General features: G+C 68.7%; 37 protein-coding genes (2 of these 37 running past the window's edge). 25 read left to right on the forward strand and 12 right to left on the reverse strand.

From position 1 onward, the window contains the following. From NVU01S_RS26455 to NVU01S_RS26475, 5 genes are all read right to left on the reverse strand, one after another. A protein-coding gene (locus tag NVU01S_RS26455) for a hypothetical protein (RefSeq protein WP_043664474.1) crosses the window boundary here: on the reverse strand, positions 1-180 show its start. The gene continues 360 nt to the left of window position 1, outside the view; 180 of the gene's 540 nt are visible here — the first part of the coding sequence; the start codon lies at positions 178-180; its stop codon lies off the left edge, out of view. Positions 181-428: 248 nt separating this feature from the next. Next, positions 429-3,299 carry a hypothetical protein gene (locus tag NVU01S_RS26460; RefSeq protein ID WP_052280178.1) on the reverse strand — a complete coding sequence of 957 codons (2,871 nt, stop codon included), beginning with the start codon at positions 3,297-3,299 and terminating at the stop codon, positions 429-431. Between the two features lie 274 nt (positions 3,300-3,573). After that, positions 3,574-4,317, reverse strand: coding sequence for a CPBP family intramembrane glutamic endopeptidase (locus NVU01S_RS26465; protein ID WP_043664472.1), 744 nt, complete (start codon positions 4,315-4,317; stop codon positions 3,574-3,576). Positions 4,318-4,525: 208 nt separating this feature from the next. Beyond that, complete coding sequence (locus NVU01S_RS26470; protein WP_043664469.1) at positions 4,526-5,455, reverse strand: RluA family pseudouridine synthase; 930 nt, start codon at positions 5,453-5,455, stop codon at positions 4,526-4,528. Positions 5,456-5,512: 57 nt separating this feature from the next. Beyond that, complete coding sequence (locus NVU01S_RS26475) at positions 5,513-5,959, reverse strand: TIGR03667 family PPOX class F420-dependent oxidoreductase (RefSeq protein ID WP_082031822.1); 447 nt, start codon at positions 5,957-5,959, stop codon at positions 5,513-5,515. Between the two features lie 190 nt (positions 5,960-6,149). On the opposite strand from NVU01S_RS26475, the gene NVU01S_RS26480 reads away from it, so the two are divergent. Both NVU01S_RS26480 and NVU01S_RS26485 read left to right on the forward strand, forming a co-directional pair. Beyond that, the gene (locus NVU01S_RS26480; RefSeq protein ID WP_156161417.1) at positions 6,150-7,997 is read left to right on the forward strand and encodes an ABC transporter ATP-binding protein; all 1,848 of its coding nucleotides are present in this window, start codon (positions 6,150-6,152) and stop codon (positions 7,995-7,997) included. After that, positions 7,994-9,730 carry an ABC transporter ATP-binding protein gene (locus tag NVU01S_RS26485; protein WP_043664466.1) on the forward strand — a complete coding sequence of 579 codons (1,737 nt, stop codon included), beginning with the start codon at positions 7,994-7,996 and terminating at the stop codon, positions 9,728-9,730. The genes NVU01S_RS26480 and NVU01S_RS26485 overlap by 4 nt, the downstream gene beginning before the upstream one ends. A gap of 12 nt (positions 9,731-9,742) precedes the next feature. Here the strand turns inward: NVU01S_RS26485 and NVU01S_RS26490 are convergent, their stop codons facing one another. The 3 genes from NVU01S_RS26490 to NVU01S_RS26500 form a co-directional block, all read right to left on the reverse strand. Then, entirely contained in the window at positions 9,743-11,143 is a 1,401-nt protein-coding gene (locus tag NVU01S_RS26490; RefSeq protein ID WP_043664463.1) for an alpha/beta hydrolase family protein, read from the reverse strand. A gap of 157 nt (positions 11,144-11,300) precedes the next feature. Next, positions 11,301-12,008, reverse strand: coding sequence for a siderophore-interacting protein (locus NVU01S_RS26495; RefSeq protein WP_043664461.1), 708 nt, complete (start codon positions 12,006-12,008; stop codon positions 11,301-11,303). 103 nt (positions 12,009-12,111) lie between these two features. After that, positions 12,112-12,552, reverse strand: a complete 441-nt coding sequence (locus tag NVU01S_RS26500; RefSeq protein ID WP_244467108.1) for an MTB12 C-terminal domain-containing protein — start codon at positions 12,550-12,552, stop codon at positions 12,112-12,114. Positions 12,553-12,773: 221 nt separating this feature from the next. Between NVU01S_RS26500 and NVU01S_RS26505 the strand changes: the two genes are divergently transcribed. The 16 genes from NVU01S_RS26505 (at position 12,774) to NVU01S_RS26580 (ending at position 46,399) form a co-directional block, all read left to right on the forward strand. Then, positions 12,774-14,081: a SidA/IucD/PvdA family monooxygenase gene (locus NVU01S_RS26505; RefSeq protein ID WP_043664458.1), complete on the forward strand. Its 1,308-nt coding sequence runs from the start codon at positions 12,774-12,776 to the stop codon at positions 14,079-14,081. A 31-nt stretch (positions 14,082-14,112) separates the two neighbouring features. Then, positions 14,113-15,066 carry a methionyl-tRNA formyltransferase gene (locus tag NVU01S_RS26510; protein WP_043664456.1) on the forward strand — a complete coding sequence of 318 codons (954 nt, stop codon included), beginning with the start codon at positions 14,113-14,115 and terminating at the stop codon, positions 15,064-15,066. Between the two features lie 73 nt (positions 15,067-15,139). After that, on the forward strand, positions 15,140-19,300 hold the full coding sequence (locus NVU01S_RS26515; RefSeq protein WP_043664453.1) for a non-ribosomal peptide synthetase: 4,161 nt from the start codon (positions 15,140-15,142) through the stop codon (positions 19,298-19,300). A 28-nt stretch (positions 19,301-19,328) separates the two neighbouring features. Next, the gene (locus tag NVU01S_RS26520) at positions 19,329-20,336 is read left to right on the forward strand and encodes an ABC transporter substrate-binding protein (RefSeq protein WP_244467107.1); all 1,008 of its coding nucleotides are present in this window, start codon (positions 19,329-19,331) and stop codon (positions 20,334-20,336) included. A gap of 155 nt (positions 20,337-20,491) precedes the next feature. Further along, on the forward strand, positions 20,492-22,162 hold the full coding sequence (locus NVU01S_RS26525) for a condensation domain-containing protein (protein WP_043664448.1): 1,671 nt from the start codon (positions 20,492-20,494) through the stop codon (positions 22,160-22,162). Beyond that, positions 22,159-26,487, forward strand: a complete 4,329-nt coding sequence (locus NVU01S_RS26530) for a non-ribosomal peptide synthetase (protein ID WP_043664446.1) — start codon at positions 22,159-22,161, stop codon at positions 26,485-26,487. Before NVU01S_RS26525 ends, NVU01S_RS26530 begins: the two co-directional genes overlap by 4 nt. Positions 26,488-26,645: 158 nt before the next feature. Continuing rightward, positions 26,646-30,092 carry a non-ribosomal peptide synthetase gene (locus NVU01S_RS26535; RefSeq protein ID WP_043664443.1) on the forward strand — a complete coding sequence of 1,149 codons (3,447 nt, stop codon included), beginning with the start codon at positions 26,646-26,648 and terminating at the stop codon, positions 30,090-30,092. Positions 30,093-30,145: 53 nt separating this feature from the next. Further along, a complete protein-coding gene (locus NVU01S_RS26540) occupies positions 30,146-36,286 on the forward strand; it encodes a non-ribosomal peptide synthetase (RefSeq protein WP_043664441.1) in 6,141 nt (2,046 codons plus the stop codon). Positions 36,287-36,322: 36 nt separating this feature from the next. Next, positions 36,323-37,087 carry a thioesterase II family protein gene (locus NVU01S_RS26545; protein ID WP_043664438.1) on the forward strand — a complete coding sequence of 255 codons (765 nt, stop codon included), beginning with the start codon at positions 36,323-36,325 and terminating at the stop codon, positions 37,085-37,087. Continuing rightward, positions 37,084-38,412 carry a beta-ketoacyl [acyl carrier protein] synthase domain-containing protein gene (locus NVU01S_RS26550; protein ID WP_043664435.1) on the forward strand — a complete coding sequence of 443 codons (1,329 nt, stop codon included), beginning with the start codon at positions 37,084-37,086 and terminating at the stop codon, positions 38,410-38,412. Before NVU01S_RS26545 ends, NVU01S_RS26550 begins: the two co-directional genes overlap by 4 nt. Next, complete coding sequence (gene nbtC / locus NVU01S_RS26555) at positions 38,405-41,524, forward strand: nocobactin polyketide synthase NbtC (RefSeq protein ID WP_043664433.1); 3,120 nt, start codon at positions 38,405-38,407, stop codon at positions 41,522-41,524. The genes NVU01S_RS26550 and nbtC overlap by 8 nt, the downstream gene beginning before the upstream one ends. 116 nt (positions 41,525-41,640) lie before the next feature. Then, positions 41,641-42,624 (forward strand): daunorubicin/doxorubicin resistance ABC transporter ATP-binding protein DrrA, encoded by a 984-nt coding sequence (locus NVU01S_RS26560; protein ID WP_052280176.1) that lies wholly within the window; start codon positions 41,641-41,643, stop codon positions 42,622-42,624. Then, a complete protein-coding gene (locus NVU01S_RS26565; protein ID WP_043664432.1) occupies positions 42,621-43,391 on the forward strand; it encodes an ABC transporter permease in 771 nt (256 codons plus the stop codon). Before NVU01S_RS26560 ends, NVU01S_RS26565 begins: the two co-directional genes overlap by 4 nt. Further along, positions 43,388-44,152, forward strand: coding sequence for an ABC transporter permease (locus tag NVU01S_RS26570; RefSeq protein ID WP_043664431.1), 765 nt, complete (start codon positions 43,388-43,390; stop codon positions 44,150-44,152). Before NVU01S_RS26565 ends, NVU01S_RS26570 begins: the two co-directional genes overlap by 4 nt. 82 nt (positions 44,153-44,234) lie before the next feature. After that, positions 44,235-45,308 carry an MAB_1171c family putative transporter gene (locus NVU01S_RS26575; RefSeq protein ID WP_043664429.1) on the forward strand — a complete coding sequence of 358 codons (1,074 nt, stop codon included), beginning with the start codon at positions 44,235-44,237 and terminating at the stop codon, positions 45,306-45,308. Then, the gene (locus tag NVU01S_RS26580) at positions 45,305-46,399 is read left to right on the forward strand and encodes an MAB_1171c family putative transporter (protein WP_209444751.1); all 1,095 of its coding nucleotides are present in this window, start codon (positions 45,305-45,307) and stop codon (positions 46,397-46,399) included. The genes NVU01S_RS26575 and NVU01S_RS26580 overlap by 4 nt, the downstream gene beginning before the upstream one ends. An 8-nt stretch (positions 46,400-46,407) precedes the next feature. On the opposite strand, the gene NVU01S_RS26585 is transcribed toward NVU01S_RS26580, so the two are convergent. Further along, the gene (locus NVU01S_RS26585; RefSeq protein ID WP_043664426.1) at positions 46,408-47,379 is read right to left on the reverse strand and encodes an ABC transporter substrate-binding protein; all 972 of its coding nucleotides are present in this window, start codon (positions 47,377-47,379) and stop codon (positions 46,408-46,410) included. 163 nt (positions 47,380-47,542) lie between these two features. Between NVU01S_RS26585 and NVU01S_RS26590 the strand changes: the two genes are divergently transcribed. After that, the gene (locus NVU01S_RS26590; protein ID WP_043664424.1) at positions 47,543-49,321 is read left to right on the forward strand and encodes an MFS transporter; all 1,779 of its coding nucleotides are present in this window, start codon (positions 47,543-47,545) and stop codon (positions 49,319-49,321) included. Between the two features lie 87 nt (positions 49,322-49,408). Continuing rightward, complete coding sequence (locus tag NVU01S_RS26595) at positions 49,409-50,557, forward strand: MAB_1171c family putative transporter (protein WP_043664422.1); 1,149 nt, start codon at positions 49,409-49,411, stop codon at positions 50,555-50,557. Here the strand turns inward: NVU01S_RS26595 and NVU01S_RS26600 are convergent. Both NVU01S_RS26600 and NVU01S_RS26605 read right to left on the reverse strand, forming a co-directional pair. Beyond that, complete coding sequence (locus tag NVU01S_RS26600; protein ID WP_043664420.1) at positions 50,547-52,586, reverse strand: M13 family metallopeptidase; 2,040 nt, start codon at positions 52,584-52,586, stop codon at positions 50,547-50,549. The genes NVU01S_RS26595 and NVU01S_RS26600 overlap by 11 nt on opposite strands. A 95-nt stretch (positions 52,587-52,681) precedes the next feature. Next, positions 52,682-54,739, reverse strand: a complete 2,058-nt coding sequence (locus NVU01S_RS26605; RefSeq protein WP_082031821.1) for a M13 family metallopeptidase — start codon at positions 54,737-54,739, stop codon at positions 52,682-52,684. Positions 54,740-55,064: 325 nt separating this feature from the next. Between NVU01S_RS26605 and rplN the strand changes: the two genes are divergently transcribed. From rplN to NVU01S_RS26625, 4 genes are read left to right on the forward strand one after another with little or no spacing between them, the layout of a single operon-like run. Next, positions 55,065-55,433: a 50S ribosomal protein L14 gene (gene rplN / locus NVU01S_RS26610; RefSeq protein ID WP_014981702.1), complete on the forward strand. Its 369-nt coding sequence runs from the start codon at positions 55,065-55,067 to the stop codon at positions 55,431-55,433. Between the two features lie 2 nt (positions 55,434-55,435). Further along, positions 55,436-55,753, forward strand: a complete 318-nt coding sequence (gene rplX / locus NVU01S_RS26615; protein ID WP_014981703.1) for a 50S ribosomal protein L24 — start codon at positions 55,436-55,438, stop codon at positions 55,751-55,753. A gap of 1 nt (position 55,754) precedes the next feature. Beyond that, the gene (gene rplE, locus NVU01S_RS26620) at positions 55,755-56,321 is read left to right on the forward strand and encodes a 50S ribosomal protein L5 (protein ID WP_014981704.1); all 567 of its coding nucleotides are present in this window, start codon (positions 55,755-55,757) and stop codon (positions 56,319-56,321) included. 4 nt (positions 56,322-56,325) lie between these two features. Continuing rightward, a complete protein-coding gene (locus NVU01S_RS26625; protein ID WP_014981705.1) occupies positions 56,326-56,511 on the forward strand; it encodes a type Z 30S ribosomal protein S14 in 186 nt (61 codons plus the stop codon). A 96-nt stretch (positions 56,512-56,607) separates the two neighbouring features. Here the strand turns inward: NVU01S_RS26625 and NVU01S_RS26630 are convergent, their stop codons facing one another. Then, complete coding sequence (locus tag NVU01S_RS26630) at positions 56,608-57,261, reverse strand: Uma2 family endonuclease (protein WP_052280175.1); 654 nt, start codon at positions 57,259-57,261, stop codon at positions 56,608-56,610. 173 nt (positions 57,262-57,434) lie between these two features. On the opposite strand from NVU01S_RS26630, the gene NVU01S_RS26635 reads away from it, so the two are divergent. Further along, positions 57,435-57,671, forward strand: the 5' portion of a protein-coding gene (locus NVU01S_RS26635; RefSeq protein WP_043664415.1) for a WXG100 family type VII secretion target. The gene runs 75 nt beyond the window's last position; only the first 237 of its 312 coding nucleotides appear in the window; its start codon is at positions 57,435-57,437; its stop codon lies beyond the right edge, outside the window.

The following is a 57,671-nucleotide window of genomic DNA, read 5'->3' on the forward strand; positions in this document are numbered from 1 at the left end:
CCACTTCGGGCCTGCGTCGGTGCTCAGGGTGAAGGCGTCGAGGTAGTCGGCGTCGGCGAGGGTGCCGAGCGCGCGCAACGATGCGGGAAGGTCCTGGAGTTCGAGCACCGCGGGCGCGAATTCGCTTGCGGGCGCGTCCTTCCGGTCGCCGGTGTGGACGGTGGTGGACTGATTCGGCACGGCAGGCTCCTTTGACTGCGAACGCCGTTTCCGGCGTCGGATCGACCTGGTCGGCGCGTGCGACGATCCGCTCGATCCATCTATACGGTTGCGTATAGATGGAGGTTAGCGCGCGATATACGGTGCCGTATAGACGATGTGACGGAGGTATCGCGAGGCAACGCACACGCACCCCTTCTGTGTCCGCGCACCCGCTCTGGCAGGCGGTTTCGGGTGCGGGAAGGCAGAAGGGGTGCGGGAAGTGGCGACTAACCGCTGATCGCGTACGGCCTGCGGACCTTCATGGCCGCCTCGACGGCACGATCGACGGCGGCGCGGGACACGCCGACCTCGTTCGCGATGCCCGGTGTCGCCCAGGCCTCGTCGGCGAGGCGCAGGATCTCCGCGAGCTGCGCGGCGGGCAGGTTCGACATGCGGCGACGCACGATTTCGTGCGCTATCACCGCGATCTCGTTGTCCTCGTCGAACTCGTCTTCGTCCTCGTCGTCGAACATCTGGGGTTCCGGCTCGATCGGGGCGCGGGCCACGACGCTGCTCGGCTCGACGCGAGCGCGCGGCCTGGACGGCTCGGTGGGTTCCTCGAAAACCAGCTGCTCGATCTCGGCCTCCGCCCGAGCGCCGTTGGGCGTAGCGGATTTCCGGCGAGGGGTGGGCTTGGGAGCGGGTTCACCCGAGATCGCCTGGGCGACCGTGTCGGCGATGGTTGCGGCGGCCTTCCTGATGGGGTCACCAGGGTGAGGCTCTTCGGGATCGTCGCCGCGCGGCGCTTCGGTACTGGGCTCGTTCACCGGCGGAACCGCCGTGCCGGCGCCGGTCTGCTCGCGCGCCACCTCGTGCATCGGGAACAGCGGAATGGCATGGCCGTTCGTCCCATTGTGCCCGTTGGTGCGGGCCGCCTCGTCCCCGTTGGTCAGCGGCCGACCGTTGGCCGCGCCGGTCCGCCCGTTGACGGCATGACCGTTCGTCACAGCGTGGCCATTGGTCCGGTACCCGTTGACCGTCTGCCCGTTACTGCCGTGCTGGTTCGGCGCGGGCGTCTGCGGCACGTCGTGCCCGTTCAGGTCCGGCGTGCCAGACGCATTCGGCTCAGCCGTAGGGAGCGCATCGAGGTCGTCGGCTGAGAAAGTCCGTGGCTCCGGGTGATCCTGCGTCGGGAACGCGGGCGCTGCCTGGCGATCATCGGGAATCGCCTGCTCCGCATATCCATTGACCGTCGTGTCGCGCAGGCCGAAGACGTGATCCAGCCGGTGCCCGTTGGTCCCGGGCGACGCGTGACCATTTATCGCCGAGTCGGCAGGCCCGGGGGAAGCCGACAGGGGCTGCTCGTTGCCGCTCGAAAGTCCCGGCACCGCATGCCCGTTGGCCACTGGAGCGGCAGTTGCCCCATGTTCCGCGGTAGATCCACTCGCACCGTCGGGCGAAGAGCTCAGTGTCGACCGCTCGTGATCAGAGGTCGCCTCGAATGCGAACCGTCGCGGCTGCCCGTCATCGTCCAGGCTCGCATGCTCCCGATCCCCGTTGAGGGCCTTGGCCGAACGATCCACCGGCTGGTCGGTCCCGTGCATCGCCCGTCCGTCGCCCACCGCGGCAGCTGACGCCGGCAACGGGTGCCCGTCCGCCGGCGAAAGCCCATGCACCCCGTTGCCATTGGTGTCCGCACCGGCCGAAAGACCTTGGACTTCCCGGCCATTGGTGACCGAACCGGTGGATCCGTACGCGTGGCTCGCCTGCCCATTGACCACAGGCACGGCGTGACCGTTGTTCGCGTGCAACGAATGCCCATTGGTCGACGAGGACGCCGATTCGACCGAGTGCGTCAGATGTTGACCGTTGACGCCTGTAAGCCCCTGCGCTGCAAGTCCGTTGGCGGCGGAACAACTTGCCGTGGCGGCGTGACCGTGCAGCATCTGGTAGGGGGCGGCATTGCGATCGGCCGCCGCACTGCGAAGCCCGGATGCCGCCGACAATGGGAAGTCGTCGGCGAGTCCTGGAACGGCGTGGCCATTGGCATCCGCGAGGGTGCGGTCGCTGGGGACCACGACCTCCTGCGCTGCAAGGCCATTGGCGGCGGAGCGGAGGGCGGAGGTGTCCTCGCGCGAGTGGCTATCGACGGTGCCCGCGTGCTCTTCGGCGATCGAAACCGCCTGGGCCGCGCGGATGTCGGTCGCCTGACCGGCGGCTGCGCCCGCGTGCCGCAGTTGGTCGCCATCGGCGGAGGTGAAGGCGGCACGCTCGGCCGGTGCGAGCTCGCTGCTCAACTGTCCACCGTGCGCTTCCCGGGTGGGCAACCAGGCGAGGTCGTCGGGGGCGTCGAGGGTGAATCCGCGTTCGGTCTGCCGCCGCACCATGCCGGGCTCGGGATCCACCACGGCCGCGCCGTCGATGAGTAGTGCGTAACGGGCGGAAACCCAGGCGTGCAACCAGATCACGACGCCGACCATGACGGGTGCGATCGCGTATTCCGCGGCTTGCCCGTAGGAGCCGGATGCCAGATGCGGTCCCGCGTTGAGTGCGATGGTGGTGCCGAGCAACGCGGTTTCGAAGAACACCACTTTGCCGCGGGCGAGTTCGCGTCCCCAGCGGGCGGCGGTGGTGGCGGCCACCATGATGGTGATGATCGGGATCGAGATCATCGCTTCGATGCCGTAGCTCAGCCAGTACAGCGGGTCGGACATGTCGCCGCTCGGTACCAAATTGTGCTGCACGTTCACCCCGGCCCACACCATGCCGAGCACGACCACCGCGATCAGTGCGCGCGAGGACCATTCGGCCCGCCGGTACAACTGCGCGAGCCGGGCGTCTTGGCTGGATACCCGCCGTCGCGCGGCCAGTGCGCGCCGATGCCACCGTGCGTCGTCTTCATCGGAGCGGCGAAGGTGGGCCGCGGTGCGCCGGTCCCGTTTTTCCGCCGCGAGTTCTGCTTCGACGGCGCGCTTGCGCTGTTTGCGTCGTTGCGCCCGAACCCATTCCGCGAGTTCGCGCTCCGCCACGATTTCGTCTTCGGACAACACGTCGAACAGGGCGGCATCGTGTTGCAGTGGCAATTTGCCGCGGGCGGTTTCGACCCGCTGCGCCAACGCGGCGATTTCGGAACTGCCGGTCGATTGTTCGTCGCGCATCGCGAGCCTTCCCGGAGCAGATCGTGCAGCAGACCTACTTGCTCGAACGTATGTGTGATCGGAGTGAGACTAAACCGGCCACCGGCCGCGGTCAACGCCGACGCTCGAAAACATGTGCGAAATTGTCCGCACCGAAAAGGCGCTCCCGCGGAACGTCCCGGTAAACACACCTTTCACTCCCGACACACCGGTTCGGGCAACACGCCGGTATCCGGCCGCGGCGAGGCGCGGGGAATTCCGCTGAGGGATGGCGGAATTCGGCGCGGGAAAACGCTCAGCTGAGGGTGGTGTGCCACACGATGGCGGCGGCGAGTGCGCCCGCGCCGTTGACCGACCAGTGCAGTGCGATCGGGGCGAGCAGGCTGCCGCTGCGGCGGCGCAGCCAGGTGAAGACGACGCCCGCGGCCGCGGTGGCGAGGACGGCGAGCAGGATGCCGGCGATCTGCCCGGCGACGCCGCCGCCGACGAACCCGGCCAGGCCGCGATTGCTGCTGGTGAGTCCGAGCGAGGAGGCGATATGCCACAGTCCGAACAGCAGTGAACCGGCCGCGAACACGCCGCGCGCGCCGTAGACCCGGTCGAGCGTGCCGTGTAGTACCCCGCGGAAGGCCAGTTCCTCGGGGATCACCGTCTGGAGCGGAATAACGATCATCGAGGCGATCAGCGCGCCGGAGATGGTGGCGTAGCGATCGGCCAGAAAGAAGGGGCGAGTGACGGGCAGTAAGGCGCCGATGGCGACCGCGGCGAGCACCACGCCTACCGCGCCGAGCGCATAGAGCGTCCCGCGTCTCCACTGTCGTGGCGAAAGCCCCAGTTCGTGCCAGTGCATGCCCCGCCTGCGCATCAGCGCCAGCAGCACCACGGCGGCGACGGGCACGGTCACGATGCTCGCCCAAGCGGTGGTGAAGTGGGCGATGAGATTGGTGCCCGCCAGTGCGAGGACTACGACCGCCACATCGAGATAGGCGTGCAATCTGTGGCGGGGCGGGGCCTCGTCCGCGAGTTCCGGTGCGAGCATCCCGCCTAGTGTACGGATGGTCGCCGGGGGTGCTGATCGATCGGTCATTTGTGGTCGGTCTACCCGAATCGGCCCGATCCACCGGTCTCGGTGTGCGACCGCCATTCGCGAGCTACTCTGACTAGAACTCGTTTCAATTGAGTGGGGCCACGCCCGGCGCGGCTCGAGCCACCGCGCCGGACGTCCGGGCCGGTTGACCGTCAGTGGGTCAGCCGGCCCACCCGGCCGGATCGGTCCAGGCCTGCAGCGTGCGAGTGGTCTCGAAGCGGCGTGGCGCGCGGCTGATCGGATCGGTGAATTCCAGGGTCGCGGCGAGCAACTGCAACGGGCGGGTGAAGTCGTCGACTGGTTTGTCGGTGAGCACCGGATAGAAGTCGTCGCCGAGGATCGGGATGCCGAGGCTGTTCATATGCAGCCGGAGTTGATGGGTGCGCCCGGTGCGCGGCCGGAGCCGGTAGCGGCCGAGCCCGTCGCGGTGCTCGATCAGCTCGATCGAGGTCTCGGCGTTCGGCTCGCCTGCGACCTCCTGAGCGGCGAGAACATGCTTCTCTTTCACGATCCGGCTGCGTACCACCCGGGGCAGGGCGAGCGCGGGATCGTACGGCGCGATCGCTTCGTACTCCTTGTGGACTGTGCGTTTGTGGAACATCGTTTGATATGCGCCGCGTCGCGCCGGATCGATGATGAACAACACCAATCCCGCGGTGACCCGATCCAGCCGATGCGCCGGAATCAGATCGGGCAGGTCGAGGTCTCGACGCAACCGCACCAACGCGGTCTGCAGGATGTGCTGACCGCGCGGGATGGTGGCGAGGAAGTGCGGCTTGTCCACCACCAGCAGTGCGTCGTCGCGGTGCACGACGGTGATCTCGAACGGCACGTCCGTCTCAACCGGAAGGTCGCGGTGGAACCACACCGCTCCGCCGGGTACATAGGGCGCGTCCGGGGCGATCGGACCGGTGAGGTCGACGATCCCGCCGTCGCGGAGCAACTCATCGATGCGGGCCGGATCGACTCGCGGTAGTCGTTCCACGAGGTGGTCACGAATCGTCGCCCAGTCGCCGTCCTCCGGCAGCCGGAGCCGGGCCGGGTCGAGGCCGTGCCGCTTGGGCAACGGCGGTTGTTGCCGCCTTCTCATCGGCATCGACCCTAGTCGTCGCCGGTTTTCCCGGCTGCGGCGGACCGTGCGCGCGACTCAGAAACCGCGCAGCCGATCCGGCCGGATGCGCACGACGGCCGAATATTCGGCGTAGAACTGTTCGGCGCTCATCGAGAGGTCGGCCAGTCCGTCACGGTATTTCGTGGTGAAGGCGGCGACTTCCGCTGCGGTCGGCGCGTTCTCGTCGATCCTGGCCGTGCCGGTGAACACGACGACGTCGCCGCCGTGCGGGGTGCTGTTGAGGTGCAGCGCGACCCGCGGGTTGCGGACGAGGTTGCGCAGCTTGGCCTGGTCGGGCTTGCTGAACAGCAGGAATTCGTCGTCGCGCCACTGGAACCAGACGGGATTGGGTTGCGGGGTGCCGGTGGCGCCGACGGTGGTCAGCCAGATCACCTGTTCGGTGCCGAGGCGCTCGGCCACTCGCGCGCCGAAGTCGGTGGCAGGGTCGAGGACCGGGGTGGAGCCGGAGGCTGTTGTGGTCATAGGTGGCACAACACCGGTCCGCTCAGGGGGATTCCGTGGACCCCGAGACGGATCGCCGAGCCGCATCCCGCGGGTCCCGGATGGTTGCGGACCAGGCAACTTAGGCTAGCCTATCTTCTCGGATCGTTCTGTGTTTGGATGAGTCCGATTCCGGGCGAGACATCTGATGATGGTCGAGAGGCGAAGAGATATGACGGTGGAGGTCGCGCCGCTGCCTGCGGCGGAGACGGGGAACCGACCGCCCCGAGCGGTACAGAAGGCACGCAAGAAGCAGGAGGCGCAGGCGCGCAAGGAGATCCTTGCCCCGGTCCGGCGCACGCTCACGCTGGCGAGCCTGATCATGGCGGTGGCCTCGGTGTGCACCGTCGTGCCGTTCGTGCTGATCGTCGAAGCCTGCCGGGAGCTGCTCGCCGCCGAGGTCGACACCGATCGGGTGTGGCGCCTGGTGTGGCTGGCGATGCTCGTGCTGCTGGCGCGCGGGCTGCTGCAGGCGGTCGCGCTCACCTGGTCGCATCTGGTGGACGCCGGCTACCAGCTCACCGTGCGGCGGGCCCTCGCGGCCAAACTGACCAGGGTGCCGCTCGGCTGGTTCGGCGAACGCACCTCCAGCGAGGTGAAGAAGTATCTCCAGGACGATGTCGAAGCACTGCACTATCTGGTCGCGCACGCGCGGCTGGAGTTCGTGGGCGCGCTGATCGTGCCGCTGGTGACCCTCGGCTACCTGGTGACCGTCGACTGGCGGCTCACCCTCGTGCTGCTGATTCCCTTGGTGGCGTATGCGATCTCGCTCAGCAAGATGATGGATCAGGACAGCAGGGATCGGCTGGCCGTCTACAACCGGTGGGAGCGCCGCGCCCAGGAGGCGACCGTCGAGTTCGTCGACGGCATCCAAGTGGTACGCGCGTTCGGCCAAGCGGGCAAGGCGCACAGCGAATTCCAGGCGGCGGCGGACGGGCAGGCCCGCAGCCTGGATCGGTGGAAGACGCCGATGATCCGGTTGCAGTCCGCGTCCGACATCACCCTCGCCCCGGTGTTCGTGATGGTGCTCATCGTGGTCGCCGGATTGGCGGGTGTCGGGCTCGACTGGTTCGCTCCGCTCGACGTGCTGCCGTTCCTGTTGGTCGGCCTGGGGCTCGGCAGTTCGCTGCTCGGCCTCGGCTACGGCGGCCAGGCGTTGCGCGCCGCGAGCGCGGCGGCGCTGCGCCTGCACGAACTGCAGCAGACACCCGAATTGGTGACCGGGACCGGCGCCGCGCCGGTGGGCGATGCGGAGCAGGGCGTGGTCCGGTTCGAGGCGGTCGGCTTCGGCTACCGCAGCGACCACCAGGTATTGCGCGATCTCGATCTCGAACTGCGGCCGGGCACCATCACCGCGCTGGTCGGCCCCAGCGGCTCGGGCAAATCGACGCTCGGCAAACTGGTGCCGCGCTTCTACGACGTCGACTCGGGCCGAATCACCATCGGAGGTCGCGATATTCGCGATTACTCGACCGAAGAGCTGTATCGCACCGTCGGATTCGTCTTCCAGGACGTGCGGCTGATCCGCGGCACGATCCGGGAGAACCTGCGTTTGGCCGATCAGGACGCCGACGACGCGGCCCTGGAGCGCGCCGCGCGGGCGGCGCAGATCCATGACCGGATCATGGCGTTGCCGCGCGGCTACGACTCCGAGATCGGGGTCGATGCCAGCCTGTCCGGCGGTGAGGCGCAACGACTCTCGATCGCCCGCGCGCTGCTCGCGGACAGCCCGGTGCTGGTGCTCGACGAGGCGACCGCCTTCGCCGACCCGGAATCCGAGGCCGCGGTACAGGACGCGCTCGCCGTGCTCGTCGCGGGCCGGACCGTGCTGGTCATCGCGCACCGGTTGCACACCATCACGGGCGTGGACCGAATCCTGGTGCTGGAGAACGGATCCATCGTCGAGCAGGGCGACCATCAGAGCCTGTACCAGGCCGGTGGCACCTATCAGCGCCTGTGGGAAATCAACGAGGCGGCGCTCGGCGCTGTCTCCCTCATCGAGCAGGAGGCGGCGCGATGATCCGCAAGTTACTCGGGCTCGTCCCTGACGAGTTCGCCCCGCTGACACCGAAGTTGTTCGCGGCGATCACCGCGCAGGCGCTGAGCCAGGCGGTCGCGTATCTGCTGCTGGTGCCGGTGCTCGAGGCGTTGTTCGATCGCGACCTCGGCCGGGCCTGGTTCTGGGCCTTGCTGATGATCGCGGCGGTCGCGAGCGTTGCGATCTTCGGCTATCTCCAGGCCGTGCTGGGCCTGCGGATCGCGGTCGGTATGCAGCTGAAGGTGCAGACCCGCATCGGCGATCAGCTGAACGCCTTGCCGCTCGGCTGGTTCGAAACCGCCAATGCCGGAAAGCTTTCCAGGATCGCCGTGGAGAACGTGCGGGAAATCCAGGGCGCCGTCGCGTACCTGCTCGCCAAGGTGCTCAACAGCGTCATCGTTCCGCTCGGTGTCGCGGTGGGCATGCTGTTCATCGACTGGCGGATCTCGCTGGCGATGCTGCTTGCGGCGCCCGTGCTGTTCGTGGTGAACAGCTTGGCGAACCGGGCCTACACCACATCCGACGAGCGAGTGCATGCCGCGGCCGCCGAGGCGGACGCGCGGGTGGTCGAATTCGCGCAGGCACAGCCGGTGCTGCGGGCGTTCGGCGCCGTCGGCGCGGGCAACCGTGCGCTCGATTCCGCACTGCACCAGCAGCGTTCGGCGATCACCCGGATGGTGTTCACCGCGGTGCCCGGCCTGATCGTGTTCGCGCTGTTCGTGCAGGCGGTGTTCCTGGTGCTGGCCTACGTGGTGATCAGCCGGTTCACCGACGGCGCGGTCTCGGCCGCCGCCGCGATCGCCCTGATCGCGGTCAGCGCGCGGTTCATCGAGCCGTTGAACCAGGCCGCGCAGCTGGCCAACGGGCTGCGTGCGGCCGCGGGCGCGGTCGGCCGGGTCACCGGTCTGCTCACCGAACCCGTACTGCCGGAGGCGAAGTCGGCGATCACGCCGGGCGCGCCCGCGGTGGTGTTCGACAACGTGAGCTTCGGATACCGCCCCGGCGAACCGGTGGTCGCCGACCTGACGTTCAGCGTGCCCGCGGGTACGACCACGGCGATCGTCGGCCCGAGCGGGGCGGGCAAGACGACGCTCCTGCGGCTCGCGGCGCGTTTCTACGATGTCGACGCGGGCCGGGTGGTCGTCGGCGAGCACGATGTGCGGGAGCAGCCCTCGGAGACGCTGCTGGATCAGCTGTCGCTGGTCTTCCAGAACGTCTATCTCTTCAATCGTTCGGTGGCGGACAACATTCGGATCGGCCAGCCGGAAGCCACCGATGCGCAGGTCTGGGCGGCGGCGCAGGCCGCTCGCGTCGACGAGATCGTGCAGCGGCTGCCCGACGGTCTGGACGCCGCGGTCGGCGAAGGCGGTGCCGCGCTGTCCGGCGGTGAGCGGCAACGGGTTTCGATCGCTCGCGCGCTGCTCAAGGATGCGCCGATCGTGTTGCTCGACGAGGCGACCAGCGCGCTCGATCCGCACAGTGAGGCGGTCGTGGTGCGCGGGATTCATCAGCTCACCAAGGACAAGACCGTGATCGTGGTCGCGCATCGGCTGGCGACCATCGCGCACGCCGATCAGATCCTGTTCCTCGATGGCGGCCGGATCGTCGAACGGGGCACGCACGCCGAGCTTTTGGCGGCGGACGGCCGCTACGCCGACTTCTGGAACGAGCGGTCCCGTGCCGCCGGATGGCGACTGGAGCCGGTCACGGTCTGAGCCTGGTCGGCATTACGGCACCGGCCCGCCGTGCATGTTGCGGTAGTGGGCCGCGGCCGCGCCGACGTCGCCCTGGCCGAGTCCCAGTGGCGCCTGCAGGAACGCGGTCAGGATGTCGTTGGTCGCGCGCTGTGTCTCGCGCGGCCCGCGGGAGCCGCCCATCAGCTGGGCCATCAGGAATCGGGCGGGGTCGGCGAGGAAACGCGGCACGTCGGTGAAGCTGTAGTGATTCGCCTGCCCGATCTCGTAGCGATAGCCGCCGGCCCGCAGCCGTTCGAGCAGGCGCCGGTTGCCGACCAGATACTCGACGCTGTGCCCGGTCTCCTCGTGGTCGCTCTCCAGCAGCAGGAACGGCTTGGCCAGTGCCTGTTCGGGGAGCGTGCCGTACAGCGTGCCGTCGATGTTCGACCCCGCTTTGATCCGGGGGTCGTGCGCCACCGCCGCGGCCGCGGCCGCACCGCCGAACGAATGGCCGATGGCCGCAATGTGTTCGGTGTCGAGGTGCGCACCGAGCCGCCGCCCCAGGCGTTCGGGCTTGCTCAGCTGATCGACCACGAAGCGCAGATCGGCGGTGCGGACGTCGAGTTGCCCGGTCATGTACCGGGTTTGGTCCGGATCGTGGTCGAGGAAGCGTTCGCGCGGGGTCGCGAGGGTGCCGTCGGCGAGTTCGGTGACCGCGGACTCGTACGGATGGTCGACGGCCAGCACGACGAATCCACGACTGGCCAGGTCGGCGAGCAGCCCGGTGTAAAAGGCCCGTGGCGCACCGTATCCCGGCGAGAACAGCACCGCCGGCCAGCGGTCCCGTGCCGGACTGACCGGCACTTCGAGCCGGCCGTGGGTCTCGATCCGGTCGTAGCCGCGCAGCAGCGCGCTGGGCAGCACGGAGATCCGATCGGGGAGTCTGCCGTGACCGTCGAGATAGGCCGAAGGCCGGCCCGGTGCGTCCGGATCGGCCGGATACCACGCCTGCACCACCACATTGCGCCGGTCGGCGGGTGTGTCCGAACTCGGCTCCGGCCGATCCGGATCGACCCAGCGGAAGATCTCGGTGCCCACGGCGTACGGTCCGTTCGGCCGCGGCAGGTCGGGCACCGGCAGCAGCGCCCAGGCCGCCATCGCGGGTACTACGAGGAGTCCGACCGCGACACGCGCGACGAGCGCCCCTCGAGTCCGCGGCCGGTCCGTACGCCGGAACGACTGCCGGGCAACGAGTCCGGCGGCGGCACCCACGAGCAGATAGGTCGGTGCGAACTGCCAGTAGAACCCTTCGCGCAGCCACTGGGCCACGCCCCCGGCCAGCAAGGCGGGCAGCGCGAAGGGAGCGATCCGGCGGGCGAGGCGCCGGGAGGCGATCGCCGTCACCGCGAACGCGAACGCGGCGACGGCGAGCAGCGCGTCCAGCATCGACATGACAGGTGACCTCCCGCTCCGGTGCCGGTCCCGCGGGACCGGTCGTGCATCCGGGTCCCAGCTTGGCCGACAGGCAGGTCATCGCGCGTCTACAGCAGGTCGCTATCGAGTCATCCCGTGGGATGAACCGAACCCCGCCGGACGGCGGAGCGGTGTGCTACTTCCAGTAGGCCTGCGACTTGATCGCCGTCTTGGGCAGCTGGTGGGTGGTCTTGAGCGTCTTGACGATGGACCGCGTGGTGTGACCGTCGCAGGTGACCCAGCCGAACGCGTCCTTCGCGCACGACATCTCGTGCGCCTGTTCGCGCAGCAGGCGGCCGTCGTCGATGCGCTGCACCCAGGTGACCTGGTGATGCGGCTTGTTGCGCACGGGCAGGGTGGTGTCGGATTCGTACTGCCATTCCAGCCAGACCCGGGCCGGGGTGTCGCCGATCGCGTCGAGCAGCGAGTTGATCGCGGGCAGCGAGGCGGTGTCGCCGAAGACGATGTATTCGCTCGGTGTCGCCTCGGGCAGCCGGAAATTCGAGCCGAGCACGCAGGCCTCGATCTCGTCGCCGACCGCGGCGCGCTGTGCCCAGGCGCTGGCCGGACCGCTGTGCAGCGCGAATTCGATGTAGAAGTGGTCGTTCTCGGGATCTTGATCGACCAGGGTGTAGCCGCGCTGGTGCAGCCTGTCGCTTTCGGCGTCGGGGATCCACAGCCTGACCCACTGCGTGGGGTGCACGGGGTGGTTCGCCAGCAGGCCACCGGCGGTGAAGCCGATGCGCTGGTATTTGTCCGTGATGCTCTCGGTCGAGGTGACCCGGAAGCGATAGTCGTCCGCCCGCCACGCCTTCAGGATGAGACCGTTGGCTCCTTTACCCATGCGGCTAAGGCTAGCCTAAGTAAAGTCGAAAGTCTCGTGGTGGGCGGGGTGCATCGGGCCCCGTGCGCGGCACGGAGCCCGATGTCGTTGCGGCGCTACGCGATCAGCGCTGCTGCCCGGCGTAGTACGCGATGGTGTCGACGGACTCGCTGGTCAGCTTCCAGGTGCCGTCGATCTGCCGCCAGGCGATCTGGATCGGCGGGAAGGTGCCGTAGCCGGGCACGGTCACCATCAGGTCGGCATTGAGGGTCTCGCCCGCGGCGTTCGCGTTCTGCACCGCCCAGGTCAGGCCGGGCACGCTGCCCATGACACCGCCGACTCGCTCGATCACCGCGAGGTCGGCCTCGCCGCCCTCTAGTTCGGCCGCGCGCGCGGAACGCGAAGCGCCGGAGTTCAACACGAGCGAGAGCTTGGACTGGAGCTCGCCCGCCGATGGCGCGGCGGTGCGCACGATGGACGGCGCTGCGATTGCGGGAGCGGCGGCGGCCACCGTGCCGAAGGCGCCGAGGGCGGCGGCGGTGAGGGCGATTGCTGCGGTAGTCACGCGGGCATTGCGCTTGATCATCTGCGTTTCCATTCCTTTGGGGCGTGGTGGTGCCGCGCCTGGGTTCTTCGCCACAGTGCTGGCACTGCCCATAAATATAAGGTAAGCCTATGCATATTAGGGCGGGCCACCCGCCCGACGTCGTGCGGTCGACTGGCCGTATCGACCGTCATCGCAGCTGACGGCCCGATCCGATAGCTGCGAGGTGGCTGGAATCACAGATGGGAGCACCGGTGGACAGACTTCTCGTGGTCGGCGCTGGTCCGAAGGCGATGGCTGTGGCAGCGAAAGCGCATGTGCTTCGTGCGTTGGATCTGCCCGCACCCCAGGTCATCGTCGTGGAATCGCATGCGGTGGGCGGCAACTGGTTGCCCAGCGGCGGCTGGACCGACGGCCAGCACCGGCTCGGCACCAGTCCGGAGAAGGACGTGGGCTTCCCGTATCACTCGACCTGGGCGCGCGGCCACAACCACGCGATCAACGAGGCGATGATGGCGTTCAGCTGGACCTCGTTCCTGGTCGAGCGCGGCACCTATGCCGAATGGGTGGATCGTGGGCGGCCCAGTCCGCACCACCACGTCTGGGCGAAGTACCTGCAGTGGGTGGTCCGCAAGACCGAGCTGGAGCTGGTGCTCGGTTCGGTCCGCAAGATCTCCGCGGCCGCCGACGGCTGGACGGTCTCAGTGGCCGACGCGGACGGTGCGGTCAGCGAGATCGATGCGGACCGCTTGATGATCACCGGCCCCGGGCATTCGCGCCGCGCGCTGGCCGATCATCCGAAAGTGCTGAGCATCGCGGACTTCTGGGATCTCGCGGGTAAGCGCAGGCTGCCGGCCTCGTCGCGGGCCGCGGTGATCGGCGGCGGCGAGACCGCGGGCTCGGCGATGGACGAGCTGGTGCGCCACGACGTACTCACGGTGTCGGTGATCTCACCGGCGGCCACCATCTATACCCGTGGCGAAAGTTACTTCGAGAACTCGCTCTACAGCGACCCGGCGAAGTGGCGGGCGCTGAGCATTCAGGAGCGACGCGATGTCGTGCGGCGCACGGATCGCGGCGTCTTCTCGGTGCGCGTGCAGGAGAACCTGTTGGGCGACAGCCGGGTTCATCATCTGCAAGGGCGGGTGATGCGGGTGGCCGAGCAGGGGGAGGGGGTCGCGCTCACCCTGCGTAACGATCTGCGTCCGGATCAGGTGCACACCTTCGATCTCGTGGTCGACGCAACCGGCGGGCAACCGCTGTGGTTTCTCGAGTTGTTCGATTCGGACGCGGCGGATCTGGTCGAACTGGCCATCGGCGGACCGATCACGCAGGCGCGAATCGAGGCTTCGATCGGTCACGATCTGGCGATCTCCGGGCTCGAAACCAAGCTTTACCTGCCCAATCTCGCGGGCCTCGCGCAGGGCCCGGGATTTCCGAACCTCAGCTGCCTCGGCGAACTGTCCGATCGCGTGCTCGCCTCGGCCCCTGCTCGATCCGCGGCGATACCGCAGTCGGCAACACGGCAGGTAACCAATAGGCTAGGCTAGCCTTACTTATTTCGAGAATGAGGTTCGGTTCATGCGCATCGTGTCGTTCGGCTTCCAGACCTGGGGCCGCAAAACCCTGCAGGCGCTGCTCGATTCGGAGCACGAGGTGGTGCTCGCGGTGACCCACCCGGCCAGCGCACAGTCCTATAAGGCGATCTGGTCGGATTCGGTCGAGGAGCTCGCCCGCGAGCACGGCGTTCCGGTGCATCTGACCGAGCGCGCCGATGCCGCGACCATCGATCTGGTCAAGCGGGCCGAGCCCGATGTCATCGTGGTGAACAGCTGGTACACCTGGATGCCCGCCGAGCTCTACGCCCTGCCGCCGCACGGGACGCTCAACCTGCACGATTCGCTGCTGCCGAAGTTCACCGGGTTCTCGCCCGTGCTGTGGGCGCTGATCAGCGGCGAGTCGGAGTTCGGGCTCACCGTGCACCGGATAGACGAGCAGTTGGACACCGGCGACATCCTGGTGCAGCGCTCGCTGCCGATTCCGCCGGATGCCACCGGAACCGAACTCGTGCTGGCCGGCATGGAACTCATCCCGGGCGCGGTGCACGAGGCCCTGAGCCTGCTCGAGTCCGGTACCGCCGTCTGGCGTCCGCAGAACAAGGCCGAACGGACCTACTTCCACAAGCGTTCCGACCGGGACAGCCAGATCGATTGGCAGTGGAGCGCAGTCGATCTGGAGCGTTTCGTGCGCGCTCTCTCCGAGCCGTACCCGCGGGCGTTCGCCTACTACCGGGGCGAGCGGATCGAGGTGCTCTCGGCGTCGGTGTCCGCGGCCTGCTACGGCGGCACCGCGGGGCGCGTCATCGTGCAGGAGGGTGGCGGCGCCGTGGTGTGCGGACCGGATCCGGTGCGCGGCCGCAATCGCGGTCTGGTGCTGACCCGGGTGCGCACGGCCGACGGCGTGGAGCACGACGGCGCCGAATTCTTCAGGCGCGGAGGCTATCTCACCGCCACGCCGGAGCCGGTCGCCGGCTGACGGTTGGGTGGGGGGTGCTCGCGGCTCGGACCGCGAGCCGGGAAGCGACGCTCAACCGGGGGGTGAAGGAATCATGTCGACCATTGCCAACACCCCGAACCGCCTGCGGGACAGTCGATCCGATCGGCCATCGCACGAAATCAGCGAGGGTGCGCGGTATCCGCTGTCGGCCGCGCAGCGCCGGGCCTGGTTCCTGCAGACCCGCGATCCCGCGGACACCACCCTCAATATCTGTGTCGCGTACCGTTTGACCGGTCCGTTGGTCGTGCCCCGGTTACGGGCCGCGCTCAGCGCGGTCGTCGCGCGGCACGACATTCTGCACACCACGTACGGTCTGGCCGCCGACGGCGAACCGTTTCAGGCCGTGCGACCGGACGTACAGCCGTCCTGGCAGGAACACGACCTGTCGGAGCTGGCCGAACCGAGCCGGGCCCGGCGCTCGGAAGTATTGGCGCGCCGCGAATTCGGCCGTCCCTTCGACCTGGCCGCCGAGGCGCCGCTGCGCTGCACCCTGGTGCGCACCGGCGCCGAGGAGTTCGTCTTCATCCTGGTCGCGCATACCATCTGCTGGGACGACGACTCGTGGAGTGTGCTGCGCACCGAACTGAACGCCGCGTACAACGGCGCCGAGCCGCTCGCCGGTCCCGGCACCCAGTTCGTGGATGTCGCCGTGCTCGGCGAGGCGACCGGCACACCCGCGGACGCGGCGGTCGACTACTGGCGCCGCACCCTGCGTCCGCTGCCCGAGCCGCTCGAGCTGCCGGGCAAGCCGATCGTCGCGGATACCGAGAACCGCCGGACCGGGCGCAGCGTGCTCGCGGTACCGCCCGAGCTACTCGCGCGGGTATACGCGTTCGCGGGCGCACACGACTCGACGCCGTTCGCGGTGGCGCTCGCCGCGTTCCACGCGCTGATCCACCGCTACACGGCGGCAACGGATTTCCTCGTCTCAGTGCCCGTGTCCACCCGGGATGCGTCCGCGGTCTCGGTGATCGGGTACTTCGGCAACACGGTGCTGCTGCGTGCGGCGGTCCGGCCCGGCGACACCTTCACGGAGTTCGCCGCGGACGTACGGGACACCTGTGCCGCGGCGTTCGCGCACCAGGAGGTCGGCATCGACCGGGTGATCCGCGAGATCAACCCGGACCGCGGCAACGGCCGCGACGGCCTGGAACAGCTGCTACGGGTCGGCTTCGGCGTGCGTGAGGCGCCCCGCGGATTCGAGTTCGACGGCATCACCGCCACCGGACTGGACCTCGGCCGCTCGGTGCCGCAGGTGCCGTTGCGGGTCACCGCCGTGTTCGACGTGCACGGTGTCCACCTCGAGGCCGAGTACTGGACCGACGAGGTCGAACACGGGCTGGTCGAGCAATTGCTCACGCACTACGTCCGGCTGCTCGGCAGCGCGCTGGCCGCGCCGGGTGCACGCGTCGGTGAGCTGGATATGTATGGCCCGCAGGACCGTTCGCGACTGCTGGCACAGTCGCACGGCCTGCTGGTGGACACCCCGGCGAGCACGATGGTCGCGCTGTTCGAACGTGCCGTCGCGGCCACGCCCGGCGCAGCGGCGGTGCTGGTGCCGCGCCATGACGGTGCCGACGACGTGGCACTGTCCTACGACCAGCTCAATCGTCGCGCGAATCGATTGGCGCACTGGCTGATCGGGCAGGGGATCGGTCCCGAGGACGCGGTCGCGCTGCGCCTGGGCAATTCGGTCGAGTTCGTGGTCGCGGTGCTGGCGGTGCTCAAAGCCGGTGGCGCCTACCTGCCGATCGATCCGGCCGACCCGGACGAGCGCATCGAGGAGTTCTACCGAGACGCCCGCCCGCGGCTGGTTTTCGGCATGGTCGAGTTGGTGGCCGCGGAAGAGTCCGCGGTCGGATTGCCCGATCACGATCCGGCCGATCCGGAACGGGTGCGCCCGCTGCGCCCCGGCAATCTCGCCTACCTCATCTACACCTCGGGATCGACCGGAAAGCCCAAGGGCGTAGCGGTTTCGCACGCGGCGATCGCCGAGCACCTGGACGGCTTCCGCGCGGAATGGGGGATGACGGCCGAGGACCGGCTGTTGCAGTCGTCGCCGGTGAGCTTCGACGCGTCGCTGCTGGACATCTTCGTCACCTTGACTGTCGGTGCGTGCCTGGTGATTCCGAAGCCCGCCGCGTTCCGCGACATCCCGTACGTCGCCGACCTGATCACCCGCTGCGGGATCACCGTGCTGCACATGGTGCCGTCGACGCTGAGCACCTTCCTGCTGCTGCCCGAGGTGAGCGAATGGCGTGCGCTGCGCCATGTTCCGGTCGGCGGCGAGGCGTTGCTCGGTGAGGTGGCCGATCGCTTCGCGGGGGTCTTCGACGCCGAACTGCGCAACCACTACGGTCCGACCGAAGCGGTGGTCTCCGCGACGCATATGCCTGTCGACGGTCCGCAGGGCACCCGGATCGTGCCGATCGGCGTGCCGAACCGCAACGTGTACTGCTACCTGCTCGACGAGCGATTGCAGCTGGTGCCGCACGGCGTCGTCGGGGAAATCTATTTGGGGGGAGCGCAATTGGCGCGGGGGTATCTGCATCGGGCGGGACCGACCGCGGACCGTTTCGTCGCCGATCCGTTCCTGCCGGGCGCGCGGCTGTACCGCACCGGCGATCTGGCCCGGCGCGGGGCCGACGGCGTGCTCGAATTCGTCGGCCGCGCCGACGCGCAGGTGAAGGTGCGCGGGTTCCGCATCGAACTCGGCGAGGTGGAGGCCACCATCGCGGCGCATCCCGGCGTCGGGCACTGTGCGGTGGTCGCGGTGGCCGACCGCTCGATCGGGACCATGCTCGCGGCCTACGTGGTGCCCGCCGCCGATGACCTCGACCTCGACCAGGTGCGGGCGCGGGCCGCCGCGAGCCTGCCCGAATACATGGTGCCCGCGGCGTTCATGCTGATCGACGAGATCCCGCTGACCAAGCACGGCAAGCTCGATCGCGACGCGCTGCCGGAGCCGGTCCGGATCGCGCACGGTTATCGAGAACCGGGCACCGCCACCGAGATTCGGCTCGTCGAGCTGTATCAGGAGATCTTCGGCATGGACCGGGTCGGCGCCGACGACTCGTTCTTCGACCTCGGCGGGCATTCTTTGCTGGCCAACCGGTTGGTGCCGCGGCTGCGTGCCGAATTCGGGGTGGAGATCGACGTGCGGGTGGTTTTCGACAATCCGACGGTGGCCGGGCTGGCCGCGCTCATCGAGGCGACTCCCGTTGCTGCGCCGGAGGAATTGACCGCCGCAGAACGCGAGCGCGTGCTCGGCGAGTGGTCCACCGGCGTCGACCTCGCCGATGTGCCCGACCTGGCCGAGGTCATCCGCGGCGGTCACAGCTTCCCCAGTAGCCGTCCTGCGATCCGTTGCGGCACAAAGTCGTTGACCTACGGCGAGTTGTTCGCCCGCTTGGCTGCCGGTCGCCCCGACGAACTCGCGCCGACCGACGACGTGGCCGAGCGCCTGGTGCGTTTGGTCACGACGCTGCTCGATGCCGAGGCGGAATCGGGTGCGCAGGCCTGCGTCCTGCCGCCCGTCGCGGCCTTGGCGGTGGCGGTCGCGGATCGTCGTGCGGTGGCCGCGGACCGGCGATGCCGAAACGCCGACCCGGCCTACCACGCACGGGATGTGCGACTGCTCGCGGTGCGCCGCATCGATGCGCGTGCGGCGGTCGAACTGTTCGCGGCCCTGGCCGATGGCGCGCAGTTGATCGTCGCCACACCGGCGCAATGGTCCGATCCCGCCGAATTGGCGGCGCTGATCCCGGAATTCGCGGTGACCCATGTCGTCACCGAGGTCGGCACCGCGGCCGGGATCGCGCGGGCGGCCGCCGCGACGGTCTGTCGCTGGGATCTCACCGGAACCGACACTGCGCCAACGCTTCCCGCGTTGCTCGCGACGGCGGCACCGGGCTCGGTCGGTACCGTGGCCTACGCGGTGCCGGAGTATGTGGGCGCGGTGGCGCGCGGACCGCTGGACGGCACCGGGCGGGTGCGCCCGATTCCCGGCGCCCGGGTGCTGGTGCTCGACGAGCGCGGCAGGCCGGTCCGCCCCGGGGTGCTCGGCGAGGTCTTCGTCGGCGGCGCGGCACTGGGCCGGGTGGGTGACGCGGCGGCCGGCCCGTTCCTGGCCGACCCGTTCGCACCGGGGTTGCTGGTGCGCACCGGCGATCGTGCATCCTGGACCGACGATGGTTGGCTGGTGTTTGCTTAGCCTTACCTTTTTGCGGCAAGGATCGGATATGAGGAGTGACGGAATGAAGCTGGGCCGAAGAACGGCGGGACGGGGTCGCGGCATGGTCGGCCGCGCTGTCGCGGTGCTCGCGGTGGGTCTGCTGCTGACGTCCGCCGCCTGTGGTTCCGACGACAAGAGCGACGACGCGTCCGGTGCGGTGACGATCACGCATTCGCTGGGTGAGACCGCCGTCAGCGGCACCCCGAAGCGCATCGTCACCCTGGGCAACCAGTGGCTCGACGCCACGTTGGCGCTGGGTGTGACACCGGTCGGCTACGCGGACAACGTCTCGATGGGCAGCAAGTCGAAGGTGCCGTGGGTGCCGGATTCGCTGAACGAGGCCAAGGTGCTCAGCATGGGTTCCGACGTGGTGGAGCAGATCGCCGCGCTGGAACCGGACCTGATCCTGGTGCCCGGCTTCATGGTCGACAAGGCGATGTACGAGAAGTTGTCCAAACTGGCGCCGACCATCGGACCGGTGACGCCCAACGCGCAGGTCGACCAGTGGTCGGATCAGCTCGCGACGCTCGGCAAGGTGCTGCACCGGCAGGCCGACGCGGACAAGGTGGTCGCCGACGTCAACGGGCGGATCGACGGGGTGGCGCACCGGTATCCGGGCTTGCGCGGCAAGACCTTCCTCACCTGCATGCTGACCGGCCCCGCGCAGTTGATGGTGCTGGCCGACCCGAAGGACGGCTCGGCCACGCTGTTCAATCGGCTCGGCATGTCGATCCCCGAGAAGATCGCGCAGGAGGCGCCCGCCGGCGGCCGGCTGGCGCTGTCGCCGGAACGGTTGGGCGACTTGACCTCCGACATGCTGGTCTGTGGCGCGCTGCCCGCGTTCGAGGAGAAGTTCAAGCGGCTGCCCGGCTACGACGCGTTGCCGTCGGTGCAGCGCAACGGCATCGCGTTCGTCGACGTGACGACGATCAGCGCGATCAATACCCCGACACCGCTGTCGGTGCCTTTCGTGCTGGACAAGCTGGATCCGACGTTCGCGGCTGTGAGCAAGTAGGCACGGCTGGTCCGCTGACCACAGCTGGTTTAGGATAGGCTAACTTTAATCCGGGGGTGGGTAGCTACGTGCTGTCCACCCCCGATTGGTTGATCGGTAGATAGTGGCCGCGGCGGTTTCCCAGGTGATTGCTGCGGTGCTCGGAAGGATCGAACATGTCGGATTCGCTGGTGCGAAACGTGCACAGGGCCACCACCACTGGTGATCGTGGCACCCCGCTGTCACTCGCGCAGCAGGCCGTGCTGCTGCCGGAACGCCTGCGGCGCACCGCCGCCGCGAATCTGTTCGTCGCGCTGGAGGTCACCGGCGATCTGGACGACGAGGCGTTCGAGCAGGCGGCCATCGCGATGCTGACCGAGCACGAGATTCTGCGCACGGTCTTCCCTGACGACCGCCGCGTGCCCTATCAGCGCGTGGTGGCCGTGCCGGACACCGTGGTCGAGACCGTCCGCATCGAGCAGGACGGACTGGACTCCGCGCTGCGCTCGGACGCGGTGCACCGCTTCGACCTGGTGCACGACCTGCCGATCCGGCTGCGGCGCTATGCATTGCCCGACCGCGCTGTCGTTTCGATCACGGTGCATCCGGTCGCCGCCGACGACCGCACGGTGGATCTGCTGGCGGCCGGGCTCTTCGCGGCCTACGAGCACGGCCAGGCCGAGCCCGCCGCGGCGCAGTACCGCAGCCTGGTCGCGGCGCAACTGAAAGCGCTGGGCGGCACCGCCGCCGACGACCCGGACCTGGCCTACTGGACGGCGCGCCTCGCGGATCTGCCCGACCGCGCGACCCCGATCCTCGACGATGAGCCCGGCGCGGAAGGCCCGCGCCGGTCCTTCCGTCTGCCGCGGCCCGCGTTCGACGCCTTGCGTGGCGAGCACGACGCGACCGTGGTCTTCGCCGCGCTCGTGGCCAGGGCGCTCAGCGAAGCGGGTCTCGGCGACGATGTGCCGGTGGGTGTGCTGGAGCCCGCGCAGCAGGGCACAGTACTCGGCAATACCGCCAATCAGCTGGTGTTGCGGCTGGATTCGGTGCGGACGGGCACCCCTCGGGAACTCGTCGGCGCGACCGCGGCCTGCGCCACCGAGGCCCGGGCGCACGCGCAGACCAGGATCGAACGGCTCACCCATCAGCTGAAGGGCACCGGCGCGGTGGTGACCGGCGCGCTCTTCCAGGTGCTCGTCGGGGTGCGGGCAGATGGGCCGATCGCGCTCAGCACGGGCGAATACACGGTGCGCGAACTGCACCGCCGCACCGCCCGCCCGTACGGGGTCGACCTCGTCGTGGATATCGCGATCGACCCCGACGGCGCCACCGTCACCCTCGAGTTCCCGGCCCTGTCAGGCCGCCGCGCGCTCGACGATCTCGCCGCCCATCTCGAAAGCCGTTGCGCGGCATGGGTCGATGGCACCGACGTGGCGATCGACACGGCACTGTTCACCGAGCCGGGCGCGGCCGGTGATCTCGCGGGCGGCCCCGGGCTCGGCGGCGCACCGCAGACCGACGCCGAACGCGTTGTGGCGGCGGCGATCCGGAAGGTGCTCGAGCTCGACGAGGACGACGAGGTCGGCCGCGCGGACACCTTCTTCTCGCTCGGCGGCGACTCGATCGCCGCGCTGCGCCTGGTCACCGACCTGGCCGAGCAGGGCTACGTGCTCGACGTGCAAACCGTTTTCGCCTTCCCGACGGTGCACGAACTCGCCACGCAGCTGGCCGAGGGCGAGCCCGCCGCGGCGGCGCCCGCTCCGGCTGCCGCGGCGCCGATGAGTGCGTCCGGCTTGGATCCCGCCGCGCTGGCGGCGCTCGGCAAGAAATTCGGCGCGAAGTGAGCACCGAGATCCTCGACGTCGTCGCGCTGTCGCCGCTGCAGCGTGGCCTCTATTCGGTCAGCACCATGTCGGGCGAGGTCGATCCGTACCTGGTGACATTCGCCGCGCGGATCGACGACCTGGCCGACCTTCCCGGTCTGCGGGCGGCGTTCGACGCAGTGCTGCAACGCTATCCGCACCTGGGCGCGGCCGTGCTGACCGACGGCCTGCCGCACCCGGTGCTGGTGATCACCTCGGACGGGCGGATCGGCTGGCGCGAGGTGGATCTGCGCGAGACCGCGGACCCGGAAGCCGCCGCCCAGCAGCTCTATTGGGACGAAGGCCGGGTGCGCATCGACCTGGACAACGGTCCGCTCTTCCGGGTGACCGTGGCGCGGGTCGCCGAGCACTCCTACGAATTGATCTGTACCGCACACCACATCGTGGTCGACGGCTGGTCCATCCCGTTGATCTTCGCCGATCTGATCGCGTTGTACGGCGGTGGCGGATCGGCGCTGCCGCCCGCCCCGCCGCTGCGCGAGCACGCGGCCTGGTTGGCCGGCCGCGACACCGCGGCCTCCATCGCGGCCTGGACCGAGGCGCTCGCCGGGCTGTCGCCGATGCCGATGCTCGCGCCGCCCGCACCGGGCGACATCCCGGTGCTCGGCACCGCCGAATTCGACCGCGCGGAAACCGAACTGGTCGCCGACTGGGCCCGTTCCCAGGGCATCACCATGAACACCGTGTGCCAGATGGCCTGGGCCCGGGTGCTTTCCGGCCTCACCGGACGTGACGACGTGGTGTTCGGGCAAACCACCTCCGGGCGCGACGCGTCGCTGCCCCACGCCGATCGGCTGGTCGGCGCGCTCGTCACCACCATTCCGGTGCGGGTGCGGATGGACGAGCGCTCGCCCGCGCGGATCGGTGCCGAGCTGCAACGCACCGTGGCGCAGCTGCGGGCGCACGAATACCTGGGCATCGCCGAGATCACCAAACACGCCGACGTGGGACAGCTTTTCGACACGCTGCTGGTCTTCGAGAACACTCCGCTCGGCGAGATCACCACCTCGATGCAGTTGACGGGTGGCGCCACGATGCGGCCGCGCCGGATCGATTCACCCAGCCACTATCCGATCGCGGTGGTGCCGGTGCTGGAGGACCAGCGGCTCATCACCCGGGTCGAAATCCGCCCCGACCTGGTGGACCGATTCGATCCGGATCAGCTGGCGCGCCGGGTGCTCGCGGTCATCCGGCGGCTGGTCGACGCCGAGCGCGGTTGCGATATCGACCTTCTGCTCGCCGGCGAACCCGCCGCGCTGACCGTCGCGCCGCAGCCGCCGGTGCCGTACGCCTCGGTGCCCGCGGCTCTGCTCGCCGCCGCGGATCGAGCCGGCGAACAGGTAGCCGTGATCGATGCGGCCGGGGCGCAGTCCTTCGCGGAATTCGGTTCGGCCGTACAGACTTTGGCTGCCGGACTGCGCACTGCGGGGGTGCGGCCCGGCGCCGCGGTGGCGGTCGTACTGCCCCGCGATCGCCGAGTGTTGCACGCGCCGTTCGCGATCGGCCTCGCCGGTGCGCTGTGCGTGCACGTGGACCCCGCGACGCCCGCGGACCGGCTGGCCTACATGTTCGAGGTGGCGAACGTCGGCGTCGTGCTCGGCGACGAATCGCTGGCCGACACCTTGCGGCTCGTCCGTGAGCAGGGACGTGAGTTCGTGCACGCGGTACCGGACGCCCGCGGTGTGCTGCGGGTGCTCGGTGCGTCCGGCCCCGTCGAGGCGAATGTGCCGGTGCCGCAGCAGGATCGGAACGCGCCCTGCTATGTGGTGTTCACCTCCGGCACCACGGGCCGCCCGAAAGGGGTGGTGGTTCCGCACGGTGCGCTGCTGAATCACTGGTCGAACCACGAGCGCCGGATCTTCGCGCCGCTCGCCGCGCAGTCCGGGCGGCAGCTGCGGATCGGGCACGGCTGGTCGACCGGTTTCGACGCCGCCTGGCAGCCGACGGTCGCGCTGCTCAGCGGGCACGCGGTCGTCTTGCTCGGGGACAAGGTACGCACCGACGCGGAGCAGATCGTCGCGGCGATCGAGCAGCAGCGCATCGACATCTTCGACACCTCGCCGTCGATGTTGAACCGGTTGATCGCGGCCGGCCTGTTCACCCCGCGACCCGGCCCGGCCGAGCCCGCAGGGGAGTCCTGCCCGCTGCTGGTGCTCGCGCTGGGTGGTGAGGCGATCAGCCAGGACACCTGGACGCGGCTGCGCCGGCTGCCGACCACCCGGGTCATCAACTTCTACGGCCCGACCGAGACCACGGTGGAAGCCCTGATGGCCGACGTGCACGAGCACGCGGCGCCGACGATCGGGCGCACCTTCGACAACCTGTCGGCCGAGGTGCTCGACCATCGTCTGCGTCCGGTGCCGCCGGGCGGTCACGGCGAGTTGTACCTCTCCGGTGCGCAACTCGCGCTCGGCTATCTCGGCAGGCCGGCCACCACGGCGGCCGCCTTCGTCGCCGGCGGGAGCGCAAGGCGCTACCGCACCGGCGATCTGGTGCGCCGGACGGCCGCGGGCACGGTGGTCTACGAAGGTCGCATCGACAGCCAGGTCAAGATCAACGGTTACCGGGTCGAGCCCGACGAGGCGACGGTCGTGCTGCGCGAACTCGACGGCGTAACGCACGCCGCCGCACTGGCTTTCGTGGAGAACGGCCGGACCCGGCTGGGCGCCCTGGTGGTCGCCGAGCTGTCCGTTGCCGAGATCCGCGCCGCCCTCGCGCAGCGCCTGCCCCGCTTCCTGGTGCCGACCCGGATCGTGCACGTCGAACAGATCCCGTTGAACCGCAACGACAAACTCGATGTCCACGCCGCGACGGCGCTGCTGCACGCACCGGTCACCGATGCCGTGGTGGCCGAGCCCGCCACCGAGACCGAGCGGACCCTGCTCGGGCTGATCGCCGCGATGGGCGAGGGGCGTACGGCGGCGGTCGGCGTGCTGGACAATCTGGCCGACCTGGGCATCGACAGCATCGGCATCATCGATCTGGTGTCCCGGCTGCGCGGTGCGGGCTACCGAGTCACCGCGAAAGACGTTGTCGCCGCTGGGGATCTGCGCGAACTCGCGAACACGCTGGACACCGCGACGGGCGACGTCGCCGAGGCCGCGCACACGCCCGCGGGCACCGTCCTTCCGCTCACCGCGCTGGCGCACGAGATCATCGCCAACGGTGACTATCGCTACCTCGCGCAGAGCCAGGTGATCACGCTGCCCGACGACGCGACGGTCGAACTGGTCGTGGCACGGGTACGAGCCTTGGCCGCGGCGCACCCGACCCTGCGTTCGCGCCTCGACACCGAAACGCACGACACCCCGGTGCTGATCGTCGAGGAATCCATCGACGCGGCAACGTGTTCGGCAGTGGTCAGCGACACCGCGGCGGACCCCGTGGCGTGCCTGGCCGAGACCGTGGACCGGCTCGATCCGGCGGCGGGCCGCATGCTCGCCGCTACCGTGCTGGACGGCGGGCCGGGTCGGCGCCGGCTGCTGCTGTCCATCCATCACCTCGCCGTCGACGTGGTCTCCTGGTTGATCCTGGTCGATGACCTGCGCAGGCTCGAACAGGGCGAACTTCCGCTGAACGAGCAACCCCGCGAAGCGGATCCGACCTCGGCGCCGGCCGCGCCGCTGCCGATTCTCGGTACCGCCCTCGGCGGCCGGTTCGCCGATCCCGCGACCGACCGCGCGGGCAAGGTGATCCAGCGGGTGCGCGAGCTCGGACCCGAGCCCACCGAGCGATTCCTCGCCCGGTGCGCCGAGACCGGGATCCCGTTGGAGGACATGCTGATGCTGGCCTGCGCGCGCACCTTCGCCGACAGTGCCGACGCCGCGGGCCGAGTCGCCCTGACCAGGGAGTCGCACGGCAGGCCCGCCGAGGACGACACCCGCCAGGTCGGGTGGTTCACGGTGGAGGAGACGGTCCTGGTGCCGGTGACCGACCTCGGCGGCTGGACGCCGGGTGCGGGGCCGCTGCCGTTGGACGAGCGCACACTCGCGGCGCGCGGCCAACTGCGGCTCAATCATCTGGGCCGGTTCGACGTGCTGAGCTTCGGTTCGGGACCGTGGTCACCCGCACCGCTGGCGGAATTCACCGCGGAGTTCGGTATCGCGGGTCACCCGGATCTGCCGGTGCGGTTCACCGTCGACGTGATGACGGCGGTCGTGCCGCGCGACGGCAGGCCGTCGCTGGTCGCCCAATTCGACGTGAATTCGGCGGTTCTGGACGAAGCGGACACCGATGTCCGGGTCGACCGTTGGGCCGCGGTACTGACCGAACTCACCGCTGGGTGAGCCGGTAACCGGCTATGTGCCGGTGACTAGACATAGCAAATAGGTTAGGCAAACCACACTCTGCCTCTGGGCGCCCTCCGTGGGTTACGATGCCTTGAGGTTAGGCAAGGCTTGCCTCTGCGGTCCGATGGGCTGTTTCTCGGCTGGTGAGGAGTCTGATGTTCGGCAAGGCTGAACTGCGCGACATGGTGGCGGCGGATCTCGGCGTAGCACCCGAAACGGTGGGTTACGACGACGATCTGGTGAGCCTGGGCATGCATTCGATGAAGCTCATGCACCTGGCCGCCAAATGGCGCAAACAGGGCTACGAGGTGCGTAGTTCGGCCCTCGCGCTGAATCCGACGATCGCCGGCTGGGCGGAGTTGCTGGGAGTGAGCCAGGCGGTCGAGGAGATCGCGCCCGCGCCCGCTCCGGCCGCCGAAACCGCCACCGAGACGGACGAATTCGCGTTGGCGACGATGCAGCATGCCTACTGGGTGGGCCGTCGGCAAGATCAGCGGCTCGGCGGGGTCGCGGCACACCTCTACGTCGAATTCGACGGCCGTGGCCTGCAGGCCGATCGGATGCGGCGCGCGGCCGAACGTCTGGTCGCGCACCACGCCATGCTGCGAGCCCAGTTCCTGGACAGCGGTACGCAGCGGATCCTGCCTGCGCCGTTGGTGCCGGTCTGTCACACCCTCGACCTGAGCGCGCACGCCGCGGCCGAGGTCGAGGCCGCGCTCGACGGCATCCGCCAGGACAAGAGCCACCAGCGCATGGACGTCGCGGCGGGCCAGGTGGTGGACATCGCGGTGACTGTGCTGCCCGACGGCGCGCATCGCCTGCACCTCGACGTAGACATGGTGGCCGCCGACGCCCAGAGCTACCGGCGCATCCTGGACGACCTCGCCACGCTCTACGAAGCCGACGACGACGCACTCGAGCCGCTCGGTTTCACCTTCCGCGATTACCTCGCCGCCAAAGCGCGCACCGCCCCGGACAATTCCGCCGACGCGCAGTGGTGGGCGCAGAAGGCGCCGACGCTGCCCGATATCCCGTCGCTGCCGGTGGTGCCGGAGAACGAACGGCCGGACCCGTCGCGCAGCATCCGCCTGCACCACTGGTTCGACGCCGGGGAGAAGGCGCGGCTGCAGCAGTACGCGCACGGCAACGGCGTGACGCCCGCCGTCGCGCTGGCCACCGTGTTCAGCGAGGCCATCGCGCGCTGGTCGGCGCAGCAGCGCTTCCTGCTGAACCTGCCGTTGTTCGCGCGCGAGCCGCTGCACGACGACATCGACCGCGTGGTAGGCGATTTCACCAACTCCGTGCTGGTCGACGTCGACGCGCGCACCACCGAATCGATGGTGGCGCGGGCGAAGCGATTGCAGCGCGAACTGCACACCTCGGCCGTGCACTCCGGCTACGAGGGCTTGGACGTACTGCGCGATCTGGGCAGGCTGCGCGGCGCGCCGGTCACCCCGTCGGTGGTGTTCACCTCGGGCCTGGATCTGGGAGAGTTGTTCTCCGAGCGCGTCACACGCGTGTTCGGCGAGCCGGTCTGGATCCTCTCGCAGGGACCGCAGGTCGACTTGGACGCGCAGGTCGTCGAGCTCGCCGGCGGCTTGCTCGTCAACTGGGACATCCGCCGCGACGCGTTGCCCGCGGGCGTCGCGGCGGCGATGTTCGCCGAATTCCGCGACACGCTCACCGCACTCGTGCGGCCGGACGCGGACTGGTCCGCCGAGCTGGCACTGCCGCTGCCGCAACCGCAACGCGCGGTGCGTGACTCGGCCAACGACACCGCCGCCGAGCTGAGCGCGCGCACCCTGCACGACGCGTTCTTCGCACTCGCGCAACAGCATCCGGACCGCGTCGCGCTGCGCTGGCGCGACGGCGGGTCGGCCGGCTACGGGGAACTGGCCACCCAGGCGCTCGCGGTCGCCCGTGCACTCGCCGATGCCGGGGTCACCTCCGGCGACACCGTGGCCGTGGTGGTGCCGAAGGGGCACCGGCAAATTCCCGCTGTGCTCGGTGTGCTCGCCGCGGGCGCGGCCTACCTGCCGATCGGCGTCGATCAGCCGAGTGCGCGCCGGGATCGGATCCTCGCGCGCGGTGGCGTGCGGGTCGCGATCGTCGACGATGCCCAGACCCTGCCCGATCCGGTGACCGGAATCGCGCTCACCGACGCGCTGGCCGGGCCCGGCCTGGACCGGCCGGTGGCCACGACGCCGGACGCGGTCGCCTACGTGCTGTTCACCTCCGGATCGACCGGTGAGCCCAAGGGGGTCGAGGTGAGTCACCGTGCGGCCGCCAACACCATCGACGCGATCGGCGCCCGTTTCGATCTCGGGCCGGACGATCGGCTGATCGGGTTGTCCGCCTTGAGCTTCGACCTCTCGGTGTACGACATCTTCGCGCCGTTGTCGCTGGGCGGGGCGCTCGCCTGTGTCGACGCGGAGACCGAGCGCGACGCCGCCGCGTGGGCCACCCTCATCGCGGAGGCCGGTGTGACCGTGCTCAATTGCGCGCCGGGCCTGATCGGCATGCTGCTCGATCTCGCCGCGCCCGAGCAGCTGCGGTCCCTGCGGCTGGTGCTGACCGGCGGTGACAAGGTGAACACCGAACTCGCACAGCGGATGCGCGCGCTGGTGCCGGGCTTGCGCTTCGTCGGCCTCGGCGGCACCACCGAGACCGCGATCCACTCCACCGTCTGTGAGGTCACCGACGATTTCCCGGCCGCGTGGGTCAACGTGCCCTACGGCACGCCGCTGGCCAACGTGCAGTTGCGGGTGGTGAACGAGCGTGGCGAGGATTGCCCGGACTGGGTGCTCGGTGAACTCTGGATCGGCGGCACGAGTGTCGCCGACGGCTACCGCGGCGACCCGCGACGCACGGCGGACCGCTTCGTCCAGGTCGACGGCGTGCGCTGGTACCGCACCGGCGATCTGGCCCGCTACCTGCCCGACGGCACCGTCGATTTCCTCGGCCGCGCCGACCATCAGGTCAAGATTCGCGGCTATCGGGTCGAACTCGGCGAGGTCGAGTCGGCGCTGCACGGGCTCGCCGCGGTCCGCGAGGCCGTCGCGCTGATCACGCCCTCCGGCCGGCTCGCCGCCGCGGTGACCGCCGCCGCGCCGGTCGAGCCCGCCGAACTCGCCGAGCAACTGCGAGAACTGCTGCCCGGCTACATGATTCCCGAGGTCGTCGAGGTGCTCGACGCGATCCCGCTGACCGCCAACGGCAAGCTCGACCGCGCGGCGGTGGGTGCCCGGTTCGCCGATGACGCCGACACCCGCAATGTCTATGTGCCACCGGCGAACGAGGTCGAAGCCGCGGTCGAATACATCACCGCCCAGGTGCTCGGCGTCGATCGGCTCGGCGTCGAAGCCGACTTCTTCGACGTCGGCGGCAACTCGATCCTGGCGACCACGCTCACCGGTCAGATCCGCGGGCTGCTCGCGGTGCAGGGGTTCGGCGTCACCGGCGTGCTCGAAGGTCGCACGGTGCGCCGGATCAGCGCGGGTCTGCTCGCCGCCGAGCCGGCACCGGACCGGCTGGTCCAGGTGGCGCGAATCCTGCTCGAGCTGGCCGAGATCGACCTGCCCACGCCGGCGGCCCTGGTGTAGCGCGGAATGTGTTGCCGCACCGGTTGTTTCGAGAACAGATTGGTTTGACGTAGATGCGATCGCTGGAAGACCTGCAGGAAGCGATGCGGGCGAGGCTCGCCGCCGAGGGCCTGGCGGGCACCCCCACCGTGCCGCAACGCCGGGACCCGTCCCGTGCGGCCATGTCCTTCGGCCAGCGCTATGTGTGGGCACACCAGCAGATCTCGCCGGACAGCACCGCGTACAACCTGTGTCTGGCGCTGACCTTCGAGGGCGAGGTCGTCGACGACGCACTGCGGCAAGCATTTCTGGCCCTGGTGCAGCGGCACGAGGTGCTGCGCACCACCTACCACAATGACGAGCACGGCAACCCGTACCAGCGCATTCATCCCGAACTCGCGCCCCGGGTCCGCGAATTCGACCTGACCGGTCTGGTGGCCGAGGAAGCGCAGCGCAGCCTCGACGCTCGGGTCGCGGCGGCCGCGCACGAGACCTTCGACCTGTCGAACGAGTCGTCCATGCGGCTCGATTTCGTACGGGTCGACGCGCGCAGGCTGGTCGTCATCGTCGTGATCCAGCACATCGCCTGGGACGGCATGACTCTGCCCGCGCTGTCGAAGGACGTCGAGCGGTTCTATCGCGAGGCGTTGACCGGTTCGATCACCGTCGAGCCGCTGCGCCGCCAGGTCGCCGACTTCGCGGAGTGGGAGCAGGACCGCTTCGAGACCGCCGATCACCGTGCGGACAGCGAGTTCTGGGCGAGCCGCTTCGACGGCGAGGTGCCCGAGCTGCCGCTACCGTACAACCGGCGGCCCGCGCTGGTCACCGAAACGGGTAGCCGTCTCGACCGCCTGCTCGGTGCGGCGGCGGACGCCAACCTGCGCAACCTCGGCGCCGCGCTGCGCACAACGCCGTTCTCGGTGTTCCTCGCCGCGTATTACGTTGCGCTGCGCCAGGTTACCGGTCAAGCCGACATCGTGATCGGGACCACGGTCGCCAACCGTGAAGAATCCGGCATGGAACTGCTGATCGGCAATTTCAGCAACATGCTCCCGCTGCGGTTGAACCCGCTGGGGGAGGGCGCGGGCTCGAGCGGCACCTTCGCCGAGCTGGTCGGCTATGTGCGTGCGGTGACCACGGAAGCGTTCCGGCACAAGAACTTCCCGCAGGAGGGCGTGGTGCGCGCGGTCAACCGCGCGACCGGCAACGTGGGCTCCGCGCTGTTCGACACCATGGTGCTGTTCCTGGATCAGCAGATCGACGGACCACAGCTGCCCGGCGCGGTCACCAGCTGGCAGCTGGCCGACCACGGCGCGTCGCTGCTGCCGATCGCCGTGGAAGCCTTCCTGCACGGCGACCGGGTCGATGTGCAGATCACCTATCGGACCGATCTTTTCGACGAGTCGACGATCGAGCGGCTGCACGACTACATCGACCAGACGCTGGCCGCCGCCGCGGCGGACCGCCGGGTGGACGAGTTGCTCGTACTCAGCGCGGCGGACCGCGCCGCGGTACAGAGCTGGTCGCGCGGTGGTGCGGTGCCGATCGCGGCGGACAGCATCGACGCGATGATTCGTGAATCCGCGCAGCGGTACCCCGATCGGGTCGCGGTGATCTTCGGCGAGCTGGAGCTGACCTACACCGAATTCGACGCGCGGGTGAACCGTTTCGCCCGGCGGCTGCTCGAACGTGGGGTGCGCGCGGGCGATCGGGTCGGTGTCTTCGCCGAGCGCAGCGAATGGCTCCCCGTGGTGTTCGCGGCGGTGCTGCGCACCGGCGCCGTCTACGTCCCGATCGATCCGAGCTACCCCGCCGATCGGATCGAGTTCATGCTCGGCGACGCGAAACCCACCCTGCTGGTTCGTTCGGCGCGTCCCGAGCGACTGCTCGATCCGGAATGCATTGCGGGAGTGCCGGTCCTGGACCTCGCCGACGAGGCCGAGCGCGCGGCCGCCGCGCAGCTCGACGACAGCGCGATCCGGCCCGACGAACTCGTGCGCCCGATCCATCCGTTCGACGCCGCCTACCTGCTGTACACCTCGGGCACCACCGGCAGGCCCAAAGGCGTGGTGAACCACCACCGCGGCGTCGTCAACCACGTCCAGTGGATGTGCGACTACCTGGGCTTCGGCGCCGAGCGCATCCTGCAGAAGGCGCCGATCGGCTTCGACGTCTCGGTCTTCGAACTGGTCAACGCGCTGTGCACCGGCTCGGCCACGGTGCTGCCGCCGCCGGATTGGTGGCAGGCCGATGTGGAGGCGCTGGCGGGCATCATCGATCGGCACCAGATCACCCAGATCTCGTTGGTGCCCAGCGTGACCCGGGCCTTCCTCGACGCCGAGCCCGATCCGGCCCGCCTGCAGTCCATGCGCTTCGTCTACCTCGGCGGCGAGGCGGTACCGCCACCGCTGGTGGCGGAGGCGAGCCGGGTGTTCGGCGGCACCGTCCTGGGCCTCTACGGGCCGACCGAGGCCGCCATGGACCTGATGCACGAGAACTTCGCGGGCGCACTGGCAAAGCCCGCGGAGTTCCGCTCGGCGCTGATCGGCCAGCCGGAATGGAATTCGACGGTCTACGTGCTCGACGATCGGCTGCGGCAGGTGCCGCCCGGGGTGACCGGTGAATTGTATTTGGGCGGAGTGCAACTCGCCCAGGGCTACCACCATCGATCCGATCTGAGCGCGGCGACCTTCGTCGCCTGCCCGTTCGCCGACGAACCCGGCGCGCGGATGTACCGCACCGGCGACGTGGTGCGCTGGCATCCCAGCGGCAGTATGGAGTACCTCGGCCGGATCGACGATCAGGTCAAGGTGCGCGGTCACCGCATCGAACTCGGCGAAGTCGGCTCGGTGCTGCGCCAGGTGCCGGGCATCGCCGCGGCCGCGGCGGTCGCGATCAACCGCGACAGCGACGCGGCACTGGTCGCCTACTACGTGCCCGAGGCCGGATCGGCGTTCGAGTCCGGCACCGAGGCCGAGAATGCCGGGGACATCAGGGTTTTCCTGGCCGATCGGCTGCCCGAATACATGATCCCCACGGCGCTGGTGAAATTGACGGCGCTGCCGCTCACCGCGAACGGAAAGCTGGACCGCAGGGCGCTTCCGGTGCCGGATCTCGGCGGCGACACCGGCCGCGGCCGGGCGCTGCGTGATCCGGCCGAGCAGACGGTCGCCGAGGTGATCCGGCAGGTGCTCGGGCTCACCGCGCAGGTCGAGTTGGCCGCCGACGACGATTTCCTGGCGCTCGGCGGCGATTCCATCAGTGCGATCCGGATGGCTTCGGCGCTCAAGAAGCGTGGTCTGCTGATCAGTACCAGTGCGCTGTTCGCGGCCCGCACCATCGCGCTCATCGCGGCCGCCACCGCGCCGATCGACCTGTCGAGTGCGCCCGCACTGGTCGAATCCGGCGACGGCACCGGCTGGATTCCGCTCAACCCGATCGCGACCCTGCTGACCGAACAGAGCACCGACTACGCCGCCTACAGCCAGGCGACGGCCGTGGTGACCCCGGCGGGCAGCACGCCCGAGCGGCTCGGCGCACTGCTCGACGGGCTGGTCGACCGGCATCCGCTGCTGCGCGCCCGCCTGGCGGCCGGACCGGACGGCCGGACCGCGTACTACGTGCCGCACGCGGATGAGCCGTTCGCCCGGCCCAGCCTGCACGATGTCGAAATCGACGGTGCGGCATGGCAATCGAGTGCGACCGAGGTCCTGAACGAGCAACTGCGCCGGATCGCCGAGGAGCTGGATCCCGCGGCGGGCCGGATGGTCGGCGCGGCCTGGGTGCACACCGACGATCGCACCGCCGGACGCTTGCTGCTGGTGCTGCACCACCTCGTGGTCGACGGCGTCTCGTGGCGCGTCATCCACGAGGACCTGCGCAGACTCTGGGCGGGTGAAGAACTTTCGGCCACCGACCTGGGTACGTCGGTGCAGGCCTGGAATACCGGGCTGGTCCAGCTGGCCCAGGCCGACTCGACGGTCGAGACCTTGCCGTGGTGGCAGGCGATCGCGGACAGCGCCGACCCGCTGCTCGGCGACCGCGCGTTCGATGCCGCCGCGGACACCGTGGCGACCGTGCGCGAGGTCACCGCGGAGCTGGACACCGCCGACACGCACTACCTGATGACCACCGCGGCGCAGGCCTTCGGCTGCGACTTCCTCGACATCCAGGTGGCCGCCCTGGCCGTGGCGACCCGGCGGTTCCGGCAGGCGCGCGAGCGGGACGCAGACGCGGTCAAGCTCACCATGGAGCGGCACGGTCGCGTCGAAACTCTGTTCGCCGGAGTCGATCTCGCGAATGCCGTCGGCTGGTTCACCACGGCGTATCCGGTCGCGCTCACCGTCGCGGCCGAGCCGGACATGGTCGGTGCGGTCAAGGCCGTCAAGGAGCAATTGCGCGCGGTACCCGATTCCGGCATCGGCTGGGGCCTGCTGCGGCGGCTCAACACCGACACCGCACCGCAACTGGCCGCCGCCGCGGTGCCGCAGCTCAGCTTCAACTACATGGGCCGGTTCGCCGTTCCCGACGCGGCGGGCGAGATCCAGGAATGGGACGCCGCACCGGAATTCGGCTACCTGGGCGGCCACGCCGACGCGACCATGCCCGCGCCCGCGCTGCTCGACATCAACACCGTCGCGTTGCTGGACAACGACGATCCGGTGCTGCGGGCGTCGTTCCGCTACCCGTCGGGCCCGTTGTCCGAGCCGGACGTACGGGAACTGGCCGATCTGTGGACCGGCGCGCTGCGCGAGCTGGCGAAGACCGTGCGCGAGGATCCCACACGACGCTTGACCCCGAGCGACGTCCTGGCCCGCGACGTGACGCAGCTCGATCTCGACCGCTGGCAGTCGCTCTACGGCCGCTACGCCGACGTGTATCCCCTTGCGCCCCTTCAGGCCGGGCTGTATTTCACGGCGATCAGCAGCGCGGGACGCGACGCCTACACGGTGCAGACCACCATCACCGTGCGCGGCGCGCTCGACGTGGCGCGGCTGACCCGTTCGCTGAACAACGTGCTGAATCGGTATCCGAATCTGCGCGTCGCCATTTCGGTCTCCCATGCCGGGCAGCCGTACGCCGTCGTCGCCGAGCGGATGGAATTCCTGGTCGAGGAGGTCGATTTCGCGTCGAAGCCGGATGCCCAGGAGCGGCTGCTGGAATTCCTCGACGCCGATCAGGCGGGGGTGTTCGATCTGTCGCGCGGTCCGTTGATGCGGGCGACGGTGGTGCATCTGCCGGCGGGGGAGCACATGCTGGTGCTCGCCTCGCATCACATCCTCACCGACGGCTGGTCGGGTCAGCTGCTGCCGCGCGAGATCTTCGCGGACTACGCCAGTGGCGGCACCGCCGAACCTTTGGGCAACCCGGCCACTTTCGCCGAGTTCCTGCGGCTCACCGAGGACCGCGAAGAGGCGACCGAGGCTGTGTGGAACGAGTACTTGGCCGATGTGCAGCCCTGCGTGGTCGCGCCGAACCGGGTGCCGGGCGGTTCGAAAGTGCCGGTGGCGCACCGCTTCCCGGTCGACGCCGGGGTCGCCGAGGCGTTGACCGAGCTGGCCGCGACGGTCGGCACCACCTTCAGCGCGATCTGCCAGCTGGCCTGGGCCAACGTGCTGCGCTACGTGACCGGCGGCGACGCAGCGGTTTTCGGCGAGGTGGTCTCGGGACGCCCGGCCGATCTGGACGAGGTCGACAACGCGATCGGCTGCTTCGTGAACACCGTTCCGGTCGCCATCGAGCTACCCGCCGGGCAGAGCTGGCGGGACCGGCTCACCGACGTGCAGCGCCGCCGGGCCGAGCTCATGGAATTCCAGCAGTATCGCCTCACCTCGGCGAATCGGGCCGCGGGCGCGCGCAGGCTGTTCGACAGCATGTTCGTGTTCCAGTCCTATCCGTCGGGTCGCGACGAACTGGTGCGGCTGCTCGGCGAAGAGCACCTGGAGCTGGTGTCGTTCGAAGGCCGCGGCGCCACCGACAACGCGCTGCTGATCATGATCTTCCCCGCGGACCTGCTGTTCCCCGGTGAACCCCTTCAGGTCGTCGTCTTCTACGCCGAGGACTCCTTCGACGACAACGACGTTCAGATCATCGAGTCCGCTTTCACCAACACCCTGCGCGCCATCGCCGAGGACGCCGATCGCCGCATCGGCGACACCGAGGTCCTCGACGACTCGGACCTGGGGATGTTGGTCATGCGACGGATGTGGCAGTGACGCACCGCATTGCGGTGCCAGGCAGGAGAACAGGCAATGGCTAGTACACCGGGCTGGATCCGAAAGTTTCACAAACCGCGGTCCGCGGCCAACCCACCACTGGTGATCTGTCCGCACGCGGGCGGTGGCGCCTCGACGTACCGACCCTTCTCCAAGGCCCTGAGCACGAATTTCGATGTGGTGCTGCTGCAATACCCCGGCCGCCAGGATCGGGCGCAGGAGCCGGTGCGCGAGACCATCCAGGAGACCGCCGCGGACGCGTTCGAGGAATTCGCGCGGTCGCCGTTCAACCGGGGCGTGCCGATCACCATCTTCGGCCACAGCATGGGCACCATGGTCGCCTTCGAATTCGCCCGGCTGGCCGACGCCGCGGGCGTACCCGTCCGGCTGCTCGGCGTCTCCGGCGCCTGCGCGCCGTGGCAGGTCGCCGATATGCCACCGCACCCGACCGAGGACGACGAACTGCTCGATCACGTGGGCGGGTTGCAAGGTACCGGCGCCGACCTGCTGGCCAACCGTGAGCTGATGCGCATGGCGTTGCCCGCGTTGAAGGGCGACTACCGCGCGTTCGACGCCTACACCTGCGGCAAGGACGTCACCGTCGGCACCGGCATCCACGTGATGGGTGGCAGCGAGGACGAGTTCGTCGGTATCGGCGATCTGTTCGCCTGGCAGCAGCACACCGAGCAGAAACTGGCGGTGACGATGTTCGACGGCGGGCACTTCTATCTCAACGATCATGTCGAGGGCATCGCGGAAATCCTGTCCGCCGAGCTGGTTTCGGCGGAGGCGACCCGATGAGCGCACAGCGGATCGATGACGACCCGATCGTCGTGGCGGGCTTGGCGGTAGAGGCGCCGGGCGGTATCGACACCCTCTCGGCGTACTGGTCCGCGCTGGCCGGATCACGCGATCTGATCGGCCCGTTTCCGCGGGACCGGTCCTGGCCGATCGAGCAGCTGATGGCCGCGGCAGGCACCGACGGCTGGAGCCAGGTGCGCGACGCGGGCGGGTTCCTCGACGGCGCGGCCGAATTCGATCCGACGTTCTTCGGCATCACGCCGCGCGAAGCCGTGGCGATGGATCCGCAGCAGCGGGTGGCGCTCCGGGTGGCCTGGCGGGCGCTGGAGAACGCGGGCATCAACCCGGCGAGCCTGGCCGGCGCGGAAATCGGTTGCTACATGGGGGCTTCCTACACCGAGTACGGCCCACGCGGCGACGAGGCCAACGAGCACACCGGATATCGGGCGACCGGCGCCGCGCTGGGCGCGGTGGCCGGACGGATCTCGCATGCCCTCGGACTGTCCGGTCCGTCGATGACGGTGGACACCGCGTGCGCGTCATCGCTGTCCGCCGTGCACCTCGCGGCCTCGGCGATCCGCAACGGGGAATGCGACTGGGCGCTGGCCGGCGGTGTCTGCGTGATGGGTTCGCTCGCCGGCTTCTTCGAATTCGCCAAGGCCAACGCGCTGTCCACGGACGGACAGTGCAAACCGTATTCGGCGGACGCCCTGGGCACGCTCTGGGGTGAGGGCGCGGGTGTCGTTGTGCTGGAACGTGAATCGCGCGCCAACGAGCTGGGACATCGGGTCTACGGGCGGATTCTCGCCACCCGGGTGAATCACAACGGCGCGGGCGCACCCATCGCGGTGCCGAGTGCGGACGCGCAGGCGCGGTTGATCGCGAAAACGGTGCGTGCCGCGGGTATCCCGGCGGAACTGGTGGGCATGATCGAGGGCCACGGCACGGGCACGGCGGTCGGCGATCCACTCGAATTGACCGCCCTGGCACAGGTTTACGGTGCGGCCCGCGATGGTGACAATCGTCCGCGACTCGGTTCGGTGAAATCGAACCTCGGTCACGCGCAGGCCGCCGCGGGCATGCTCGGCCTGATCAAGGTGCTGCTGAGCGGCCTGCACGGGCAGATCGCGCCGACCAGGCACACGGAAAACCCGACCACCCAGCTGGATTGGGCGCAGTCGGGGCTGCGCCTGGCCGATCGGTTGGTGGACTGGACGCCCCACGACGGCGTGCGCTACGGCGCCGTCTCGTCATTCGGCGTCGCGGGCACGAACGCGCACGCGGTCATCGCGATGCCCGTGCTGGAGGAGGAGATCCATGTCTAGCCATCGCCTGCCGGACGGCAGCATCCCGGTGCTGCTGTCCTCGGACGCGCCCGACTCGTTGCGCCGCGAAGCCGCCGCCATCCTGTCCTACCTGGAGGCACATCCCGCGGTCGGCCCGGACCAGGTGGCCGACATGCTGTTCCGGACCAGGGTGGCGCGGCGGTATCGCGCGCTGGCCATGGTCACCGAGCGCGCCGAACTGGTCGAAGCGTTGCGCGCGGTCGCGGCGGGCGAGTCGCACGCGGCCGTCATCGCGACCGGCAGCGCCGCCAAGACACGCAAGATCGGCTACATCTTCCCGGGTCAGGGCAGCCAGTACGCGGGCATGGGCCGGATGTTCTACGAGAACTCGCCCGCCTACCGCGCGGCGGTGGACGAGGCGGAGGCGGTCTTCCAGGATCTGTTCGAGCTGTCGCCGCGGTCCTACCTGCTCGCCGAATCGGAGCCGGGCCACAACCTGCTGCGTATCGTGCAGCCCGCGCTGTTCATGCAGATGGTCGGCCTCGCGGCGATGTGGCGCGCGGCCGGGGTGGTCCCGGGCGTCACCGTCGGGCACAGCCAGGGCGAACTCGCCGCCGGTGTGGTGTCCGGCGTGATCACGCTGGCCGACGCCGTGCGCGTGGTGACCCTGCGCGGTGGTCTGGTGGACACGATCGCCAAACAGGAAGACCGCGAAGACAAATACTCGATGGCCGTCGTCGGCGTGGATCGCGAGGAATGCGAGGCCATCCTGGCGCGGCACTCCGGCTGGGCCGAGCTGTCGGTGATCAATTCCCCGCACGTGCTCGCCATCGGCGGTGAGCGCCGGACGGTCGCGCAGGTGGTCGCCGATCTGACCGCGGAAGGCAAGTTCGCCAAGGAGATTCGCGTCGGCTACCCGGCGCACACCTCGGTGGTGACCGAGTTCCGGGACAGCTTCCTGGACAACTCGCTGGCCGCCAAACTGGATCGCCCGGCGTTCACCGCGACCGAGATCGAATGCATCGGTTCCACTTTGGGCACCGCGATCACACCCGATCTGCCGGTGGGCGACTACTGGTACTGGAACCTGCGCAACCGGGTCCGGTTCGATCTGGCGATCGCGCTGGCGGCCGAACGCGGCGTCGACACCTACCTCGAAATCGCCGACCACCCGGCGCTTTTCCTCGCGGTGCAGGAGAACCTGAGCGCCGTCGCGCAGCAGCGTGACTTCCAGACGATCGGCACCTCGCGCCGAACGGCCACCGATCTGCGCGAGTTCACCCGCAATCTCGGACTCGTCGCGGTGAGCGACCTCGGCTACGACTGGTCCGCGCTGCGCACGGATTCGGCGGGCGCGCCGCGGCTGCCGTTGCTCGACTTCCCGAACACGCAGATGAACCCGAAGCAGCTGTGGGCGGCCTACGACCATACGGCGGCGCGGACCGCAGTGCCGAACGCCGTTGCTAGCGCACCGAGTTCCGCCGTGGCCGAACAGCGCACCGTGCCCGCCCAGCGCATCGTCGAGCAGTGGGTGCGCTTGCGCAGCCGGACCCTGGTGCCGCCGCGCACCATGGCGGTGCTCGATCACGGGGGTCGCAGCGCCGAACTGGTCGCGGCCCTGGGGGACGCCGCCGCGCTGCACGGAGTGACGATCGTCGATCCGGCGGCGGCCACCCACAGTGCCGGTACGGCTTTCGATACGGCGGTCGTCGTGCTGCCGGAACTCGACGACCCGACGACCGACGCCGCGGTGGCCGAACTCGCGGAATTCCTGGGCGATCGCGCGTGGTTGCCCCAGCTCGACGGGGTGCGGGACGTATGGCTGGTGACCCTCGGCGGCGAGCAGGTGCTCGAGGCCGATGTGCCGAATCTGTTCCACGCCGCGGCCCAAGCCGGATTCCGGTGCCTGGCCGCCGATCACCTCGGCGTCTCCTTCCGGCACGTGGATCTCGCGGCCGGTCGGCCACTGCCGGACACGGCCAAGGCGCTCATGGTGGCGCTGCACACCGCACGGGAGCCGGAGCTGGCCCTGCGCGACGGCGGTGTCTACGCGAAAAGGCTCGTCGCCGAAGATGTTTCGACCGTGTCGCCACTCGGCGCGGACGACCTGCGTGAGGTCGTGATCGTCGGCGGCACCGGCAAACTGGGGCTGGACTTCTGCGAGCGCTTCGCCTGCGCCGGCGCCGGCCGGATCACCTTGCTGAGCAGGTCGGGCGGTGCCGCCGCGGCGCTCGCGCGGATCGAGCAGATCAGACAGCTCGGTGCCACCGAGGTGGTCGTGCGGCGCTGCGATGTCACCGACGAGACGGCGGTGCGGGCACTGGCCGACGAATATCGTTCGACACCAGTGGATTTGATCGTGCACGCGGCGGTCGACTACGTCGCGGCCGCCGAGCTCACGCCGGCGGCGGTGCGCGCGGCCGCGGCGCCGAAGGTCGTCGCGCTCGAGCATCTGGTCCAGCACCTTCCGCGCACGTCGAACGGCCGTGTCGTGCTGTGCTCGTCGCTGTCGGCCACCATCGGCGGCCGCGGCCACATGGCGTACGCCGCGGTGAACCGCATGCTCGACGCGGCGGCGGCGCGTTACCGTAGCCAGGGCATCGCGAGCACGTCGGTGCAGTGGGGCCTGTGGCGTGCGGTCGGCGCGGATCAGGCGGACGCGCTGGCGGCGATCAGCGGCACCGGCCTGCGGCCGATGGAACCCGCGAGCGCGATCGCCGCGGGCGTCACCACGCGCGCGGAGAACGTCATCATCGCGACCGCCGACTGGGACCGGCTCGCTACCTTGTTCTCCGCCTTCGGCTTCGACCCGTTGTTCGGCACGCTGGATCTGGGCGATCTACCGGCGGAACCGGCCGAAGTACCAGCCGATCCGGTCCCCGCGCCCGTGGCCCCCGCGCCCGAACCTGCGGCCGTGCAGGTGGTCGCCCCGAACACCGCCGAGCAGGTGCGGTTCGCGCTGCGCGCGGTGATGGGCATGGACACCACCGAGACCATCGACGGGTCCGTGCCGCTCGTCGCCCTCGGGCTGGATTCGTTGCAGGCGTTGGACTTACGCAAGCGCATCGAGGTCGAACTACAGCGTGAGCTGCCGGTCACCGCGATACTGGGCGGCGCGTCCCTCGACGAGGTGGTGACATTGCTCGGCTGATCGCCCGGCTCGGGCAGGTAGACAACGGGCGGACTCGGCGGTGGCCGGGTCCGCCCTGATCGGGATTCACAGGCACCAACGACGATTCGTACGTAGCAAGGACGGAGAGCAGCACGGTGGATTCGAGCAGGGAAACGGCGGCGGGGACGGCTTCGGCCGAGACCGCGATCGTCGTCGAGGGCGTGGAGAAGTCGTTCGGCGAGGTGAAAGCGTTGCGCGGCATCAGCTTCGAGGTGCCGAAGGGCAGTGTGCTCGGTGTGCTCGGCCCGAACGGGGCGGGCAAGACCACTACGGTGTCGGTGCTCTCGACGCTCACCAAGCCGGATGCGGGGCGGGCGCTGGTGGCCGGGTACGACGTCGTGCGGGAAGCTGCCGCGGTCCGGGCGTCCATCATGCTCACCGGCCAGTACGCGGCGTTGGACGAAATGCTGACCGGCCGGGAGAACCTGGTGCTGTTCGGCCGCCTGATGGGCTTGCGGCGCAAGGAGGCCAGGACGCGCGCCGACGAACTGCTCGGCCAGTTCGAGCTGGAGCAGGCCGCCGATCGCCGGGTCGGCCAGTACTCCGGCGGCATGCGCCGGCGCATTGATATCGCCTGCGGGCTGGTGCGCCCGCCCCAGGTGGTCTTCCTCGACGAGCCGACCACCGGTCTCGACCCGGTGAGCAGGCAGAGCCTCTGGGGCCTGGTGCGCGCGCTGAAGCAGCAGGGCGTCACGATCCTGCTCACCACGCAGTACCTCGAAGAGGCGGATGTGCTGAGCGACAACATCATCGTCGTCGACAAGGGCACCGTGATCGCCGAGGGCACCGCCGACCAGCTCAAGGCGCGCACCGGCGCGAGCTACTGCGAGGTGGTTCCGGCCGATCCGGGCGAGCTGCCCGCGGTGGTCACCGCGCTCGCCGGGCTCGGCGAGATCACCGTCGCCGAATCCGCCGACCGGGTCTCGCTGCCCGCGCCCGACGGCGCGACCACGCTGGGGGAGGCGCTGCGCCGGATCACCGAGGCCGAGATCGAACTCATCGATATCGCGCTGCGCCGGCCCTCGCTCGACGAGGTGTTCATCGAGCTGACCAAACCCGCCGCGGAGGCCACCGCATGACCGCGGGCACCGTCCTGCGGGTGCCGAACGGCATGCAATGGACCGCGTTGAGCGGCCGCGGTATTCGCGCCGCCGTGCGGGAGGGGGATCTGATCCTCGCGTTCGCCGCACCGCTGACCTTCTTCGTTTGTGTCTATGTGCCGCTGCGTCGTTCGATGGAGGCGACGGGCATCGACTACGCGCAGTACCTGCTCCCGTTGATCGCGGTCCAGGCCATGTTCTTCACCGCGATGTTCGCGGGTGACCGGGCGGCGCGAGAAGTGGCCGGCGGCATGGGCACTCGGCTGCGGTCCATGCCGGTGCCGCCGTGGGTACCGCCCGCCGCCCGGATCTCGGCGAACTCGGTGCGCGCCCTCGCCGCGCTGGCCGGTGCGCTGACCATCGGCTCGCTCTTCGGTTTTCGTTTTCACGGGGCGGGCGCGACGGTGGCGTTCCTGCTACTCATCCTGGCGTTCGGCGCGGCCGTGGTGGTCGCCGCCGACGCGCTCGGCACCGCGACGGCCAATCCGGAGCTCGGCGCGACGGTGTTGTTCGCGCCGCAACTGCTGCTGTTGATGATGTCGACGGGTTTCGTGCCCGCGCAAGGGTTTCCGGGATGGATCCAGCCGTTCGTGCGCAACCAACCGGTATCGCAGGTGGCAGGCGCGTTGCGGGAGTTGTCCGACGGCCGCTTCACCTCGACCAGCACGGTGGCCGCGCTCTGGGTGGCCGGACTGCTGACCGCGGCGATGGTCGTGGCGGTGTGGGTGGAAGGACGGCGGCGATGAGCACCCTGGTCGATCAGAGCCTGGTGGAAACCGGCAGGCTGCTGCGCCGCTGGAGCAGGCAGCAGGAGGTGGTGACCACCACGCTGGTACTGCCGATCCTGCTGCTGCTCATGTTCGATCTGGTGCTGAGCAAGTCGCTCGACCTCGGCGACGGCCCCGACGCGATCTACGGTTTCGTGCCGATGATCGCCGTGTCCGGCGCGATGTACGGGGCGATGGGCACCGGCCTGTCGCTGTACGGCGAACGGGAAAGCGGTCTGCTGCGCCGCTTCTGGGTGCTGCCGATCAACCGCTCGGCCGGACTGATCGGCAGGCTGCTCGCCGAATGCCTGCGCGCGGCGGCCGCGACGGTGATCGTGCTCATCGTCGGTGTCATCCTCGGGTTGCGTTTCGAGCAGGGTCTGCTGGGCGTGCTCGGGGTGCTGATCGTGCCGGTGATCGTCATCGCGGGATTCACGCCGATGGTGATCGTGGTGGGGGTCAGCCGGATCGGCGACAAGGTGGTGCAGATCTTCGCCGCGGTCGTGCTGCTCGCGATGTTCTTCAACTCCGGCTTCGTCCCGATCGAGAACTATCCGGGCTGGTTGCAGCCGATCGTGCGGGGCCAGCCGATGAGCTGTGCGGTGGAGGCGATGCGCGGATTCACCGTGGGCGGTCCGGTCGCGGTGCCGCTCGTGCAGACCATCGCCTGGTCGGTCGGTCTGGTGCTGGTCTTCGGCGCCCTCGCCGTGCGCGGGTACCGCAAGGCCGCGGAAAGTTGAGCGGTCGCGCTCGTCCGGCGGCTGCGAGCCCGGCTCGACAGGCCGGCCGGACGAGCGCGCCGGCCGGTTACAGTCGTCGACGATGAATTCCGTACCTGCCCTGCTGATCCTGTCGGTCGGCGTGTTCGCCGCGATCGTCACGGCCGGGCGCTGGCTGCTGGTGCGGGACTCGAGCATGGATCGGCTGCTCAATCGCCTGTGGAGCTGGGAGATCGGCGGCTTCCTACTGCACGGCATCGCCAACGCGGCCGGTGCGCCGGAGCTGGGTCGGCGATTGTTCATGGGCTGCGGCCTGATGGCAGGCGCCGCCGCTTACGGGTTCGCGCGGCTGCTGTTCGACGGCCAGGCTCGATACGAGGCGCGCGACCGGCAGCGGTGGTACGACACCGCGGCCGCGGTCGCGGCGGCCACCCTCGTGCTGGCCGAATCCTTCCTGGACGATCTGTTGCCCTTCCGCTGGGCCACCGGCGTGTGGGCGGTGGTCTCGCTGGCCGGCGGGATCGCCGGATACATGATGGTGCACGCCTGTATCCGGGAGCTGCGCTCCGGCGGCCTGACGATCAGGGAAAAGCTGCTGTTCGGTGCGCTGCTCGTGCTTGCCGTCTATTGGACCTGCGGTTCCGCCATCGGCAGTATCCGGACGCTGCTCGGCGCACCGCCCTCCGAACCGGGGAAGGTGTGGACGATAGTCACATTCGCCACCTTCTCCGTCGCCACCGCATTGCTCTCGGTCCGCCTGATCGACGTCTTGTCCGCGCGCCTGGGCTGGGACCGGGCGAGCAGGCATTGCCGCCGCCTCGATCCGATGTGGCGTGACCTCACCAGTGCGGTGCCGGAAGTGGTGCTGGCGCAGGATGATTCGGCGGATCCGGATTCCGCGCACCGCCGGTATCGGATGACGGTCGAGATCTGGGACGCGCTCCTGCAACTGCGGCCGTATATGCAGGACCCGGCGGCGATACCCGGTCCGTCCGACGAGCGCGGTTACGCGCTCGTCCTCGCGCAGGCCGGCCGCGCCAAGGTGCAGGGTGCGCCACCGGCCGCGCAGCCCGGCGCGGCGCTGCCGCGGCCCGCCGATCGCGCCTCGGAGCTGCGGATGCTGCTCGGTCTGGCCCGGGTCTGGCCGTCGGACACGCAATACCGGCGGTGCCGATGAATTCCGCGCCGCCCGTGTTCACCACCGTCGTGGTCGTCTTCGTGCTGGCGATCATCTGCGGCCGGTGGTGGCTGGTCAACGAAACCTTCACCGATCGGCTCATCAATCGTGCTTTGAGCTGGGATATCGTCGCGGTCTTCGGATACTGGCTGCTCGCTGTCCTCGGCTACCCCGATCTCGGGCAGCGGGTGTTCATGGCCATCGGCTTCCTGGCGCTGTCCAACACCCTCGGGTTCATCGTCCTGCTCGACGGCGCACGACTGGAGACGACGTGGCGGCGCCAGCGCGGCTACGACGCGGTGGCGGTCTCGGTCGGCCTCGTCGTCCTGGTCGTCGCCGTGGGCGGGGAAATGGACCTGTTTCTTCCAGCGGCGCAGGGCGTGTACTGGGACGGATCGCTCTGGATGGCCGTCGATCTGGCCATCGCGGCGATCGCGGTGGTGCTCGGCCGCGCGTGTATCCGGGAACTGCGCGTCGCGGCGAGTACCACCCGGGAAAAGCTGACGTACTGGCCGCTGCTCGCCGTCGGTTGCTACGCCGGTTCCGCCTCGGTGTACCGCACGCTGCACACGCTCTCCGGTGCGTCACCACAGGACATGGGCACCGCCTGGGTGGTGGGTTCGTTCGCCGCGCTGGCCATGGTGGCCGTGCTGATCTCGATGCCGCTGGCCGATGCCCTGCTCGCCCGCGCGGGCTTGGACCAAGCGGGCCGGTGCTGCCGACGGTTGCATCCGCTGTGGCGTGACCTCACCACGGCGGTGCCCGAAGTGGTACTGCCCCTGGACCAGACCGAGCAGCCCGGCTCGTCCGCGCGGCTCTATCGCATGACCGTCGAGATCCGCGACGCGCTACTGCATCTGAAGCAGTTCGCGCCGGACCCCGCGGTCGCCGAGTTCGCTGACCTCGGTGCCTACGCCCGGGATATCGCCGCGGCCGCGCGGCTGAAACTGCACGGCAACCCGCCCGCACCGCAGCCTCGGTTCGTGCAGTTCCCGGTTGGTGACCGCTCCACCGAACTACGGACGCTGCTCGCGCTGTCCCGCGAGTGGACCACCGCCCGCACGGCACTGGCGGGCGGCGCCGCGTCCTAGCGGGTCGCCTACTTCGCCGCGGCGGCGAACGCGGGCTCCAGCTTGGTCAGCATGTAGGGCACCGACAGCGCGGTGGGCTGGTTGATCGCGCTGATCTCCTGCGTGGTCAGGAACACGACCGAGCCCTTCCGCACCGCGGGCAGATCGTTGTATCCCGGCAGCTGCCGGTACTTTTCGTCCAGGCCGGGGGTGTAGCCGGCGAGCAGCAGATCGGCGGTCAGCTGGTCGACCCGTTCCGGGGACAGCGACAGCCGCCCCTGGTTCGACGGCTGCTCGGTGAGATTCGCCGGAATGGTCATACCGAGCTGCGTGAACAGCTTGCTGGAGCCGTCGTTCGGGTCGGTGAGCACCATGAGCTGGGTCGGGCTGCCCAGCCAGGTGCTGGCGAAGGTCTTGCCCTTCAGTCCCGGATTGGCCTGGCCGATGGCCTCGATCTGCTTGTTCACATCGGCGATTACCTTCGCGGCGGCGTCCTGCCGGTGCAGCACCTTGCCCAAGGTGGTCACCAGATCGGGCCACGGCGTCACCGCGTCCTTGCCCAGCGCAGGCAAGGTGGGGGCGACCTTGGACAGCTCGTCGTAGGTCTTCTGGTCGGCGATGAAGGGATCGACCAGGATGAGGTCGGGCTCCAGCGCCGCCACCTGTTCGGCGACATTGCCCGTGGTGCTCAGGGCTTTCGCCGATTCCAGGGTCTTCGGCTCCCACGGGGGCGTGCTCTTGGACACCGCGGCGACGTTGTCGATATAGCCGACCGGCGTCACGTCCAGCGCCAGGGTGGTGTCGAGCCACTGATTACCCAGGGCGACAACCTTCTTGGGGGTGCCCGTCACGGTGGTCGAGCCGCGCGCGTGGGTGATGGTGACCGGCTCGCCGCCGGACCCGCCGTCGTCGCCGGAGGTGCCGCAGGCCGTCAGGCCCAGCGTCAACGCGACCGTCGCGACCGCGATTGTCGTCCAGCGTGCTGTCCGAACCGGTTTCATCAGTGGCCCCCTTCAAGGACATTCCCGCCGGTCCAGAGACCGGCCAGCAAATTCAGCCAAGGCTAACCTATCCAGCCGTGGATCACACCGGTCGATCTTGATAGTTAGATCAGCTAACTATATAGTTTGCGGAGATAATGACTCGCGAGGGGACGCCGTGCCGATGCCATCCACCGATCTCGATCTGGGCGAGGTCAACACCATTCGCCGCAGGCTGCGCTATGACCGCGACCATCCGCACTACAAGTGGATCGTGCTGACCAACACCACGCTCGGGGTGTTGCTCACCGCGATCAACTCGTCCATCGTGTTGATCTCGCTGCCCGCGATCTTCCGCGGCGTCGGCCTGAACCCGCTGGAAGCCGGCAATGTCGGCTACCTGCTGTGGATGCTGATGGGCTATCTGCTCGCGACGGCCGTGCTGGTGGTGATGTTCGGCAGGCTCGGCGACATCTTCGGCCGAGTCCGGGTGTACAACCTGGGTTTCGCCGTCTTCGCGATCTGCGCGCTGGCCCTGTCCTTCGATCCGTTCCACGGCGGTGCCGGCGCGATGTGGATCATCATCTGGCGCGTGGTGCAGGGCGTCGGCGGCGCGATGCTGACCGCCAACTCCGCCGCCATCCTCACCGACGCCTTCCCGGCGAAACAGCGCGGCACCGCGCTGGGCATCAACATGGTCGCGGCCGTGGCGGGCTCGTTCCTCGGGCTGCTCATCGGTGGCGTGCTGTCGGAATGGGATTGGCGCGCGGTGTTCTGGGTCAGCGTGCCGATCGCCGTGCTCGGCGCGTTCTGGTCCTATCGCTCGCTGCACGAGGTCGGCATCCGCTCGGCGGGCAAGGTCGACTGGGCGGGCACGATCACCTTCGGACTCGGTCTCACCGCGCTGCTCACCGGCATCACGTACGGCATCCAGCCCTATGGCGGACACGCGACCGGGTGGTCCAGCCCGTGGGTGCTGGGCTCGGTGCTCGGCGGCCTCGCGCTGCTCGGCGTGTTCTGTGTGGTGGAGAGCAAGGTCGCCGATCCGATGTTCCACCTCGGCCTGTTCCGTAACCGGGCCTTCGGGCTGGGCAATTTCAGCAATCTGATGGTGTCCATCGGCCGCGGCGGCATGCAGTTCATGCTGATCATCTGGCTGCAGGGCATCTGGTTGCCGTTGCACGGCTACAGCTTCGAGTCGACACCGCTGTGGGCCGGCATCTACCTGTTGCCGCTGACCGTGGGATTCCTTGCGGCCGGGCCCATTTCGGGATGGCTCTCGGACCGCTACGGCTCCCGTCTGTTCACCACCGGCGGCGCGCTGATCTCGGCCGCGACGTTCCTGCTGCTGCTGATCATCCCCGTCGATTTCGACTACTGGCTCTTCGCCCTGATCGTGCTGCTGAACGGCATCGGCAGCGGATTGTTCTTCTCGCCGAACACCGCCGCCATCATGTCCAGCGTGCCCGCCGCGCAGCGCGGCGCCGCCTCCGGTATGCGCGGCACCCTGTTCAACGGCGGCAACGCGCTGTCGATGGGAATCTTCTTCTCGCTCATGGTCGTCGGTCTTGCCGCCAGCCTGCCCTCGGCACTGGACACCGGCCTGCGCGCGCAGGGCGTGTCCGCGAGTGCCGCGGCCGAAGTGGCCGGCATGCCGCCGGTCGCCAGCATGTTCGCCGCGTTCCTCGGCTTCAACCCGATCCAGGAATTGCTCGGCCCCACCGGCGAATTGGCCAAGCCCGGCGTCAACGCCGACACCCTGACCGGTCAGGAATTCTTCCCGAATCTGCTGACCGGCCCGTTCCACACCGGCCTCGTCGTCGTGTTCGTGGCAGCCGCCGTCATGATGCTCCTGGCCGCCGCGGCCTCGTACTTCGCGGGCAACAAGTACGTGCACGACGAGCAGGCCGAACTCGCCGAAGCCGACGAACTGGCCGAACAGGTTCCGGTCGCCGCACGGTGAGCACGGCCGCCGCCGCAGCGCCGACGGGGATGTGCCACAGCATATTCCGGTGGTTCGTGCCGTCGGCGGAATCTAGGCTGGACACCGATGCACGCCGCCCCACCCGCATTCATCGCGATCGTCGTCGTGCTGGGTGCGCTGGTGGTCGGGGGCCGATGGGTGCTCGTGCACGACACGATCGCCGATCGGTTGATAAACCATGCGCTGAGTTGGGATCTCGGTTCGCTGCTCGGGTATGTGTCGGCCGCCGGGCTCGGCTATCCGGAGTTCGGCCAGCGGGTGTTCTTCGCCGTGGGCATGCTGGGCCTGTCCTACTGCTTCGGGTTCACGATGCTGCTCAACGGTGCCGACCCGCGCACGGTGCGGAGCCGTCAGCGTAACTACAACGTCTGCGCGGCGATCACCGGAATCGTCTGGCTGGTCTGTGCGGCGGTCGAGGCGGCGGGGGTGCCGCTGCATCGGGCGCTCGACTGGGAAGGCGCGCTGTGGGGCGTGGTCGGCGTGGCCGTGGCGGGGATCGGCCTGCTGCTCGTGCGGGCCTGCCTGCGGGAGCTCCGCAGCGATGGTCCGGCCCGGCACGAGAAGCTCACCTACCTGGCGTTGCTGACCTTCGGCGCGTATTGCGTCGGCACCTCGCTCGATTCGGCGCTGCGAGCCGCGGCGGGCACGTCGTCGGGGGCGCCGCGACCGCTGCTGGTGATCGGCACTTTCCTCGCCGCGCTCGCGCTGATCTCGCTGGTCGCGATCCCGTTGATCCATGCACTGCTGCGCCGGGCCGAGTGGGACCGGACCGGCCGCCACTGCCGCCGGTTACGACCCCTGTGGCGGGACCTGACGGCGGCGGTGCCCGAGGTGGTGCTGCACGCGGCGGGTTTCGATCAGCAGGACTCCGCGTCCCGGCTGTACCGGATGACCGTCGAGATCGGCGATGCCCTCATGCATTTGAAATACTTTGCCCCCGTAGCCGATTCCGGTCATTCGGACCCCATGCACGGCTGCGCGATGCGCATCGCCGCGGCCGTCGACCTGAAACGCCGAGGCGCGCCGGGCACGAATCACGTTCCCGGCCCGCCCATTCTGCCGCCCGCCGACGATCGCGCCACCAATCTCGCGAACCTGCTCGCGCTGTCCCGCGCATGGCCGCGGGCGCGCGGCGCAAACACACCCGAACGGCGGGCGTCGCGCAAGCCCGGGAAATGGCTGTCGTACTTCGAGCCGGCGCGACTCAGAAAGTGACGCGCTGGTCCGGCGGCAGGAACAGTTTGTCCGTCTCTTTCACGTCGAAAGCGGTGTAGAACTCCGCCAGGTTGCGCACGACCTGGTTGCAGCGGAATTCGGCAGGGGAGTGGGTGTCGGTGGCCAGGTACCGGACCGTGAGTTCTTTGGTCTGCTTTTCCCGCCAACTGCGCGCCCAGGACAGGAACATGGTCCGATAGTCGGGATTCTCGACCCCGCGCCGTTTTTCCGACATGCGGAAGGCGGCCAGCGTGATCTGCAGTCCGCGCAGGTCGGCGAGGTTCTCACCGACGGTGAGCTCCCCGTTGATGTGCTGGCTCGGGTCCAGGCCCTCGGGCACCAGGGCGTTGTACTGATCGATGAGCTGTTTGCTCTTCGCGTCGAACTTCGCCCGATCCTCCGGCGTCCACCAGTCGCGCCGGTTGCCGTCGCCGTCGTATTTCGAGCCCTGATCGTCGAATCCGTGACCGATCTCGTGGCCGATCGTCGCACCCACCGCACCGAAGTTGACCGCCGACTGCGCATCCTTGTCGAAGAACGGCGGCTGCAGATAAGCGGCGGGGAACACGATCTGGTTCGAGGTCGCCTGGTAGTAGGCGTTCACCGTCTGCGGCGACATGCCCCACTCGGTCTTGTCGACCGGCCCGCCGAGCCGGGCGAACGCGCGCTTGCTCTCGAAAGTGTTGATGGCGAGCAGTGATTCGATCAGCTTGCCCTTGGTGATCTTCAGCTGCGAGTAGTCGACCCACTTGTCCGGGTAACCGATCTTGGGATCGATCTTGTCCAGCTTCGCCAGCGACGCCTTCCTGGTCTCCGGCGACATCCACGAGGAGTTGGTGAAATTGTCCCGGTACGCGGCGATCACGTCGTCGAGCATTTCCTTCGCGCGCTGCTTCGCCTCGGGCGGAAAGTGCTTGTCCACATACACTTTGCCGAGCTGCTCGCCGAGATGTTCGTTGACGATCCCCACGCCGTACTTCCAGCGCTCGGGCCGCTCGTCCTGACCGTTGAGCACCTTGCCCTTGAACTCGAAGTTCGCGTCGTTCACGGCTTTCGGCAGATACGGCGCGTAATTGCGCAGCACGCTCAGCTTCAAGAAGTCACGCCACGTGGGGATGTCGACCTCGGTCCACAGCTGTCCCGCGGCCGTGATGAACGACGGCTGGGCCACGATCATCGTCGCGAACAGCTCACGCGGCCGGTCGGTGTTCCCGGCCATCCACGGATCCCAGTCGAAACCCGGTGCGAGAGCGGTCATCTCGGCCCAGCTGAACACGTTGTAGGTGGCATCGGCATCTCGGTTGCGCACGTTGTCCCAGTGCGCGGGCGCGATGCGCTTCTCCAGATCGAACACCCGCTGCGCCATCCCCGCCGGATCGGGGAAACCCGCTCCCGCACAGATACGTTCGAGGAACACCCGGTACTGCGCGAGCACCTCGGCATGCTCGGGCTTGCGGAAATACTGCTCACCGAGGCCGAGCCCGGACTGCCCGACCGAGGGCACGTAGGCGTTCGAGTTCTTCCGGTCGATGCTGATCCCGATGCCGATCAACCCGCTGATCGGCAGCTCCGCCATCACCTTGGCCAGGTCGGCCTTCGTCGCCGCCTTGTCGACCTTGTCGAACAGCTCGGCCAGCGGGCTCATGCCGAGCCGTTCGATCTCGTCCCAGTCCACCCGCGCGTCGTACAGGTCGCGGATCTGCTGCTCCTCCGAACCCTGCTTCGGATCGGAGATGCCGTCGATGATCTCGCGCAACTGCTGTTCGGTGCGCTCGGCGGCCTCGCTCGTCGAACCGAAAGCGGGCTTGTCCGGCGGCAACTGGTACTCGCGCAGCCACTTCCCGTTGACGTGCCGGTACAGGTCGTCCTGCGGCCGGATCGCCTCGTCCGCGCCGCCCAGATCGACACCGGTGAGCGTCTTGCTCGTCTGCGAGGTGTCGCTCGAGCAGGAAGCCAACGCGGCCGCGGCCGGCACCAGGCCGAGCGCGATCAGGAACGCACGGCGGTCCAGCTGTCCGAGACGTGTCACGAGGATTCCTCTCCCGATGCGGCCCGCCGCATCCTCGTCAGGCCCAACTTGTTCGCCCGAGGCTACCTGCCTCGGGCGCTACCCGGCTTTCCATCTCAGAGGCTGACGCGTTGGTCCGGTGCCAGGAACAGCTTGTCGGCCTCGGTGACGCCGAAGGTGGTGTAGAACTCCGCGATATTGCGGACCACCTGATTGGCGCGGAACTCGTTGGGCGCGTGCACGTCCTTGATGAGCAGGATCTCCTGGTACTGCTTGGTGGCGCGCTGTCGCCAGATCCGGGCCCAGGCCAGGAACACCGTTTTGACGTCGGGTTCCGTGCCGTCGCGCCGGGCCGCGGCGCGATACGCGGCCAGGGCGATCTGCAATCCGCGCAGGTCGGCCAGGTTCTCGCCGACCGTCAGCGCACCGTTGACGTGCTTGCCCGGGTCGAGGCCCTGCGGCACCAGGGCGTCGTACTGACCGATCAGCTGCCGGGTCTTCGCCTCGAACTTCGCCGTGTCCTCGGCGGTCCACCAGTCGCGCCGGTTGCCGTCGCCGTCGTACTTGGCGCCCTGATCATCGAAACCGTGCCCGATCTCGTGGCCGATCACCGCGCCGATACCGCCGAAGTTGACCGCGGCCACCGCGTCGGCGTCGAAGAACGGCGATTGCAGGATCGCGGCGGGGAAGGTGATCTGGTTGGCGTTCGGGTCGTACATGGCGTTCACCGTCTGCGGCGGGAAGCCCCATTCTGTCTTGTCCACCGGGGTGCCGAGTTTGGCGAACGCGCGCTTGACCTCGAAAGTGTGTGCGGCCCTGATAGATTCGATCAACTTGCCCTTGGTGATCCGCAGTCCGGTGTAGTCGATCCAGCGATCCGGATAGCCGATCTTGGCGACTATCTTGTCCAGCTTGGCGATCGCGGCCTGCTTCGTCTGCGGCGACATCCACGAGGAGTCGGTGAAATTCTGCCGATACGCGTCCATCAGATCGGCGACCAACGCCTTGGCGCGGTCTTTCGCCGCCGCCGGAAAGTGCTCGGCCACATACAGTTTGCCGAACGGTTCGCCGAGATACCGGTTGACTGTGGCGAGTCCCTCGCGCCACGGCTCCGGGCGCTGGTCCAGGCCCTGCAATGCCTTGCCGGTGAATTCGAAGGCAGGGTCCGCGACCGCCTCGGGCAGGTACTGCGCGAATTCCTTGACCACACTCACGCGCAGGTATTCCCGCCACTGCGCGATATCGACCTCGGCCCACAACTGGCCCGCCGCGGTAAGGAACGACGGCTGCCGGACCACCACCTTGTCGAAGAGCTGCTTCGGCCGGTCGGTGTTGCCCGCCAGCCATGGATCCCAATCGAATTGCGGTGCGAGACCGGTCATCTCGGTCCAGCCGAGCAGGTTGTAGGTGGTGTCGGGATCGCGGTCACGCACGCTGTCCCAATAGCCCGCGGCGATTTTGGTCTCCAGATCGAACACCCTTTGCGCGGTACCCGCGGGATCGGCCAGGCCCGCGCCTGCCGCGATGCGCTCCAGATAGGTCCGGTACGCCGCCATCTGCTCGGCGTACTCGGGCTTGCGGTAGTACTGCTCGTCCAGATTGCCGTCGATGCCGGACTGACTCAGCTGCGCGATGTAGGCGCCCGAGTTCTTCTGATCGACCACGACCTGCAGGCCGATCAGTCCGTCGATCGGCAGCGCGCCCATCACCCGGGCCAGGTCCGGCTTGGTCGCCGCTCCCTCGATCGCGGCGAGCAGGTCCGCGATCGGCGTCGTGCCGAGCCGCTCGATCTCGGCGCGCTCGAGCCTGGCGTCGTAGAGATCGCGGACCTGCTGTTCGGTGGAGCCGGCGCGCGGCTCGGAGATGCCCTCGACGATGCCGCGCAACTGCTGCTCGGTGCGATCGTTCGCCTCGTCGAACGCGCCGAACGAGGACTTGTCCGGCGGCAATTGATACTGCTGCAACCAGAGGCCGTTCACCGTGCGGTAGAGATCGTCCTGCGCGCGGATCGCCGGATCCGCGCCGGCCAGGTCCACGCCGGTGAGTTCGACCTTCGACCCCGCCGACCGCTGGGTGCACGCGGTCAGCGCCGCGACGGCGGGTATCGCACCCAGGGCGGCGAGGAAAACACGGCGATCGATGCGACGCGGGCGAGCAGGCGAGTTCAAGGGCATCCTCTTTCGGTACGGTCGAGCCGAATGGTGCGTCTCCTTATTGATCTTGCTCGGTTCGAGGGTAGCCGCGGATCGTGACTCGCCCCGGTGCCCGGGCGGGCCGCGCGGCGTGATCTGTGACCCCGATTTGGGCCGGACCTGCGCGGCCGCCTACACTAGACCGGTTGCCTGCGGGAGCTATGCCCGCAATCCGGCAGTGAACCCCCAGTGGTCGGGTCGCAAGATCCATCGAAACCGCTGGCAGGCGCGCGTCCGGAGGGCAACGGACCATGCCCGTCGGGTCGGCAATCCGGCGTGCGTATACATCCAGGTCAAGGAGGCTGAAGTGATTCAGCAGGAGTCGCGACTGCGCGTCGCCGACAACACGGGCGCGAAGGAAATCCTTTGCATCCGCGTTCTCGGTGGTTCGTCGCGTCGCTATGCCGGTATCGGCGACATCATCGTCGCCACCGTGAAGGACGCCATCCCCGGCGGCAACGTCAAGCGGGGTGACGTGGTCAAGGCCGTCGTCGTGCGCACCGTCAAGGAGCGTCGTCGTCCGGATGGCTCGTACATCAAGTTCGACGAGAACGCGGCCGTGCTGATCAAGGCGGACAACGACCCGCGTGGTACCCGCATCTTCGGCCCGGTCGGCCGCGAGCTGCGCGACAAGAAGTTCATGAAGATCGTCTCGCTGGCGCCGGAGGTGCTCTGACCATGAAGGTGCACAAGGGCGACACCGTGCTCGTCATCTCGGGTAAGGACAAGGGCGCGAAGGGCAAGGTCATCCAGGCCTACCCGACGCAGAACCGGGTCCTCGTCGAGGGCGTGAACCGGATCAAGAAGCACGTCGCGAACTCCGCCAACCAGCGCGGCGCCTCCTCGGGCGGCATCGTGACCCAGGAAGCCCCGATCCACGTTTCCAACGTGATGGTCGTCGATTCCGATGGCAAGCCGACCCGCGTCGGCTACCGGACCGACGAAGAGAGCGGCAAGCGGGTCCGGATCTCCCGTAACAACGGGAAGGACATCTGACATGACGACAACTGAGAACAAGGTTCAGCCCCGGCTGAAGCAGCGCTACCGCGCGGAGATCAAGGACGCGCTGAACAGCGAGTTCGACTACGCCAACGTGATGCAGATCCCGGGCGTCGTCAAGGTCGTCGTGAACATGGGTGTCGGCGACGCCGCCCGCGACGCGAAGCTGATCAACGGCGCGGTCAAGGACCTCGAGCTGATCACCGGCCAGAAGCCCGAGATCCGCAAGGCCACCAAGTCGATCGCGCAGTTCAAGCTGCGTGAAGGCATGCCGATCGGCGCGAAGGTCACCCTGCGCGGCGACCGCATGTGGGAGTTCCTGGATCGCCTGGTCTCCATCGCGCTGCCGCGTATCCGCGACTTCCGCGGCCTGTCGCCGAAGCAGTTCGACGGCAACGGCAACTACACGTTCGGCCTGAGCGAGCAGTCGATGTTCCACGAGATCGACGTGGACTCCATCGACCGCCCGCGCGGCATGGACATCACCGTGGTGACCACCGCGACCAACAACGAAGAAGGCCGCGCGCTGCTCAAGCACCTCGGCTTCCCGTTCAAGGAGAACTGAGCCCATGGCTAAGAAAGCACTGGTCAACAAGGCCAACGCCAAGCCGAAGTTCGCGGTCCGCGCGTACACCCGCTGCCAGCGGTGCGGCCGTCCGCATGCCGTCTACCGCAAGTTCGGCCTCTGCCGCGTGTGCCTGCGTGAAATGGCGCACCGCGGTGAGCTCCCGGGCGTCCACAAGAGCTCCTGGTGAGCCCGCGCTCCACGTGAGCGCACCCCACTGAACACCCGCAAAGGCACGGTCTCCCGAGACCGTGCCTTTCGGCGTTTCCAGAAGCGTTGCCTGAGTTCAGAACTCGAGTTCGGACCAGGAGATGCGGATAGGGAAGGGGTAGTCGGCGGTGATCGCGTCCGAATCTTTCGGGGTCCACTTGCCTGTGAGGAGATAGTTGGCGGGGTACAGCGGATGGACACCCTCCGGGAGGTCGCCGGGGTTGGTCTCCAAGGCGAATGCTCGAATCATGGCGATCGCACTCTTCTCGCGCTCCAGTGTCACCTCCCAGTACCAGGGGATGCCCGCCTTCGCGTACCGCGCCTTCTTCTCGTCGATATCGGTCTGTGTATTCGACGGTGAAAGTACTTCTCCTGCCAAGAGGACGTCGTCGGCTCGGACATCCTGATAAGGGGCGGGCAGACATCGATGTACCAAGAAGTCCGGTGTGACGAAGTCGGACTTTCCAGAGGTACCGAAGAAAATATTCGTTTCGGTATGAACCCGCCAGCACCGCTGCGGATTCGCACCCATGTCCTCCTTGGCGCAGCGCCGGAGGCCGCTCCACAGCAGATTGGTGAACTCCTGGTGCTCGGCCGGTCCCCGCCGCACCCAAACCACCCGCCCGTCCCACAGCTCGATCTGCCGAGCGATCTCTTCGGGGAGTTGTTCGAGCTCCTCCCAGGTCATGCGTTCAGGGAGGTCAGGCCGTTCGGTGCGCGGGCTCGCCATGAGCCCATGGTAGTCGCGTCTGACCAGGCCAGGAGGAGGAAGACGGGAGGCGGCAGCCCCTACGCCGCCGAGGTTTCACGACGTCCGATTCTCTTGGAACCAGTGGCGCCGCCGGCGCGTCATAGTAGATACAGAATGCCCCCTGAGTCACCGACGAGAGGAGCACACCAGGCATGACAGATCCAGCTGCACTGTCAGTCGAGCCTGAAGAGGTGAAGGCACTAGGGCGTATTGCGTATCAGATCGCGGACGAACTGCAGGCCGGGTATTCGTCGCTGGTCACCGACACGAAAGCCACGATCGATAGCTGGGCGGGTAACAACGCGGGGGCCTTTACCGCTGCCTGGGACGAGTTCCATGAGGGCGCGGACCAGGTGTGGGATGCACTGTTCGAGCTGGCGGAGAAGCTG

The organism is Nocardia vulneris (assembly GCF_001613425.1).
In the GTDB taxonomy this organism is placed as follows: domain Bacteria; phylum Actinomycetota; class Actinomycetes; order Mycobacteriales; family Mycobacteriaceae; genus Nocardia; species Nocardia vulneris.

Bases quoted from the DNA above. Each gene is read 5' to 3' on its own strand.
- NVU01S_RS26515 (WP_043664453.1), top strand. From the start codon at position 15,140: ATGTCGACCATTGCCAACACCCCGAACCGCCTGCGGGACAGTCGATCC.
- NVU01S_RS26480 (WP_156161417.1), top strand. From the start codon at position 6,150: ATGACGGTGGAGGTCGCGCCGCTGCCTGCGGCGGAGACGGGGAACCGA.
- NVU01S_RS26495 (WP_043664461.1), bottom strand. From the start codon at position 12,008: ATGGGTAAAGGAGCCAACGGTCTCATCCTGAAGGCGTGGCGGGCGGAC.
- NVU01S_RS26525 (WP_043664448.1), top strand. From the start codon at position 20,492: ATGTCGGATTCGCTGGTGCGAAACGTGCACAGGGCCACCACCACTGGT.
- NVU01S_RS26460 (WP_052280178.1), bottom strand. From the start codon at position 3,299: ATGCGCGACGAACAATCGACCGGCAGTTCCGAAATCGCCGCGTTGGCG.
- NVU01S_RS26590 (WP_043664424.1), top strand. From the start codon at position 47,543: ATGCCATCCACCGATCTCGATCTGGGCGAGGTCAACACCATTCGCCGC.
- NVU01S_RS26595 (WP_043664422.1), top strand. From the start codon at position 49,409: ATGCACGCCGCCCCACCCGCATTCATCGCGATCGTCGTCGTGCTGGGT.
- NVU01S_RS26465 (WP_043664472.1), bottom strand. From the start codon at position 4,317: ATGCTCGCACCGGAACTCGCGGACGAGGCCCCGCCCCGCCACAGATTG.
- NVU01S_RS26540 (WP_043664441.1), top strand. From the start codon at position 30,146: ATGCGATCGCTGGAAGACCTGCAGGAAGCGATGCGGGCGAGGCTCGCC.
- NVU01S_RS26520 (WP_244467107.1), top strand. From the start codon at position 19,329: ATGAGGAGTGACGGAATGAAGCTGGGCCGAAGAACGGCGGGACGGGGT.
- NVU01S_RS26470 (WP_043664469.1), bottom strand. From the start codon at position 5,455: ATGAGAAGGCGGCAACAACCGCCGTTGCCCAAGCGGCACGGCCTCGAC.
- rplE (WP_014981704.1), top strand. From the start codon at position 55,755: ATGACGACAACTGAGAACAAGGTTCAGCCCCGGCTGAAGCAGCGCTAC.
- NVU01S_RS26580 (WP_209444751.1), top strand. From the start codon at position 45,305: ATGAATTCCGCGCCGCCCGTGTTCACCACCGTCGTGGTCGTCTTCGTG.
- NVU01S_RS26630 (WP_052280175.1), bottom strand. From the start codon at position 57,261: ATGGCGAGCCCGCGCACCGAACGGCCTGACCTCCCTGAACGCATGACC.
- NVU01S_RS26485 (WP_043664466.1), top strand. From the start codon at position 7,994: ATGATCCGCAAGTTACTCGGGCTCGTCCCTGACGAGTTCGCCCCGCTG.
- rplX (WP_014981703.1), top strand. From the start codon at position 55,436: ATGAAGGTGCACAAGGGCGACACCGTGCTCGTCATCTCGGGTAAGGAC.
- NVU01S_RS26545 (WP_043664438.1), top strand. From the start codon at position 36,323: ATGGCTAGTACACCGGGCTGGATCCGAAAGTTTCACAAACCGCGGTCC.
- NVU01S_RS26585 (WP_043664426.1), bottom strand. From the start codon at position 47,379: ATGAAACCGGTTCGGACAGCACGCTGGACGACAATCGCGGTCGCGACG.
- NVU01S_RS26570 (WP_043664431.1), top strand. From the start codon at position 43,388: ATGAGCACCCTGGTCGATCAGAGCCTGGTGGAAACCGGCAGGCTGCTG.
- NVU01S_RS26565 (WP_043664432.1), top strand. From the start codon at position 42,621: ATGACCGCGGGCACCGTCCTGCGGGTGCCGAACGGCATGCAATGGACC.
- NVU01S_RS26510 (WP_043664456.1), top strand. From the start codon at position 14,113: ATGCGCATCGTGTCGTTCGGCTTCCAGACCTGGGGCCGCAAAACCCTG.
- NVU01S_RS26575 (WP_043664429.1), top strand. From the start codon at position 44,235: ATGAATTCCGTACCTGCCCTGCTGATCCTGTCGGTCGGCGTGTTCGCC.
- NVU01S_RS26505 (WP_043664458.1), top strand. From the start codon at position 12,774: ATGGGAGCACCGGTGGACAGACTTCTCGTGGTCGGCGCTGGTCCGAAG.
- NVU01S_RS26535 (WP_043664443.1), top strand. From the start codon at position 26,646: ATGTTCGGCAAGGCTGAACTGCGCGACATGGTGGCGGCGGATCTCGGC.
- NVU01S_RS26490 (WP_043664463.1), bottom strand. From the start codon at position 11,143: ATGTCGATGCTGGACGCGCTGCTCGCCGTCGCCGCGTTCGCGTTCGCG.
- NVU01S_RS26475 (WP_082031822.1), bottom strand. From the start codon at position 5,959: ATGACCACAACAGCCTCCGGCTCCACCCCGGTCCTCGACCCTGCCACC.
- NVU01S_RS26625 (WP_014981705.1), top strand. From the start codon at position 56,326: ATGGCTAAGAAAGCACTGGTCAACAAGGCCAACGCCAAGCCGAAGTTC.
- nbtC (WP_043664433.1), top strand. From the start codon at position 38,405: ATGTCTAGCCATCGCCTGCCGGACGGCAGCATCCCGGTGCTGCTGTCC.
- NVU01S_RS26605 (WP_082031821.1), bottom strand. From the start codon at position 54,739: ATGCCCTTGAACTCGCCTGCTCGCCCGCGTCGCATCGATCGCCGTGTT.
- NVU01S_RS26550 (WP_043664435.1), top strand. From the start codon at position 37,084: ATGAGCGCACAGCGGATCGATGACGACCCGATCGTCGTGGCGGGCTTG.